General features: G+C 63.6%; 52 protein-coding genes and 1 pseudogene (1 of these 53 only partly in view). 28 read left to right on the top strand and 25 right to left on the bottom strand.

What is annotated here, in order from left to right; translation table 11 throughout:
* Both FJ978_RS18900 and FJ978_RS18905 read right to left on the bottom strand, forming a co-directional pair.
* A protein-coding gene (locus FJ978_RS18900) for a thiamine pyrophosphate-dependent dehydrogenase E1 component subunit alpha (protein WP_140573266.1) crosses the window boundary here: on the bottom strand, positions 1–548 show its 5' portion. The gene continues 481 nt to the left of window position 1, outside the view; only the first 548 of its 1,029 coding nucleotides appear in the window; the start codon lies at positions 546–548; its stop codon lies off the left edge, out of view.
* Positions 549–550: 2 nt separating this feature from the next.
* Positions 551–1,879: an NAD(P)H-dependent oxidoreductase gene (locus FJ978_RS18905; RefSeq protein ID WP_140573267.1), complete on the bottom strand. Its 1,329-nt coding sequence runs from the start codon at positions 1,877–1,879 to the stop codon at positions 551–553.
* A gap of 217 nt (positions 1,880–2,096) precedes the next feature.
* On the opposite strand from FJ978_RS18905, the gene FJ978_RS18910 reads away from it, so the two are divergent.
* Positions 2,097–3,140, top strand: a complete 1,044-nt coding sequence (locus tag FJ978_RS18910; RefSeq protein WP_246678165.1) for a hypothetical protein — start codon at positions 2,097–2,099, stop codon at positions 3,138–3,140.
* 20 nt (positions 3,141–3,160) lie between these two features.
* Here the strand turns inward: FJ978_RS18910 and FJ978_RS18915 are convergent, their stop codons facing one another.
* A complete protein-coding gene (locus tag FJ978_RS18915; RefSeq protein WP_140573268.1) occupies positions 3,161–3,949 on the bottom strand; it encodes a 3-hydroxybutyrate dehydrogenase in 789 nt (262 codons plus the stop codon).
* Between the two features lie 246 nt (positions 3,950–4,195).
* On the opposite strand from FJ978_RS18915, the gene FJ978_RS18920 reads away from it, so the two are divergent.
* Both FJ978_RS18920 and FJ978_RS18925 read left to right on the top strand, forming a co-directional pair.
* Positions 4,196–4,978: an acetoacetate decarboxylase gene (locus tag FJ978_RS18920; RefSeq protein WP_140573269.1), complete on the top strand. Its 783-nt coding sequence runs from the start codon at positions 4,196–4,198 to the stop codon at positions 4,976–4,978.
* Positions 4,971–6,131, top strand: a complete 1,161-nt coding sequence (locus tag FJ978_RS18925) for a patatin-like phospholipase family protein (protein WP_013892714.1) — start codon at positions 4,971–4,973, stop codon at positions 6,129–6,131. The genes FJ978_RS18920 and FJ978_RS18925 overlap by 8 nt, the downstream gene beginning before the upstream one ends.
* Positions 6,132–6,422: 291 nt before the next feature.
* Here the strand turns inward: FJ978_RS18925 and FJ978_RS18935 are convergent, their stop codons facing one another.
* A complete protein-coding gene (locus tag FJ978_RS18935; RefSeq protein WP_140573270.1) occupies positions 6,423–8,024 on the bottom strand; it encodes an inorganic phosphate transporter in 1,602 nt (533 codons plus the stop codon).
* Positions 8,025–8,117: 93 nt separating this feature from the next.
* Positions 8,118–9,332, bottom strand: coding sequence for an ROK family transcriptional regulator (locus tag FJ978_RS18940; RefSeq protein ID WP_140573271.1), 1,215 nt, complete (start codon positions 9,330–9,332; stop codon positions 8,118–8,120).
* A 219-nt stretch (positions 9,333–9,551) separates the two neighbouring features.
* Between FJ978_RS18940 and FJ978_RS18945 the strand changes: the two genes are divergently transcribed.
* The 6 genes from FJ978_RS18945 (at position 9,552) to FJ978_RS18970 (ending at position 15,632) form a co-directional block, all read left to right on the top strand.
* Positions 9,552–10,790: an extracellular solute-binding protein gene (locus tag FJ978_RS18945; RefSeq protein WP_140573272.1), complete on the top strand. Its 1,239-nt coding sequence runs from the start codon at positions 9,552–9,554 to the stop codon at positions 10,788–10,790.
* A gap of 83 nt (positions 10,791–10,873) precedes the next feature.
* Entirely contained in the window at positions 10,874–11,758 is an 885-nt protein-coding gene (locus FJ978_RS18950) for a sugar ABC transporter permease (RefSeq protein WP_140573273.1), read from the top strand.
* Positions 11,758–12,603 carry a carbohydrate ABC transporter permease gene (locus FJ978_RS18955; protein WP_140573274.1) on the top strand — a complete coding sequence of 282 codons (846 nt, stop codon included), beginning with the start codon at positions 11,758–11,760 and terminating at the stop codon, positions 12,601–12,603. The genes FJ978_RS18950 and FJ978_RS18955 overlap by 1 nt, the downstream gene beginning before the upstream one ends.
* Positions 12,600–13,622: an SIS domain-containing protein gene (locus FJ978_RS18960; RefSeq protein WP_140573275.1), complete on the top strand. Its 1,023-nt coding sequence runs from the start codon at positions 12,600–12,602 to the stop codon at positions 13,620–13,622. Before FJ978_RS18955 ends, FJ978_RS18960 begins: the two co-directional genes overlap by 4 nt.
* Complete coding sequence (locus tag FJ978_RS18965; RefSeq protein ID WP_140573349.1) at positions 13,622–14,560, top strand: PfkB family carbohydrate kinase; 939 nt, start codon at positions 13,622–13,624, stop codon at positions 14,558–14,560. Before FJ978_RS18960 ends, FJ978_RS18965 begins: the two co-directional genes overlap by 1 nt.
* The gene (locus FJ978_RS18970; RefSeq protein ID WP_140573276.1) at positions 14,547–15,632 is read left to right on the top strand and encodes an ABC transporter ATP-binding protein; all 1,086 of its coding nucleotides are present in this window, start codon (positions 14,547–14,549) and stop codon (positions 15,630–15,632) included. The genes FJ978_RS18965 and FJ978_RS18970 overlap by 14 nt, the downstream gene beginning before the upstream one ends.
* A gap of 45 nt (positions 15,633–15,677) precedes the next feature.
* Here FJ978_RS18970 and FJ978_RS18975 read toward each other — a convergent pair whose 3' ends face one another.
* The gene (locus FJ978_RS18975; RefSeq protein WP_140573277.1) at positions 15,678–16,211 is read right to left on the bottom strand and encodes a TetR/AcrR family transcriptional regulator; all 534 of its coding nucleotides are present in this window, start codon (positions 16,209–16,211) and stop codon (positions 15,678–15,680) included.
* Positions 16,212–16,356: 145 nt separating this feature from the next.
* Here FJ978_RS18975 and FJ978_RS18980 point away from each other — a divergent pair, with 145 nt between their 5' ends.
* Positions 16,357–17,721 carry an efflux RND transporter periplasmic adaptor subunit gene (locus FJ978_RS18980; RefSeq protein ID WP_140573278.1) on the top strand — a complete coding sequence of 455 codons (1,365 nt, stop codon included), beginning with the start codon at positions 16,357–16,359 and terminating at the stop codon, positions 17,719–17,721.
* A complete protein-coding gene (locus FJ978_RS18985) occupies positions 17,718–20,801 on the top strand; it encodes an efflux RND transporter permease subunit (RefSeq protein WP_140573279.1) in 3,084 nt (1,027 codons plus the stop codon). Before FJ978_RS18980 ends, FJ978_RS18985 begins: the two co-directional genes overlap by 4 nt.
* A 135-nt stretch (positions 20,802–20,936) precedes the next feature.
* On the opposite strand, the gene FJ978_RS18990 is transcribed toward FJ978_RS18985, so the two are convergent.
* A complete protein-coding gene (locus FJ978_RS18990) occupies positions 20,937–21,392 on the bottom strand; it encodes a L,D-transpeptidase (protein ID WP_013892701.1) in 456 nt (151 codons plus the stop codon).
* Positions 21,393–21,675: 283 nt separating this feature from the next.
* Between FJ978_RS18990 and FJ978_RS33250 the strand changes: the two genes are divergently transcribed.
* Positions 21,676–22,122, top strand: coding sequence for a hypothetical protein (locus tag FJ978_RS33250; RefSeq protein ID WP_246678166.1), 447 nt, complete (start codon positions 21,676–21,678; stop codon positions 22,120–22,122).
* Complete coding sequence (locus FJ978_RS19000) at positions 22,119–22,286, top strand: hypothetical protein (protein WP_140573280.1); 168 nt, start codon at positions 22,119–22,121, stop codon at positions 22,284–22,286. Before FJ978_RS33250 ends, FJ978_RS19000 begins: the two co-directional genes overlap by 4 nt.
* Positions 22,287–22,354: 68 nt before the next feature.
* Here the strand turns inward: FJ978_RS19000 and FJ978_RS19005 are convergent, their stop codons facing one another.
* Positions 22,355–23,056 (bottom strand): response regulator transcription factor, encoded by a 702-nt coding sequence (locus FJ978_RS19005; protein WP_140573281.1) that lies wholly within the window; start codon positions 23,054–23,056, stop codon positions 22,355–22,357.
* A gap of 45 nt (positions 23,057–23,101) precedes the next feature.
* On the opposite strand from FJ978_RS19005, the gene FJ978_RS19010 reads away from it, so the two are divergent.
* Both FJ978_RS19010 and FJ978_RS19015 read left to right on the top strand, forming a co-directional pair.
* Complete coding sequence (locus tag FJ978_RS19010; protein ID WP_181176751.1) at positions 23,102–23,875, top strand: response regulator transcription factor; 774 nt, start codon at positions 23,102–23,104, stop codon at positions 23,873–23,875.
* Between the two features lie 104 nt (positions 23,876–23,979).
* Positions 23,980–26,067, top strand: coding sequence for a PAS domain S-box protein (locus FJ978_RS19015; protein WP_181180420.1), 2,088 nt, complete (start codon positions 23,980–23,982; stop codon positions 26,065–26,067).
* A gap of 118 nt (positions 26,068–26,185) precedes the next feature.
* Here the strand turns inward: FJ978_RS19015 and FJ978_RS19020 are convergent, their stop codons facing one another.
* A complete protein-coding gene (locus tag FJ978_RS19020) occupies positions 26,186–26,596 on the bottom strand; it encodes a hypothetical protein (RefSeq protein WP_140573282.1) in 411 nt (136 codons plus the stop codon).
* Between the two features lie 498 nt (positions 26,597–27,094).
* Here FJ978_RS19020 and FJ978_RS19025 point away from each other — a divergent pair, with 498 nt between their 5' ends.
* A complete protein-coding gene (locus FJ978_RS19025) occupies positions 27,095–28,297 on the top strand; it encodes an aromatic ring-hydroxylating dioxygenase subunit alpha (RefSeq protein WP_140573283.1) in 1,203 nt (400 codons plus the stop codon).
* A gap of 195 nt (positions 28,298–28,492) precedes the next feature.
* On the opposite strand, the gene FJ978_RS19030 is transcribed toward FJ978_RS19025, so the two are convergent.
* The gene (locus tag FJ978_RS19030; RefSeq protein WP_140573284.1) at positions 28,493–29,911 is read right to left on the bottom strand and encodes an aminotransferase; all 1,419 of its coding nucleotides are present in this window, start codon (positions 29,909–29,911) and stop codon (positions 28,493–28,495) included.
* Between the two features lie 380 nt (positions 29,912–30,291).
* Here FJ978_RS19030 and FJ978_RS19035 point away from each other — a divergent pair, with 380 nt between their 5' ends.
* The 3 genes from FJ978_RS19035 to FJ978_RS19045 are packed head-to-tail and all read left to right on the top strand — an operon-like array spanning position 30,292 to position 33,120.
* Positions 30,292–31,209 (top strand): ABC transporter permease, encoded by a 918-nt coding sequence (locus FJ978_RS19035; RefSeq protein WP_031257404.1) that lies wholly within the window; start codon positions 30,292–30,294, stop codon positions 31,207–31,209.
* Positions 31,206–32,030: an ABC transporter permease gene (locus tag FJ978_RS19040; RefSeq protein WP_140573285.1), complete on the top strand. Its 825-nt coding sequence runs from the start codon at positions 31,206–31,208 to the stop codon at positions 32,028–32,030. The genes FJ978_RS19035 and FJ978_RS19040 overlap by 4 nt, the downstream gene beginning before the upstream one ends.
* Positions 32,031–32,046: 16 nt before the next feature.
* Entirely contained in the window at positions 32,047–33,120 is a 1,074-nt protein-coding gene (locus FJ978_RS19045; RefSeq protein WP_023776858.1) for an ABC transporter ATP-binding protein, read from the top strand.
* Here FJ978_RS19045 and FJ978_RS19050 read toward each other — a convergent pair.
* The 5 genes and pseudogenes from FJ978_RS19050 to FJ978_RS19070 all read right to left on the bottom strand — a co-directional run.
* A pseudogene (locus FJ978_RS19050) lies at positions 33,084–34,397 on the bottom strand (flavin monoamine oxidase family protein); the annotation flags it as partial. The gene FJ978_RS19045 and the pseudogene FJ978_RS19050 sit on opposite strands and share 37 nt — an antisense overlap.
* Positions 34,391–35,473 (bottom strand): extracellular solute-binding protein, encoded by a 1,083-nt coding sequence (locus FJ978_RS19055; RefSeq protein WP_140573286.1) that lies wholly within the window; start codon positions 35,471–35,473, stop codon positions 34,391–34,393. The gene FJ978_RS19055 and the pseudogene FJ978_RS19050, both read right to left, overlap by 7 nt.
* A gap of 110 nt (positions 35,474–35,583) precedes the next feature.
* Complete coding sequence (locus tag FJ978_RS19060; RefSeq protein WP_140573287.1) at positions 35,584–36,666, bottom strand: ABC transporter substrate-binding protein; 1,083 nt, start codon at positions 36,664–36,666, stop codon at positions 35,584–35,586.
* A gap of 25 nt (positions 36,667–36,691) precedes the next feature.
* Complete coding sequence (gene betI, locus FJ978_RS19065) at positions 36,692–37,399, bottom strand: transcriptional regulator BetI (RefSeq protein ID WP_140573288.1); 708 nt, start codon at positions 37,397–37,399, stop codon at positions 36,692–36,694.
* A gap of 6 nt (positions 37,400–37,405) precedes the next feature.
* Positions 37,406–38,200: a methyltransferase domain-containing protein gene (locus FJ978_RS19070; RefSeq protein WP_140573289.1), complete on the bottom strand. Its 795-nt coding sequence runs from the start codon at positions 38,198–38,200 to the stop codon at positions 37,406–37,408.
* A gap of 194 nt (positions 38,201–38,394) precedes the next feature.
* Between FJ978_RS19070 and FJ978_RS19075 the strand changes: the two genes are divergently transcribed.
* The 4 genes from FJ978_RS19075 (at position 38,395) to FJ978_RS19095 (ending at position 43,261) form a co-directional block, all read left to right on the top strand.
* On the top strand, positions 38,395–40,014 hold the full coding sequence (locus tag FJ978_RS19075) for an NAD(P)/FAD-dependent oxidoreductase (RefSeq protein ID WP_140573290.1): 1,620 nt from the start codon (positions 38,395–38,397) through the stop codon (positions 40,012–40,014).
* The gene (locus FJ978_RS19080) at positions 40,001–41,566 is read left to right on the top strand and encodes an NAD(P)/FAD-dependent oxidoreductase (RefSeq protein ID WP_140573291.1); all 1,566 of its coding nucleotides are present in this window, start codon (positions 40,001–40,003) and stop codon (positions 41,564–41,566) included. The genes FJ978_RS19075 and FJ978_RS19080 overlap by 14 nt, the downstream gene beginning before the upstream one ends.
* A gap of 211 nt (positions 41,567–41,777) precedes the next feature.
* Positions 41,778–43,007 carry an aminomethyltransferase family protein gene (locus FJ978_RS19090; RefSeq protein WP_140573292.1) on the top strand — a complete coding sequence of 410 codons (1,230 nt, stop codon included), beginning with the start codon at positions 41,778–41,780 and terminating at the stop codon, positions 43,005–43,007.
* Positions 43,008–43,009: 2 nt separating this feature from the next.
* Positions 43,010–43,261, top strand: a complete 252-nt coding sequence (locus FJ978_RS19095; RefSeq protein WP_140573293.1) for a hypothetical protein — start codon at positions 43,010–43,012, stop codon at positions 43,259–43,261.
* A gap of 5 nt (positions 43,262–43,266) precedes the next feature.
* Here FJ978_RS19095 and FJ978_RS19100 read toward each other — a convergent pair whose 3' ends face one another.
* The 4 genes from FJ978_RS19100 to FJ978_RS19115 all read right to left on the bottom strand — a co-directional run bounded on the left by FJ978_RS19100 (position 43,267) and on the right by FJ978_RS19115 (position 46,327).
* A complete protein-coding gene (locus tag FJ978_RS19100) occupies positions 43,267–44,325 on the bottom strand; it encodes a dipeptidase (RefSeq protein ID WP_140573294.1) in 1,059 nt (352 codons plus the stop codon).
* 142 nt (positions 44,326–44,467) lie between these two features.
* Positions 44,468–44,767, bottom strand: a complete 300-nt coding sequence (locus FJ978_RS19105; RefSeq protein ID WP_140573295.1) for a GNAT family N-acetyltransferase — start codon at positions 44,765–44,767, stop codon at positions 44,468–44,470.
* A 2-nt stretch (positions 44,768–44,769) separates the two neighbouring features.
* Entirely contained in the window at positions 44,770–45,390 is a 621-nt protein-coding gene (locus FJ978_RS19110; RefSeq protein WP_140573296.1) for an alpha/beta hydrolase, read from the bottom strand.
* A 4-nt stretch (positions 45,391–45,394) separates the two neighbouring features.
* Positions 45,395–46,327 carry a VOC family protein gene (locus FJ978_RS19115; RefSeq protein WP_140573297.1) on the bottom strand — a complete coding sequence of 311 codons (933 nt, stop codon included), beginning with the start codon at positions 46,325–46,327 and terminating at the stop codon, positions 45,395–45,397.
* Positions 46,328–46,554: 227 nt separating this feature from the next.
* Here FJ978_RS19115 and FJ978_RS19120 point away from each other — a divergent pair, with 227 nt between their 5' ends.
* On the top strand, positions 46,555–48,108 hold the full coding sequence (locus FJ978_RS19120; protein ID WP_140573298.1) for an alkaline phosphatase family protein: 1,554 nt from the start codon (positions 46,555–46,557) through the stop codon (positions 48,106–48,108).
* Between the two features lie 147 nt (positions 48,109–48,255).
* Here FJ978_RS19120 and FJ978_RS19125 read toward each other — a convergent pair whose 3' ends face one another.
* The gene (locus FJ978_RS19125) at positions 48,256–49,563 is read right to left on the bottom strand and encodes a PRC-barrel domain-containing protein (RefSeq protein ID WP_140573299.1); all 1,308 of its coding nucleotides are present in this window, start codon (positions 49,561–49,563) and stop codon (positions 48,256–48,258) included.
* A 289-nt stretch (positions 49,564–49,852) separates the two neighbouring features.
* Between FJ978_RS19125 and FJ978_RS19130 the strand changes: the two genes are divergently transcribed.
* Positions 49,853–50,773, top strand: coding sequence for a diacylglycerol kinase family protein (locus tag FJ978_RS19130; RefSeq protein ID WP_013892674.1), 921 nt, complete (start codon positions 49,853–49,855; stop codon positions 50,771–50,773).
* A 29-nt stretch (positions 50,774–50,802) separates the two neighbouring features.
* Here the strand turns inward: FJ978_RS19130 and FJ978_RS19135 are convergent, their stop codons facing one another.
* Positions 50,803–50,976, bottom strand: coding sequence for a hypothetical protein (locus FJ978_RS19135; protein ID WP_013892673.1), 174 nt, complete (start codon positions 50,974–50,976; stop codon positions 50,803–50,805).
* Positions 50,977–51,109: 133 nt separating this feature from the next.
* Between FJ978_RS19135 and FJ978_RS19140 the strand changes: the two genes are divergently transcribed.
* Positions 51,110–52,642, top strand: coding sequence for an HWE histidine kinase domain-containing protein (locus tag FJ978_RS19140; protein ID WP_140573300.1), 1,533 nt, complete (start codon positions 51,110–51,112; stop codon positions 52,640–52,642).
* A 28-nt stretch (positions 52,643–52,670) separates the two neighbouring features.
* Here FJ978_RS19140 and FJ978_RS19145 read toward each other — a convergent pair whose 3' ends face one another.
* The gene (locus FJ978_RS19145; protein ID WP_140573301.1) at positions 52,671–53,156 is read right to left on the bottom strand and encodes a hypothetical protein; all 486 of its coding nucleotides are present in this window, start codon (positions 53,154–53,156) and stop codon (positions 52,671–52,673) included.
* Between the two features lie 11 nt (positions 53,157–53,167).
* Entirely contained in the window at positions 53,168–53,494 is a 327-nt protein-coding gene (locus FJ978_RS19150) for a DUF883 family protein (RefSeq protein ID WP_140573302.1), read from the bottom strand.
* A gap of 337 nt (positions 53,495–53,831) precedes the next feature.
* Here FJ978_RS19150 and FJ978_RS19155 point away from each other — a divergent pair, with 337 nt between their 5' ends.
* Positions 53,832–54,281, top strand: a complete 450-nt coding sequence (locus tag FJ978_RS19155) for a response regulator (RefSeq protein WP_013892669.1) — start codon at positions 53,832–53,834, stop codon at positions 54,279–54,281.
* Between the two features lie 42 nt (positions 54,282–54,323).
* On the opposite strand, the gene FJ978_RS19160 is transcribed toward FJ978_RS19155, so the two are convergent.
* Entirely contained in the window at positions 54,324–54,875 is a 552-nt protein-coding gene (locus FJ978_RS19160) for a sigma-70 family RNA polymerase sigma factor (RefSeq protein ID WP_013892668.1), read from the bottom strand.
* A gap of 3 nt (positions 54,876–54,878) precedes the next feature.
* The gene (locus FJ978_RS19165) at positions 54,879–55,082 is read right to left on the bottom strand and encodes a NepR family anti-sigma factor (RefSeq protein ID WP_013892667.1); all 204 of its coding nucleotides are present in this window, start codon (positions 55,080–55,082) and stop codon (positions 54,879–54,881) included.
* A 213-nt stretch (positions 55,083–55,295) separates the two neighbouring features.
* Between FJ978_RS19165 and FJ978_RS19170 the strand changes: the two genes are divergently transcribed.
* A complete protein-coding gene (locus tag FJ978_RS19170; RefSeq protein WP_023763751.1) occupies positions 55,296–56,090 on the top strand; it encodes a response regulator in 795 nt (264 codons plus the stop codon).
* Positions 56,091–56,127: the final 37 nt, after the last annotated feature.

Consider the following 56,127-nt stretch of genomic DNA (forward strand, 5'->3'; position numbering starts at 1 on the left):
TTCCAGATCGCCGCCATGTTGAGCGCCTCGTGGAAGGCGCCTTCATTGTTGGCGCCGTCGCCGAAGAAGGACACGACAACCTTGCCGGTTTTCATCCTCTTGGAGGAGAGCGCTGCCCCCACCGCGATCGGAATGCCGCCGCCGACGATGCCGTTGGCGCCGAGATTGCCCTTGCCGACATCGGCGATGTGCATCGAGCCGCCGCGACCCTTGCAGTAGCCGGTGGTCTTGCCGAAGAACTCGGCGAACATACGCTTGACCTCGGCGCCCTTGGCGATGCAGTGGCCGTGGCCGCGATGGGTCGAGGTGATCTGGTCATCCTCGCCAAGCGGCATGCAGATGCCCATGGCACTGGCCTCCTGGCCGATCGACAAATGCATGGTGCCGTGGATGAGGCCGCGCGTGTAGCACTCCTCCGCGCCCTCTTCGAAGCGGCGGATGAGGTACATCTTGTAGAGCACCTGCTTGAGTTGCTCGGCGCTGTACTGGCGATAGACGAAGGGCAGGTTGGCGCGGCTGTCCGCCACGGCTTTGCTCAATCCAGCCATGGTCAGGCTCCAACGGTTCCATAGACGAGCTTGTCCTGGCGCGCGCGCAGTTCGGCGATCTTGGAGCCCGGAGCCGGGGCCGCATTGGCATAGGTGATGAGCTCGCCCTTCTTGATCGGCGCCGTCACCGAGCCGCCCTGCAGCAGGCCGCAGGGAATGGCCCGGGCGGCATGCGCGTCCGGCGCCGTCATGATCCAGGCGCGGTAGCAATATTCGCCGATCGCATCGAGCTTCTCGCCCGGCTTCATGTCCTTCTTGGCCACGGCGGCGACTTCGGCCACCGGCTTGGCCAGCGGCACCATGTCGGCCTTGCCGTAGAGCACGACGCGGGCGCAGGTCAGCGGCACTTCGAGCGAAGTCAGGTGATAGGGGCGGTGGAAGGTGAAGTACGGGCCCTTGCCCATCTTCAGATCTTCCATGCGCTCCGAAATGCGCGGGTGCGACATGTCGGCGACGACGAAGACGCCGGGTGCGACACCCTTGCCGATCGAGTAGTCGACGACGCCGACCCTGGACAGCACGCCGCCATCCTTCTGCGGCACCAGCACTTTCGAGAGTTCGCCGAGCGTCGCGGCCGGGCCATGCATGCCGGCCTTGTCGGGTACCAGTCCGGTGGCGTTGGCGATCGCCGCCATCTCGACCATGGTCTTGGAGCCGTCTACGAATTCGACCAGCATGCGCACATTCATGTGGCGGCGCCTGGCCTCTTCCTCATAGGCGGGCGGCGTGGCGTCGACGTTGAGCGGGTTGTTCTTGCCCTTGCCGGCGGCGACGATCGGATGGCCCATGGCCGAGACGAACTCGATCAGTTCCATGCAGGAGGACGGCTCGTCGCCGGCGCCAAGCGAATAGGTGACGCCAAGCCGGTCGGCCTCGCTCTTCAGATAGGCGCCGATGGTGACGTCGGCCTCGACATTCATCATCACCAGGTGCTTGCCGTGTTCCATGGCGCGCAGCCCAATCTCGGCGCCGACGGCGGGAACGCCGGTGGCGTCGATGACGACATCGATGAGGTCATTGTTGATGACCAGGCTGGCGTCATTGGTGACCGCCACCTTGCCGGCCTCCATGGCGGCCGTCATCGCCGAAGCGTTCGACACCTCGCGCGCGTGGCCGGTTTCCTGGAAGGCGATGTCCACCGCCTTGCTGGCGGCGGGCAGGTTCAGTTCGGAAATCGCGCCGATCTCGATGCCGGACATATGCGCGACACGGGTAACGATATCGGTTCCCATCTCGCCGGAGCCGATCAGGCCGATACGAATGGGCTTGCCCGACTTGCCGCGTTCCTCGAGATCGCGGGCAAGGCCCGTCAATGAAACATTGGAAGCCATACCGCTCATTCCTCCCGTAGTGCAGGCCATGTTCAAGTGCTTGACGGGTATTGAACATCTGTATTCCTGTCAAGACTAATGTCCAAATTCGGTGCTTTTTGACGCGCCTTCGCGGAGGCTGCGGCGCCCTAGGCAACGGCAGCCGCACGGCGGGTGCATATCGACAGGCAGGCGCGGCGGCGGGGCTTCCCGACGCCGGGAACAAGCAGGCCGGTCCATGGCCGACCAGCGCTATCCAGACACAGACGGGCGCGGTGGCGTTGACGCTGACGCCGTCAAGCACTGCCTCCACGGCTTGACTTGTGAGAAAGCAGGCTTCGGCCTAATAAAGCCACAGCTCATTCAGGGCCGGGGAATTTGTATGCGCTGGAACCCGAGAAGGGTCCTGATCGATCTGCTGAACCAGAACCGGCCTGTCAGAGCAGCCAAGGCATTGCGAAATGCCTTGATTGAACGCAACTTCCGTGGACGCGGCGTTGCGGAAGGTTTGAAATTCGCCGACGAAGTGCGGCGAACCGGTGATCGGCGATTTTGTTTTGTCATTGCCTTCAACACCCCTTGGGTCATCGACGCGATGGCCCGCTCCTGGGAGCTGTATTCGTCCGGAATGACGCTGGTCGTTGTCGACAACTCTCCAAAGCAATCGGCTCGCACCCGTATCGAGGAAATCTGTCGAGCGCGGGGCGTCCCCTATTTCGGCTTGCCCCGAAACTGGGAGCGTCATCCCAACCGGTCGCATGGAACGTCCATGAACTGGATCTTTCACAATATCATCCGGCCGATGCAGCCCGAGCTGTTCGGTTTTCTGGATCACGACTGCTTTCCGATCATCCCCGTGGACATTCCCGCGACCATGGAAGGAAAAGTCGTCTATGGCACAAAGCGCCGGTCAACATCGGATCGCCAAGCGTGGTTCTTGTGGGCAGGATTCTGCTTCTTCCGCTTTAGCGCCATGGAGAATGTGGACATGGATTTTAACCCCCGCTTCATCCACGGAATGGACACTGGCGGAGGCAACTGGGCTGGACTCTATCGCCTGCTCGGCGAAAACGATGTCTTGGATGCGCCAGCCACTACGGCTCATCTGAACCTCGGCGAGGCCGACTCCGGTCATCAGATGTTGGGCAGCGCCTTTCTGCATATCGGCGGCGCTGGCTACCGGAAGTTGATCAACACCCAGCGATACCGGCGGCTGGTCTCCAACTATTTGTGGGAGACCTATCTGCATGGCGATGAGAACCGCCTCGTTAAGGAACTTTGACCAAACTCAGGCCATAGCCTCTACTGTGCCGTCCAGCCGCCGTCCATTGGCAAGGTCGTCCCGGTGATCTGCCTGGCTGAATCCGAGCACAGGAACAGCGTCAGCGCCGCAAGCTCCTCGACGGTGACGAATTCCTTCGTCGGCTGTGCGGCGAGCAGCACGTCGTGCTTGACCTGCTCCTCGGTCATGCCGCGCGCCTTCATCGTGTCGGGTATCTGCTTTTCGACCAGCGGCGTCCAGACGTAGCCCGGCGCGATCGCGTTGACGGTGATGCCGTCCTGCGCAACTTCCAGCGCCACCGTCTTGGTCAGGCCTGCAATGCCGTGCTTGGCCGAGACATAGGCCGACTTGAACGGCGAGGCGACCAGCGCATGCGCCGACGCCGTGTTGATGATGCGGCCCCATTTGCGCGCCTTCATGCCGGGCACCACCGCCTTGATGGCGTAGAAGGCTGCCAAAAGATTGATGCGGATGATGGCTTCCCACTTGTCGTCGGGAAAGTCCTCGATCGGTGCGACGTGCTGGATGCCGGCATTGTTGACCAGGATATCGAGACTGCCGAACGCGGCCTCGGCGTCATGCACCATGGCGCTCACCGCAGCCCCATCCATCATGTTGGCATCGGAATAGCGGCACTTGACGCCGAAATCCTTCTCGATGCCGGCGCGTTCCTGCTCGATCGCGGCGGCATCGCCAAGGCCATTGATGGTGACGTTGGCGCCTTCGGCGGCAAAGGCGCGGGCGATGGCCAGGCCGATACCGCTGGTCGAGCCGGTGACGAGGGCATTCTTCGAAGACAGGGAACCCATGGTGATCTCGCGCGAAGTGGGAGGGAACATGACGATATAATTGTGCGTCGCAACATGACAATGGCAGAGCCATGTGTCGATGCGATTACAGCCAGACGACACCGCTGGCACGGCCCCTCGCCCCCTTCGAAACCATGGTCGTGAGCCTGACACGGCCCTGTCATGGTGCCGTGCAACATAATCGCTTGCGCATTCGCGCGGTCATTCCTGACGAAAATATTGCCCGAAGAACCTTGGGGGTGCAGCTTGGAAATCGCCGATGTCGTGAAGCGCGCCTATGCGATGCCGCTGACCAACCCGTCCTTCCCGCCAGGGCCCTATCGTTTCTTCGACCGTGAATACATCATCATCACCTATCGCACGACGCGTGAGGCGCTCGAGGCGGTCGTGCCGGCGCCGCTGGAGATCGACGAGCCGCTGGTCAAGTACGAGTTCATCCGCATGCCGGACTCGACCGGCTTCGGCGACTACACCGAGACCGGTCAGGTCATCCCCGTGCGCTACAAGGGCCAGCATGGCGGCTACGTCCATTCGATGTATCTCGACGACGACGCGCCGATCGCCGGCGGCCGCGAGTTGTGGGGTTTCCCGAAGAAGCTGGCCAACCCCAAGATCATCCATGAGGGCGAGGTGATCGTCGGCACGCTGCACTATGGCAGCGTTCTGTGCGCTACCGGCACCATGGGCTACAAGCACCGCGAGGCCGACCACGATTCCGTGCTCGCAGCGCTCGCCGCGCCCAATTTCCTGATCAAGATCATCCCGCATGTCGACGGAAGCCCGCGCATCTGCGAGCTGGTGCGCTACTACCTCACCGATATCACGCTGAAGGAGGCCTGGACGGCGCCGGCAGCGCTCGATCTCAGACCACACGTCATGGCCGACGTGGCGAAGCTGCCGGTGCTCGACATCGTATCCGCCGTTCATTTCAAAGCCGACCTGACGCTGGGACTGGGCGAGGTGGTCCACGACTATCTCGGCGATCACCGCCTGTCCGCCGCCAACCAGCTGGAGAAAGCCCGTGCTTGAACGCAACCGCAAGAAGGAGGCCACCGCCACCATCGAGGAAATCTCGGCGCAATACGACCGTATCGCGCTGGTGTTTCAGGGTGGCGGCGCGCTCGGCGCCTACCAGGCCGGGGTCTACCAGGCGCTGGCCGACGCCGGCTGCGAGCCGACATGGCTGTCCGGCGTGTCGATCGGCGCCATCAATGCGGCGATCATCGCCGGCAATGAGTCAAGCCGTCGTCTCCAGCGTCTTGAGCAGTTCTGGCAAACGATCTCGGGCCGCAAGATCTGGTCCTATACGCCCGAAGGCGATATCTATCGCGATATCCGCAACCGCACCTCCTCGTGGATGACGATGACCATGGGCCAGCCCGGCTTCTTCAAGCCGCGCAGCCCCAATCCCTGGTTCGAGCAGCAGGGCGCCGAGGGCGCCACCAGCTTCTACGACACCGCCGAGTTGAAGGACACGCTGGAAAGCCTGATCGACTTCGACGTGCTGAACGACGGCAAGAAGCGGCTGAGCGTCGGCGCGGTCAATGTCCGCACCGGCAACTTCGTCTATTTCGACACTGACAAGGTCCGCATCGGACCGGAGCACATCATGGCCAGCGGCGCGCTGCCGCCTGCTTTCCCAGCGATCCGCATCGAGGGCGAGTATTACTGGGATGGCGGCATCGTCTCCAACACGCCGCTGCAATATCTGCTCGACCAGGAAGAGGACCGTTCTTCCCTCGTCTTCCAGGTCGACCTGTTCAGCGCCCGCGGTGTCCTGCCGCGCAGCATGCCCGACGTGCTGTCGCGTCACAAGGACATCATGTATTCCAGCCGCACGCGCCAGAACACCGACAACTTCAAGCGCATCCATGGCCTGAAGATGCGCCTGCTCGACGCGCTGAAGCGGGTGCCCAAGGAGCAGCTGACGCCGGATGAGGAAGTGCTGATCGCGGACTATTCCGACGCCGGCATCGTCAACATCGTGCACCTGATCTACCAGCACAAGGGCTATGAAGGTCACGCCAAGGACTATGAGTTCTCCGGCACCTCGATGCGCGAGCATTGGGAGACAGGCCTTGAGGACACCCAGCGCACCTTGCGCCATCGCAAATGGCTGACCCTGCCGACCAATGTCGATGGCGTTGCCATCCACGATCTGCATCGCGAGGATCCGACCTAGAGTCGGGCAAGGGCGGTACCCGCAACAATCCCGCCGTCGAGTTCCTTCACACCCCCCTCTGTCCTGCCGGACATCTCCCCCGCAAGGGGGGAGATCAATGAGGGCTGCGCCTTCGCCAATCTCCAATAGCTCTCAAGACTGGCGGGGCGCATGAACTGCTAATCTCCCTCCTTGCGGGGGAGATGGCCGGCAGGCCAGAGGGGGGTGCTGTCCCGCGACGCTTCGGGATGAACAAGAAAAAGGCAGCGCCGGCGACCGGCGCTGCCTTTTTTCTGAAAGTACATGCTCCGCTCAGAACACCTGGCGGAAGACGATGAACAGCACGAAGGCGAGCGCGATCGAGCACGGCAGGGTCAGCACCCAGGCCAGCAGCAGGTTGCGCACCGTCGACCACTGCAGGCCCGAACCGTTGGCGGCCATCGTTCCGGCGACGCCCGACGACAGCACATGGGTTGTCGACACCGGGAGGCCGAGCCTGTCGGCCATGCCGATGGTCACCATCGCCACCAGTTCGGCGGCCGCACCCTGGCCGTAGGTCAGGTGGCTCTTGCCGATCTTCTCGCCGACGGTGACCACGATGCGCTTCCAGCCAACCATCGTGCCAAGGCCAAGCGCCAGGGCGACGGCGATCTTCACCCACAACGGGATGAACTTCGTCGCGTTGTCGACCGCCTTGTGGTAGTCGGTGACCGCCTTGAGATCGGCCGCTTCCATCGGCAACAGCTTTTTCTTGTCGATCAGCTTGAGCGCCTCGCCGATCAGATAGATGTCGTTACGGGCGTTGCTGACGAGATCGGTCGGCACGTTGTCGACCGAGGCATAGGGCTGCAGCCCGGCGGTCGTGTTGTGGATATAGGTCTGCAGCGCCACGGTGGTCTGGTCGCTCCAGGTCCGGGTGCGCACTGCATCCTGGACAGCGGCCTTGGCGTCGGCGACGGTGATGCCGGGCTTTGCATATTTGCCGAGCGCCGTCTCGACATTGACGGAGGCCGACTTGTAGGCTTCGAGGTAGTTGATGTCGGGCGTCCTGTTCAGCGCATAGGCCGTCGGCACCACGCCGATCAGGATCAGCATGATCAGGCCCATGCCCTTCTGGCCGTCATTGGAGCCGTGCGCGAAGCTGACGCCGGTGCAGGTGAAGATCAGCAGAGCGCGGATCCACCAGGGCGGCGGGGCATTGCCCTTCGGCGCCTCGTAGAGCGCCGGATTGCGCACCAGAAGCTTCATCACATAGAGCAGGATGGCGGCGGCGAAGAAGCCGACGATCGGCGATACCAGCAAGGTGGTGCCGACATTGGTCGCCTGCGACCAGTCGACGCCGCTGGTGGCGCTGCCGGCCGGCGCCATGAACTGATTGGCGAGGCCGACGCCAATGATCGAGCCTACCATGGTGTGCGAGCTCGAGGCAGGCAGGCCGAGGAACCAGGTGCCGAGGTTCCACAGGATGGCGGCAACCAGCAGCGCGAACACCATGGCAAAGCCCGAGGAGGAACCGACCTGCAGGATCAGCTCGACCGGCAGCAGCGACAGGATGCCGAAGGCGACCGCGCCGCTGGAGGTGAGGACCCCGAGGAAATTGAAGACGCCCGACCACATGACGGCGAATTCGGCCGGCAGGGAGCGCGTGTAGATGACGGTCGCCACCGCATTGGCGGTGTCGTGGAAGCCGTTGACGAATTCGAAGCCGAGCGCGATCAGCAAGGCAATGCCGAGCAGGATCCATGGCACGGTCTTGGCCACCGCCAGATCCTGGCTGAGCGCGTAGGCGACATAGACGATGCCAACCAGCACCAGCACACCGAAGGCCGGCAGGAACCACTTCGCGCCACCTGAATGATCCAGCGGATGCTCCGGTCTCGGAATGCCCGCCTCGCTAGAAACTATGTCCACCATGTCCCACTCCTATTGCATTGCAGCAAAGAACTGGGAAAGACGCTATGTCCGGACGATGAACCCTGTGTGACGCCGGGTAGACCCCTGAAGCTCCTAGGCCGGACCGGAGCTTGTCTTCAGGATTGCCGAGAACAGCGGATCGAAGGCGCGGCTGATCGGCGCCGCCGCGGCACCGAGCGCGATCGACCAAGGGTCCGTTGTGCCGAGCTGCAGGCGTGGCAAGGTCCGGCCTGGCCGGTCGGCGATCGACGGCAGCAGCGGATGCATCGCTTCGACCAGCCGGCGGGCCAGCGCTTCCGGTGCGCCGCTGGTCAGGATGACGGTCTGTGGATCGAAGATCGTCTCGATCAGATGCACGCTCCAGCGCAAATCATGCGCCGCGCCGTCGATCCAGGCCATCATCCCAGGATTCCCGCCCAGGACCAGGGCATTCATCTGCTCGTAGATATCGCTGTCCGCCGGGTTGAGGCCGAGATGCTGGTAGAGCGAGGCCAGCGATGCGCGATGTTCGAGCGGTGTCGAGCCGGGACCGGCCGGCGACAGCAAGGCCATGCCGATTTCGCCGGCATTGCCGTGGCCGCCGCTGTAGAGTTCGCCATTGAGGATCAGTCCGGTGCCGATGCCGTAGCCGACATAGAGGCAGACCGCGTGATCGACGCCATGCGCCGCGCCCACGATGCGTTCCGCCGTCGCACAAGCGGCGGCGTCGTTCTGCAGGCCGACATTCAGCCCCGTGCCTTTGGCCAGCGTCTCCAGCAGCGGAAACTTCTGCCAGGCCGGCATCATCCATTTGTCGTCCGAATCCTTCAGCCCGAAAGGGCCGGGCATGGCCACGCCGAGACCGACCAGCCGTTTCTCCGACTGCGAGGAAATCCCGGCCAGGTCGCGCCGGACGCCGTCGATCAGGCCGAGGATCACCTCGACGCCCTTCGAAGGCTCATCGAACGGCAGGTTTGCCTCGGCGCGCGCCAGCACACTGCCCATCAGATCGACCGCGACCGCCCGCGTCAGGTAGCGGTCGATCTGCAGGCCGATGGCGAAGGCGCCTTCGGGAACCAGCCTGTAGGGTGTCGAGGGCTGCCCCCTGCCCTTGCGCACCGCATCGAGCGCCACGACAAGGCCGTCGCTTTCGAGATCCTCGATGATGTTGGAAACCGCCTGCTTGGTTAGCTGCGTCGCCCGCGCCAGGTCGGCGCGCGACAGGGCACCATTGAGGCGCAATGCCTCGATCATCACACGGCGGTTGTGCGCGCTGGTGCCTTCCTGATTGGTGCCGCTTTTGGCGCGGATCGGGCTGATGTCATCCATCGGCGTTTCCCCTCTTGACTCCATTAGAATATTGATCGACTAATTAAGTCAAGCGAGTTGACTTAATGCGAACCGAATGCCGCAAAACAAGATGGCCAGGGCCTCGGCCCGTCGCCACCGGGCAGCCGGGTGATCATCAGGTCACGCGACATGGATCCGGGAAGACGGTGCGAAATATCGGCACCGCCGGCCCATCAACGCCGGAAATGGGAGAAGAAGATGCTTAAGACAATCACCAAAACACTGGTCGGCGCGGTCTTCGCTGGCGGACTGTTCGTTCCGCACGCTTTCGCCGAAACCACGCTCAACGCGCTTTTCATGGCGCAGGCCGCCTACAGCGAGGCCGATGTGCGCGCCATGACGGATGCCTTCACCAAGGCCAATCCGGACCTCAAGGTCAATCTCGAATTCGTCCCCTATGAAGGCCTGCACGACAAGACCGTGCTCGCCCAGGGCTCGGGCGGCGGCTACGACGTCGTGCTGTTCGACGTCATCTGGCCAGCCGAATACGCCACCAACAAGGTGCTGGTCGACGTGTCGTCCAAGATCACCGACGACATGAAGAAGGGTGTGCTGCCCGGCGCCTGGACCACGGTCCGCTACGACGGCAAATATTACGGCATGCCCTGGATCCTCGACACCAAATACCTGTTCTACAACAAGGAAATCCTGGAAAAGGCCGGCATCAAGGCACCGCCGAAGACCTGGGAAGAGCTCGGCGCTCAGGCCAAGATCATCAAGGACAAAGGCCTGCTGAAAACGCCGATCGCCTGGAGCTGGTCGCAGGCCGAGGCCGCGATCTGCGACTACACCACGCTGGTCAGCGCCTATGGCGGCGACTTCCTCAAGGACGGCAAGCCGGACTTCCAGAACGGCGGCGGCCTCGAGGCGCTGAGATACATGGTCGACAGCTACAAGTCCGGCCTCACCAACCCGAACTCCAAGGAGTTCCTGGAGGAGGACGTGCGCAAGGTTTTCGAAAACGGCGACGCCGCTTTCGCCTTGAACTGGACCTACATGTACAACATGGCCAACGATCCGAAGGACTCGAAGGTCGTCGGCAAGGTCGGCGTTGTGCCGGCGCCGGGCGTTGCCGGCACCAGTGAGGTTTCGGCCGTCAACGGCTCGATGGGCCTCGGCGTCACGGCTGTCTCGAAGCATCCCGACGAAGCCTGGAAGTACATCGAGTTCATGACCTCGCAGGCGACGCAGAACCAGTATGCCAAGCTCTCGCTGCCAATCTGGGCCTCATCCTATGACGACCCGGCCGTCACCAAGGGCCAGGAAGAGCTGATCGCCGCCGCCAAGCTCGGCCTGGCCGCCATGTATCCGCGTCCGACCACGCCGAAATACCAGGAGCTGTCGACCGCGCTGCAGCAGGCGATCCAGGAATCGCTGCTCGGCCAGTCCTCGCCGGAAGACGCCCTGAAGACCGCCGCCCAGAACAGCGGCCTCTGAACTCGTCTTGTTCTCAGCACGGGCGGCCTAAGTGCCGCCCGTGCTATGTCTGAAATCACCATGAATGAAGAGAGGCTGCTCTGATGTCGGGCACCTGGATGACGACCCGTGCTTGGTTGCTGATGCTGCCGCTGCTCGTGGTCATGATCGCCGTCATCGGCTGGCCGCTGGTCGATACGGTCAGCCTTTCCTTCACCGATGCCAAGCTGGTCGGCACGGGTGGCGATTTCGTCGGCTTCGACAATTACACGAAGATGCTGTCGAGCGCGAATTTCTCGCGCACGCTGGTCACCACGGCGCTGTTCGCGGTCATCTCGGTTGCCGCCGAGATGGTGATCGGCGTTCTCGCGGCTCTTTTGCTCAATCAGGAATTCCGCGGCCGTGCCATCCTGCGTGCCCTGATGATTCTGCCCTGGGCGTTGCCGACGGTGGTCAACGCCACCCTGTGGCGGCTGATCTACAATCCTGAATATGGCGCGCTGAACGCGGCTCTCACGCAACTCCATCTGATCGACGCCTATCGCTCCTGGCTTGGTGAACCCGGCACGGCGCTGGCGGCCCTGATCGTCGCCGACTGCTGGAAGAACTTTCCGCTGGTGGCGCTGATTGCGCTCGCCGCCCTGCAGGCGGTGCCGCGCGACATCACCGCCGCCTCGCTGGTCGACGGCGCCGGGCCCTTCAACCGCTTCCGCTTCGTCATCCTGCCCTACCTCGCCGGCCCGCTGATGGTGGCGCTGGTGCTGCGCACCATCGAGGCGTTCAAGGTCTTCGACATTATCTGGGTGATGACCCGCGGCGGCCCGGCCAACAGCACGCGCACGCTGTCGATCCTCGTCTACCAGGAGGCCTTCTCCTTCCAGCGCGCCGGCTCCGGCGCGTCGCTGGCGCTGATCGTCACGCTGCTCGTGACGGTGCTCGCCGTCGCCTATGCGACGCTGGTCAGGAAGACCGCCGGGAGTGCCGCCTGATGGAACGCAAGAGCCTCGGCTTCACCATCTTCATCCACGCCTGCGCATTGCTGCTCGCCGCGATCATCCTGGCGCCTATCGCCTGGCTGTTCATCATGAGCATATCGCCGGCCGCCGACCTTGCCGCCAAGCCGCTGCGCTGGTGGCCGCAGGCCGCCGACTTCTCGCGCTACCGGCAATTGCTGTCGACCGCTGAAAACAGCGCCGGCGCCGCCTTCACCTCGTCGCTGCGCAACAGCCTGGAGATCGCCGGCATGGCGACGCTGGCGGCATTGGCCCTCGCCATCCCCGCCGGCTGGGCGGTGTCCCGCACGCCGGCGATCGGCTGGTCGCTGTCGATGGTCATCGCCACCTACATGCTGCCGCCGGTGGCGTTGGCCGTGCCGCTCTATATGGGCCTGTCGCATCTCGGCCTGCTCAACAATGTCTTCGGCCTGGCGTTGGTCTACCTGACCATCCTGGCGCCCTTCACCACCTGGCTGATGAAATCGGGCTTCGACTCCATCCCGCGCGAAATCGAGGCGGCGGCGATGATCGACGGCGCCGGCCTGTTCCAGACCCTGCGCATCATCACTCTGCCGCTCGCCGCACCGGCAATGGCGACCTCGGCGCTGTTTGCCGTGCTGCTCGCCTGGGATGAATTCTTCTATGCGCTGCTGTTCACCTCCGACCAGCGCGCCAAGACCCTGACCGTCGCCATCGCCGATTTGGCCGGCGGCCGTGTTTCCGATTATGGGCTGATCGCCACCGCCGGCGTACTCGCCGCTCTGCCGCCGGTGCTGATCGGCCTGGTCATGCAGCGGGCGCTGATTTCGGGCCTGACCAGCGGCGGTGTGAAAGGATGATGATGACTGCGACAAAAACCCGGCCGGCCGGACTGGCCGCGATCGACCGCGAAATGGCGCGGCAGCATGCCGACGCGCGCACTTCGTTCGAACAGAACGCCGCCGTGGCGCAACAGGTCGCCGCCGCGATCGGGAAGACCGGACGCCTGCTTCTGCTCGGCATGGGTGGTTCGCATGCGGTTGGGCGCGCCGTCGAGCCGCTCTATCGCGCGCGCGGCATCGATGCCCTGGCGCTGCCGCTTTCCGAACAGCTCGGCCAGCCCCTGCCGCTGGCGGGACGGACGGTGCTTGTCACCTCGCAATCGGGCGAGAGCGCTGAGGTCGTCAGGTGGTTTGCAGAGGCCGGCGGTACCGTCGATGTTTTCGGCCTGACCCTGGAAAGCACCTCCTTCCTGGCGCGCACGGTGCCTTGCCTCGTCGGCGCCGGCGGCACCGAACTGGCCTTTGCCGCGACCCGCAGCCTGACCGTGAGCTTCGCCTTGCACCTGGCCATCCTTGCAGCCCTCGGCGACGACCCGGATGCCGCGCTCGGCGCGCTGGACCAGCCGCACGATACGGACATCAAACAGGCACTTGTGGCACTGGAAAAAGTGACCGCCATCGTCGCCTCGGGTCGCCGGCTGCAGGGCGTCGCCGAGGCTCTGGCGCTCGGCCTCACCGAACTGTCGCGGTTGCCGTGCTTTTCACTCGAAGGCGGCCAGTTGCGGCATGGGCCGATGGAGATGCTCGGCCCGCGGATCGGCGTCATCCTGTTTCGCGGCAACGATCCGACGGCGGACCTGGTGACCGCCATGGCCACCTCCGTGGTCGAGGCCGGCGCGCCGCTCGTCATCTTCGATTCGTCTGAGCTCGCGCCGGTCGTGGGTGCGGCCACCCTATCTTTCAAACCGGCTTCCGGTATGGCCGCCATCTTTGCCATGCTGCCGGTCGCCCAGCGCCTGATGATCGCTTTCGCCGATGCCCGTGTCGACAATGCCGGCACGCCTGTTCGCACCACCAAGATCACCAGGAGCGAATGATGCGTCCACTTGCGGTGATCGGCAACGTCAATGTCGATTTGATCGTCGGCCCGGTCGCGCCATGGCCGAAGGCGGGAACCGAAACCGTCGTCGATCATGACGAATTGCGCGTTGGCGGCCAGGCCGGCAACAGCGGACTGGCCTGGCAGGCGCTGGGCGTCGACTTCGCTATTGCCGCCAATGTCGGCGACGACCAGTTCGGCCGCTGGCTTCGCGAGGCTTTCGCAAGCCGCGCCGAAAAATGGCCGGTGCGTCCCGAAGGCACGACGCTGTCGGTCGGCATGACCCATCCGGATGGCGAGCGGACCTTCTTCACCACGCGCGGCCACCTGCCGCGCTTCAGCCTTGCCGACGTCCTGTCCGTTCTGGACGGCAACGCGCTTTCTGGCGGCTACGCGCTGCTCTGCGGCTCTTTCCTGACCGAAGACCTCACGCGCGACTACGAGGCGTTTTTCGACTGGGCGGACGGCCACGGCATTGCCGTCGCGCTCGACACCGGCTGGCCGATCGACGGCTGGACCGAAGCCAACTGCGCCGCGGCAAGGGCATGGCTCTCGCGCTGCCACCTAGCCCTTTTCAACGAGGTCGAGACGGTGACGCTGGCGGCAACACCAAGCCCGGTGGAAGCCGCGCGCGAAATCCGCTCCAGCATGCGGCAGGGTGCGACCTTCGTCGTCAAGCGCGGGCCGCAAGGCGCCATCGTCATCGATCCGGACGGGAACCTCGTCGAAGCCACGGCGCCTGATGTCCGCGTCGTCGACACGATCGGTGCCGGCGATGTCTTCAACGCCGCCTTCCTGGCGGCCCTCGCCCAGGAACGGCCGCTGTCCGCCTGCCTTCGCGCCGCGACGCATGTCGCTTCGCGCGCCATTTCCACTCTGCCCCGCAACTATGGCGGGCCGATGCATCTCGAGGAGCCCATGCATGAGCGCGCTTGAAATCCGCGGCATCCGCAAGAGCTATGGCAGCGTCGAGACGCTGAAGGGCATCGACATCGCGCTGCAGAGCGGCGAATTCCTGGTGCTGCTGGGCTCGTCCGGCTGCGGAAAGTCGACGCTGCTCAACATCATCGCCGGGCTCGCCGAAGCGACAAGCGGCGATGTGCTGATCGGCGGACACTCGATCCTCGGCGTTCACCCCAAGAACCGCGACATCGCCATGGTCTTCCAGTCCTATGCGCTCTATCCGAACCTGACCGTGCGCCGCAACATCGGCTTCGGGCTCGAGATGCGCGGGGTTGCGGCCGATGAGCGCGAGACGGCCGTGAACGAGGCGGCGAAACTGCTGCAGATCGAGACCTTGCTCGACCGCAAGCCGAGCCAGCTTTCCGGCGGCCAGCGCCAGCGCGTCGCCATCGGCAGGGCGCTGGTGCGCAAGCCGCAGGTCTTCCTGTTCGACGAGCCGCTGTCCAACCTCGACGCCAAGCTGCGCCTGGAAATGCGCACCGAGCTGAAGCGGTTGCACCAGATGTTGCAGACCACCGTCGTCTACGTCACCCATGACCAGATCGAGGCGATGACGCTGGCGACGCGCATCGCGGTGATGCGCGACGGCAGGATCGAACAGCTCGGCACACCGGAAGAGATCTACAACGAGCCGGCAACGCTCTACGTCGCGGGCTTTGTCGGCGCACCGTCGATGAACATGCTTCAGGCCATCGTCACCGGCGGCAAACTGGCCGTTGCCGAGTCCGATGTGCTGATGCCTCTGCCCGCGCGCTATGCGAACGCGGCTCGCGAAGGCGCTCCCGTTATCGTCGGCATCAGACCCGAAGCGCTTCGCGTGGCGAGCGACACCGCGACGGAACTGTCATTGCCCGTGGAGATCGAGGTTGTCGAATTGACTGGCCCCGAACTGGTCACGACGGCACGGATCGGCACGCAAAGGCTAACCGCTTGCCTGCCGCCGCGAGCCCGGGTCGCCAAGGGCGAAAAGCACAATCTCACCTTCGATGAAACTGCGCTTCGCCTATTCGACCCTTCGACAGGCAAGGCCCTGCCAACGGCCTGAGACAAGCCGCGCACGGGGCAGCGCTGTCGGCTCGCACCGCCCCGACTATTTGGCGATCTCCAGCAGGGTGGAGACCAGCAGTTCCCGCTCGTCTTTCGACAGCACATCGGAATCGAAGAGGTTCATGCTGCGCAGCCCCTCGATGGCGAGATAGCAGACCAGCAGCGATTTGAGGTCTGATGTTTCGCCCTTCAGCCGTTCGAAAAGCTGGCGCTTGAAAGTCTTGATCGGCGTCATGAAATCGGGATCCTCGGCGATCGCCGAAAAGATCCAGGACGCCGAGGGCTGCTTTTCCTCGCAGTCATTGGCCGACAGCCTGATGTAGACGGCGAGCGGGTTTTTACCCCCGCCATTGCTGTTGGCGGCTTCCAACGCGCGCTCGAATTCGCGCAGATAGTCCTCGACCAGCCCCTGCATCAATTTGGCCTTGGTCGGAAAATTGTAGAGCAGCCCGCCTTTCGACACGCCGGCGCGGCTGGCGACGGCCTCCAGCGAGAGGCTGCCGGGTCCGGTTTCCCGGGCAACATCTGCCGCCGCGGCGAGAATCTTCTCGCGCGAATTCGGTCGTTGGGCTCTCATGGCGCCTCCCTTGGCGAGCTTAGGCCCAATTGACAAGACCGTCCAGACGGTACAGTAAGACCGCCGCTATTTGAAATCGGGGCCTGCAGTCGATATGTGTCCCGATGTCCGCGCTTTGCGCCGGATTTCGACTGAGGGGACTTCCTTGTTCAAGCGCATACTCCGTATCATTATCATCATTGCGGTCCTGGCCGTGCTCGTCATCGTGGTCGGCGGCATCGTCGGCTTCAACTTCCTGCGCGACAACGGCATCAAGCAGTATTTCGCCACCATGAAGCCGCCCGCGGCGACCGTGTCGACGACCATCGTCAAGCCGTCGAGTTGGACGCCCGGCGTCGAGGCGATCGGCACCGTGCGGGCGGTGCGTGGTGTCGACCTGACGGTCGAGACTGCCGGCATCGTCAAGGAAATCCCCTTCCATGCCAACGAGAAAGTCGCGGCCAACGCGGTGCTGCTGCAACTTGACGACGCCGTCGAGCGCGCCGATCTCGACGCCCAGAAAGCGCAGGCCGCGCTCGATCAGGTGTCGCTGAACCGCGCCCTCGAACTGACAAAACGCGGCGTCGGCTCGGACTCGACACTGGACAGCGCGCGGGCGGCGGCGTCCGCTTCGGCGTCCCAGGTCACCAGGCTCCAGGCCGTGCTCGAGCAGAAGCAGCTGACGGCTCCCTTCGCCGGTACGGTCGGCATCCCGAAGATCGACCTCGGCCAGTATCTGTCGCCCGGCACTTCCGTTGTGACACTGCAGGATCTCGACACGATGCGGGCCGACTTCACGGTTCCCGAACAGGAGCTCCCGCTGCTCAAGATCGGCCAGACGGTTCGCTTGGGACTTGGTGGCGACGACAAGCCGTTTGCCGGCGCCATTCGCGGCATCGACCCCAAGATCGACCCGTCCAGCCGGCTGGTGAACATCCGGGCGGAGGTCGCCAACCCCGACGGCAAGCTGACCCCCGGCCAGTTCGTGCAGGTGCGTGTCGAACTGCCCGAGGAGCAGAACGTGCTGATACTGCCACAGACGGCGCTGACCACCAGCCTCTACGGCGACTACGTCTTCGTCGTGCAACCGGCCAAACCGGCTGCGGCGGCGCCGGCCAAGCCGGAAGAAAAACCCGCCGCGGCTACCGACAAGGCGGCGGATGCCAAGCCAGCGGATGCCAAGCCTGCGGATGCCAAGCCGGCGGACGCGATGAAGCCGGCAACCGATGACATGAAGCCGGCCGCTGATGCGGGCAAGCCCGCGGCCGATGCGGCTAAACCTGCCGACAAGCCCGCTACCGATGCGGCCAAGCCGGCGGCGGAAGGCGACAAGCCAGCGCTGGTGTTGTCCCAGGTCTTCGTCAAGCCCGGCCGCCGCAACCAGGGCATGGTCGAGATCGTCGAAGGGCTGAAGGCTGGCGACGAGGTCGTCACCGCGGGCCAGAACCGCCTCTTCAACGGCATGTCCGTCAACGTCGACAACACCATCGACCCGACCAAATCGGCGAACAAGCAGGCCGACCAGCAATGAGCTTTTCCGATCTCTTTATTCGCCGGCCCGTCCTTTCGACGGTCCTTGCCTGCATGATCCTGCTGCTCGGGTTCCAGGGCATCTTCAACCTGTCGATCCGGCAGTATCCGAAGGTTGATGAAACGGCGATCACCATCACGACCGCCTATCCGGGTGCCAGCGCCGACCTGATCCAGGGCTTCATTTCCGCCCCGATCGCGCGCGCCGTCGCCTCGACCGAAAACATCGACTACGTCACCTCGTCCAGCCGTCCGTCCTCCAGCACCGTGACGGTGCAGATGAAGCTCGGCTCCAACCCCGACGTGGCGCTGACCGAAGTGCTGTCCAAGGTCCAGGGCGTGCGCGGCACCTTGCCGGACGCGTCCAAGGACCCGGTCATCGTCAAGGGCACCGGCCAGCAGTTCGCGATGATGTACATCTCGATGCAGAATCCGAACATGACGAAGGAGCAGCTGACCGAATATATCGAGCGCGTCATCAGGCCCCGCATGTCGACGGTCGAAGGTGTCGCCGACGTGCAGATCTTCGGCGCCCAGGAATATTCGATGCGCGTTTGGATCGACCCGGTCCGGCTTGCCGCGCGCGGGGTGACGGCAGCGGAAGTGCTGGCAGCGATCAACAACTCCAACTTCCTGTCTGCGCCCGGAAACACCCAGAACGAATATGTCGTTTCCTCCATTACGGTGCGTTCGACGCTGCAGACGCCGGAAGCCTTCGCCGAACTACCGCTGCGCTCGACCGACGGCAATGTGGTGCGGCTGCGTGACGTGGCCCGCGTCGAACTCGGCGCCGAGAACACCGACACCAGGGTCTCCTTCAACGGCAAGCCCGGCACCTTCCTCGCCATCTTCCCGACCCCGGCGGCCAACCCGCTGACCACAGCGGCCGCGCTCACCAAGCTTGTGCCGCAGATCCAGGAAACGCTGCCGAAAGGCATGACGATCGAGGTCGTCTACGACGCCACCGGGCAGATCAGCGCCTCGATCGACGAGGTGTTCAAGACCATCGCCGAGGCGGTCGCCATCGTGGTCGTCGTCATCCTTCTGTTCCTTGGCTCTTTCCGTTCGGTGATGATGCCGATCATCACCATCCCGCTGTCGCTGGTCGGCGTCTGTTTCCTTCTGTTCGCGGTCGGCTATTCGATCAATCTTCTGTCGCTGCTGGCCATGGTGCTGGCAATCGGCCTTGTCGTGGACGACGCCATCGTGGTGGTGGAAAACATCCACCGCCACATGGAAGAAGACCACATGACGCCCATGCAAGCGGCGTTCAGCGGCATGCGCGAAATCGCCTCCGCAATCGTCGCCATGACCATGACGCTGGCCGCCGTGTTCGCGCCGCTGGCCTTCACCGGTGGCCTGACCGGTGCGCTGTTCCGCGAATTCGCGGTGACGCTCGCCGGCTCGGTGGTGCTGTCGGGCGTCATCGCCATCACCATTACCCCGATGATGTCGGCGCGCCTCTTGAAGCCGGGCAACGCCGGCCGTTTCCAGCGCATCGTCGACGGCGTTTTCTCGCGGGTCGAGCATGTCTACGAGCGCGCCGTCACCGGCTCGCTGAACTATCGCCCGCTGACGCTGCTCATCGTGCTGGCGCTTGTCGGCGTGACCGGCTTCATGTTCACCAAGACCTCGACCGAACTGGCGCCGGAAGAAGACCAGGGCTTCCTGCTCTCGCTCGTGACCGCGCCGACCTATGCGACATCCGATTACACCGAGACCTACGTCAACCAGATTCTCGGCCTGGTGAGGGACATTCCCGAAACACGGGCACAGTTCTCCGCCGTGGCCTTCGGTGGCACGACAAACAGCGCTTTCGTCGGCTTTGCCTTCAAGGATTGGGCTGACCGCAAGCGCAATTCCAAGGAGCTGCAGGCCGACATCACGGCCCGTATCAACAAGGTCGCGGGCGTCCAGGCCTTCGTCTTCGCCCCGCCGACGCTGCCGGGCTCCGGCGGCGGCCTGCCGATTGCCATGGTGGTGCGCTCGACCGGCGATTCCTCGGAAGTGTACCAGCAAGCCGAGCAGATCAAGAACAAGGCACAGGCCTCGGGCCGCTTCATCGTCGTGCAGAACTCGATGTCTTATGATTCGCCGCAGGTGACCGTCACCATCGACCGCGATCGCGCCGCCGCCCTCAACCTGCCTATCGCCGATATCGGCCGGACGCTGACGCTGCTGGTCGGCGGCGCCGAAGTGGCGCAATTCGACCGCGACTCCAACAGCTACGACATCATTCCGCAGGTGCCGCAGGAGTTCCGCGACAACCCCGAAAAACTCGGCCAATACTTCGTGCGCAGCGTGACGGGCGAGATGGTGCCGCTGTCGGCCGTCGTGAAGATTTCGAACAATGCCTCGCCGGCCGCGATCGAGCAGTTCAACCAGCTGAATTCATCGACGATTTCCGCGCTGCCATTGCCCGGCGTCACCACCGGCGATGGTTTGAAAGTGCTCGAGGACATCGCCAGGGAGAGCCTGCCCGACACCTTCTTCATCGACTACTCCGGCCAATCCCGGCAGGAGAAGGAGCAGGGCAACACGATCCTGATCGCCTTCGGGGCCGCCGTCATCGTCATCTATCTGGTGCTGGCGGCGCAGTTTGAAAGCTTCCGCGACCCGTTGATCATCATGATGGCGGTGCCGCTGTCGATCTTCGGCGCCATAGTGCCGCTCAATCTGGGCCTCGGCACGCTGAACATCTACACCCAGGTCGGCCTGATCACGCTGATCGGCCTGATCACCAAGCACGGCATCCTGCTGGTTGAGTTCGCCAACCAGCAGCGCGAAATCCACGGCATGCGACGGCGTGATGCCATCATCGCCTCGGCCAAGGTGCGCCTGCGGCCGATCCTGATGACGACGGCGGCGATGGCGCTCGGCGTGGTGCCGCTGATCACGTCCAGCGGTGCCGGTGCCGCGGCCCGCTATTCGATGGGCCTCGTCATCTTCACCGGCATCCTCGTCGGCACCATGTTCACGCTCTTCGTCGTGCCCATGTTCTACACCTTCATCGCCAGCAAGGACCTGCCGCATCTGGCGGAAAAGCCGGATCCGAAGCTGATGCCGGCCCTGCCGGACTGATAAAAAAGCCGAAGAACGAAAAGAGGCCGGGATTTTTCCGGCCTCTTTTTTTGGCTGTGCTCAAAACCGCGGACAATTTCCAGCGGGAGCCTTGAACACGGGCAGGGTGGTAAACCGGCCCGCTTCTTCAGCCTGCTACTTGACGATGACGATGCTGGTATTGGCGGCCCCGAAGGTCTCCACCAGCTGGTAGAAGTCGGCGGCATTGTCCGGGTGCAGCCGCACGCAGCCATGCGAGGCCGGTTGGCCGAGACGCTTGATGGCATAGGTGGCGTGGACCGCATAGCCGCCGCTGAAGAAGACCGAATGCGGCATCGGCGCGTTGTCGTATTTCTTCGAATACCACATCTCATGCATGCGGGTCGGCTTGAACGAGCCGGTCGGGGTCACATGCGCCCTGTCGCCGGTGGAGACCTTCCAGGCGAAGGTCGGCCGGCCATCGACTGATATCTCCATGACCTGCTGCGAAAGCGAGACCCGCGCCACGATCTTGTTGGCGGCGTGAGCGGCGTTGGCGCCGAACAGAAGCGCGGCACCGGTGAGCGTGGCGGCGGTGATGTTGATGAGCTTGGCGGTGATGGTGCTGTGCATGATGTCCCTCTCTCTGCCGGTCCGGCCGGCTCCAATTCGATGGGCGGCTTATCGGCGCGGCATGTTTCGGTGAGATTTCGCGAAATGCTCGTTTGTGTTTCGAATCTGTTTCCTCTGGTTAACAAACCAAGACGTCGGGCGGAGACATCGCCGCTGCCGACTGGCACTCAAATAATACAGCACATAGGTATTCAGTCCGAAACGAAAGTTCGAAGTCACCTTATATGAAAAGACTGAGCCTGTTTTCGAAACCAATCTGCAACAAAGCGCGGCTTCAAGCGGCATGAAGCCGATACAGCTGGCCGGCAAGGTTGACGTAACGAAAGCAGACGGCAACGGCCACGGGAACGAAAGCGAACACGCGGTCCTGGTCTTCAGGATCAGCATCACGGCAGCGGCCATAGGTGGTGTCGGCATTCTTGCCGGCGCCCCCGTAACAAGGCTGGCGATGAGTTCGAGCGAGATCTCTACCTTGCACGTCGCTCTGTTTTCCGCCTCGGTCTGGATTACCACCAGCCTGCGCATCGCCCGATTGAAGGCCCTCTGGCGGGTTGGCCTTCGGCTGCTGGCATTGCGCGGCCCCTCCGGCAACTTGCTGCCGAGAGGACCGAAGGCCCGCGCCGCTGCGGGGGGCTCCGTGGGCGGCGCGGGCACTTCGGGAGTTTCCCGAGGCGACCGCGACACATTCATTTTTTTAGAGAATTGGCATTTCTGGGGAGTTGGACGATGAAAACGAAATTCGCGGCCTCGGTGCTTTCCGCACTGCTTTATGCGCAGGGCCTGCTTGGCTTTGCCGCCCTTGCCACCGTGCTCCTCAAGGAGCGCGCCCAGGCAAACGAACTCGTCATGAGCAGCGGCATGCCATCGGGTCCGTCGCTGCTGGTGGTACGCTGAACTCCGGGAGCATCGGCGAACAGGAAAATCCGATGCCCAGCCGAACCGCCAGCGTGAGTGCCCAATCGTCAGTCGGCGAATTGCCGCGGCGGATCGAACCGGTAGCCGGCGCCACGTATGGTGGTGATGGTTTCGGTGTCGAGCTTGCGGCGCAGCCGCACGATGCGCGAATCGATCGAACGGTCGAAGGCGTCGGCGTTTTCGGCCGGCGCGGCCGCGATGATGTCGTCGCGCGTCAGCACCTTGCGCGGACTGGCCAGAAACAGCCTGAGCAGCGCCACCTGGCCGGGCGACAGCTGCTCTTCGGTGCCGGAGCGATGCATGACCATCGCCGATCTCAAGTCGACGGTCGCGTTCTCCAGCACGATCAGTTCCTGGTTGCCCCGGCCGCGCCGCGAAAGCAGGCCGCCGACACGGGCGGCGAGTTCCCTCACATTGAGCGGGCTCTCGACGACGTCGGCAGCGCCAAGCTCGAGCGCCAGCACCTTGTCGACGAGGTCGGCCGGCCGGCAGATCAGGATGAAATCCGGCCCATCCTCGCCGCCGTCCCCTTGGCCGCCGTAACGCCGCAGCAGATCCCGGCCATCCGCCTGGCTGAGGCTGTCGCCGACAACGACGACATCGACGCCCTTCCCCGACAGCAACGATTCGGCTTCCCAGGGCTGCCGCGCTTGACGCACGTCATGGCCACGCCGCTCGAGATGATCGGCAAGTTCGGTCGCAATCACGTCGGCGACGGAAACAAGCGCAATGACGGCTCGTGGGGCCATATTCTCCAACCGTTCCCTGGCAACCGGATATGAGTGCTGGACATCATGTTTATACCCAATCTACTTTCCACTGAAAGTGGGAGCGAGAGCATCGTGCGGGCAAGAATTGTCATCGTCGAGGACGAGCCCGACCTGAGGGACGCGGTCGCCGAGTATCTCGGCGCCGCCGGCTATGACGTTGCGACCGCGGAAACCGCGGCCGCGGCCCGCATCCTGATCGAGACGCAGCCCTTCCATCTAGCCATCCTCGACATCGCCATGCCGGGCGAGGACGGACTGTCGCTCGGCCGCTGGCTGCGCTCGAGAATGCCGATCGGCATCATCTACGCGACCGCCGCAGGCACCGCGCTCGACCGCATCGTCGGGCTGGAGCTCGGCGCCGACGACTATATCGTCAAGCCATACGAGCTGCGCGAAGTGCTGGCGCGGGTGCGCAGCGTGCTGCGCCGTGTTCCGCAGCCGTCGGAACTGCTGGACAGGAAAGCCAGGACGGATCGCCGCTCCGTTGCCTTCGGCCCCTTTCAGGCCGATCTCGACGGCAGGCTGGTGACCGGCGCCAACGGCGCGGTGATCGACATGGCAAAGAGCGAATTCGACGTGCTTGAGGTTTTCCTGACGCGCGCCAACCGGCTGCTGACCCGCGCCGCGATTTCCGAGGCGATCGGCTTCACCGAGGATCCAGAATCATCGCGCGCGGTCGACATTCGCATCATGCGCCTGCGCAAGAAGATCGAGATCGACCCTGCCAACCCGAAATTCCTGCGGACGGTGCGCGGCGAAGGCTATATCTTCTCGCTGCCGACCGGCGACGGCAACTGAAAGCCAGGCCTACAGGTTTCAGGTTCGTAGCCGTGGCTCGCCGATCGATTGGGCCGATCGATTGGGCCGATCGAATTGGCAGGACCCTGGAATAACGGCTGACGATGACCGCTGAAACAGCAAGCACGGATATGCAAGGGCTCAGGCAGGGCGCGGCGATGGCGGCCGTGCGCGTGGTTCGCCGGCTGCGCGAGGCAGGTGACTGGCAGCGCGAAATGGACGGCATACTGGAGACGCTGTGCCGCGCCATCGAGTGCCAGCGCGGTATCCTGTTCCGCTTGCGCGAACTGCCCGGCCAAGGCTTTGCCCAGTCGGTCGCCGCCTACTGGATCGATCCCGACTTCGGCGGAGAGCTGGCGTCGCCGACCGTCATCATGCAGTCGATCGTCAATTCGGATCCGCTGCTGGAGCGGGTGGCCGAGGACGAACGCCAGGGCAAGATCTTCGCCGGACACACGCGCGATCTCGAGGGTTTCCTGAGGACCGACTTCGAAAAGCAGAACATCAAGTCGTTCCTGTCCGTGTCCGTCTTCGCGCATGGCCATCTGTGGGGCACGCTGGCCGTCAATGACTGCGCCGACGAGCGCGAATGGACCGACGAGGAGGAGGCGACGCTGCATATCATCGCGCTCGCCATCGGCGACGCCATCGAACACTCGCTCTCCGACGCCCATGCCAGCGAAGTGATCCGCCGCACGATGCTGCAGGCCTCGCTGGACGCCATCATCGTCATCGACGAAGCCGGATCGATCATCGAATTCAATCCGGCCGCCGAAAAGATGTTCGGTTTCCAGCGCAGCGACATCCTCGGCAAGGACCTGCTCGACACCGTCGTGCCGGAATACTACCGCAAGGGCTATACTTCGGGCGCCGACTATATGTCGGGGCGCGGCGCGCCGATGGTCGGCCAGCGGCTGGAGACGGTGACGCAGAATGCCGCCGGCGAGGTGTTTCCGATCGAGTTGACGGCGACCGAGATGCGCGTCGGCGACCGTCGCCTGATCTTCGGCTCGATCCGCGACCTGCGCGACAGGCTGCGCGCCGAGGAGGAAATCAACCGGCAGCGCGAGAAGCTGCACCAGAACGAAAAGATGGCGGCGATGGGCTCGCTGCTGGCCGGCGTCTCGCACGAGCTCAACAACCCGCTGGCGGTGGTGGTCGCGCAGTCGACGCTGCTGCACGAATTCGCTTCCGACCCCCAGACCAAGGTTCGTGCCGAGAAAGTCCGCGCCGCCGCCGAGCGCTGCGGGCGCATCGTCAAGAGCTTCCTGTCGATGGTCCGCCTTCATCCGGCGGCACAGGCCGAGACCGACCTCAACCAGGTGATCCGCGCCGCTCTCGAGGTCACCGCCTATGGCGCACGATCGAGCGGCATCATCATCGACACGGATTTCGCCGCCGGCCCGCTGCTGGCCATGGCCGATGCCGACCACGTGACGCAGGTGGCGGCGAATTTCCTCATCAACAGCCAACATGCGCTGGCTGGCGTCGCCGGCGATCGGCTGATCAAGGTGCGGACGTTCCGCGGCGACCTGGGCAAACCCGGCTTTTCGGTCGAGGACAACGGGCCCGGTGTACCCGAAGCGATCCGCTCCCGCATCTTCGAATCCTATTTCACCACCAAGCCGGTTGGCGTCGGCACCGGCATCGGCCTGTCGATCTCGAAGTCGATCATCGAGCGGCACAATGGCAGTGTCTGGTTCGAGGAAGTGTTGCCGAGAGGCGCGCGTTTCGTCGTCCAACTGCCGGCCATTGAAGCCGGCATCGCTGCCGCCGGCGAGAACCAGCCGCGCTCGAGTGGCCTGCGCCATGCCCTGATCATCGACGACGAGCCCGACGTCGCCGGATCGCTGTCCGACATTCTCGAATTGATGGGCATCAAGTCGCGGGTCGCGCTCGTCTGGGAATCGGGCGCCGCCACCTTGAGCGGCTACATGCCGCCGGACATCGTGTTTTCGGACCTGCGCATGCCTGGCATCAGCGGCATCGCCATCTATCGCGAACTGCTGGCCGAAAGGCCTGATCTGGCGCGGCGTTTCGTGCTGGTCACCGGCGACCTGATCGGTGCGAAAGCGGAGATCGAAGCCTTGCCGGCGCAGCAGCGGCCGCAGATCCTCGAAAAGCCGTTCAGCACGCTCGATGTGCGCAGCGTGCTGTCCGCCATTGCCGAACAGGCGACGGTCAAAGGATAAAAAAGTGGCCCCCGGCGGATTGCGCCGCGGGAGCCGAATGGAGCGCTGGAGGAGCGCTCGGGGAGGTCAGGACACGATCCCGAGAGGGAACCGGTTCGGGATCATGCCTCGACGGAAATCAGAAAACGTTCGGCGTGTCGGTCAACGGTGCGGCGTTGGCGATCATGCGGATGGCGCGGTTCTTGTGCGTACCGGACTGCTGGGCAATGGCGCGCAGGCAATCCACGCTCTCGGCGCCCCAGGACTGGCCCTTGCAGGCGAAGTCGATTGCGCGCATCGGCAGGCGCGCGGTCTTGATGGTTGTCGGCGCGCCATCGATGGCGTTGGCCGGCGGGTTCAGCGAAGCGAAAGCCGGCCCGACCGTCGGCGTAAGCGCCATGCCGAGGAAGGCGCAAGCAGCCAGCCCCATGAACATGGCCATCGGGTGGTCGCTGGCGCGTTGGCGTAACGCCAGTTTCGGGCGGCGGTCAGCGCGCTGTGGAGCCTCAAGGCGGTGCTCGCTGCTGATGGTCTCGACTTTCGCATACATTGCCTTCCCCTTCGTTGAGTTTCTTTTTGGTGATGAAACGAACCTAGCCGCACTTTGTAACGGCGCAAAGGTGACGCGAGCCTGGCAATGTAACCGAAACGAAACATGGTTCCGGGCAAAATCGGGCAAAAACGGTCACGACGCAGCCCGCACGCTCGCCGGACAAAGGTTCGCGCCGCCGGTTTCGGGCCCGATCCGTTCCAGAGCGCCGCTGCAGCGCGGACAGAGCCGGCGAGCGCCGAGGCCATTTTGATCCCTCGCAACAAGCCTTGTCCGTCTGTCGGTACGCCATGCGGAATCGAGCAGGGACGGCACCTTGGAAACCGTGACTAACGCCCGGATTCTCCGGGATTTTCCCGGCCAACAGCCCGATCGGATTCAACCGGAAACGGCGCTCGAATTTCAGTGAAAAATCAGGACGATTTTCGCAAGCCATTGCATTTCAATGAAAAATATGCTTTTATTGAATGATTATTCAACAAAAAGAAGAGACTTTTTATGAACCCGCACCTCCGTGACGTGGCGATCCCCAACGATTGGGACCGGCGGGGACTACCGGGCTGGAGTTACCATTCCGATGCCCTTCTCGAGCTTGAGAAGGAGCATGTCTTTCGCAACCACTGGCAGATCGTCGGACATGTCTCCGACGTACCCAACGCCGGCGACTATCTGACCATGGACGTGGTCGGCGAGCGTGCCTTGATCGTGCGCGGCAAGGATGGCGTGGTGCGCGGCTTCAACAACATGTGCCGCCATCGCGGCAGCCGCGTCGTCGCCGACAGCCAGGGCAATTGCAAGAACGCGCTGGTGTGCCCGTTCCATGGCTGGGTCTACAATCTCGACGGCACGCTGCGCGGCGCCGCGCGCCCGCGCTCTTTCCCCGATCTCGACAAGACCGAGTTCGGACTGATGCAGCTCGATCTCGAAATCTGGATGGGTTTCATCTTCATCCGTTTCCGCAATGGCGGGCCGCAGCCTTCGGTCGCCGAACTGATGAAGCCGATCGAGCCCGAATTCGCGCACTACAAGGCCGCCGACATGGTGCCCTCCTGGGGCATCTGGACCCAGAAGACGCCGGTCAACTGGAAGTCGGTGCGCGATGTCGACAATGAAGGCTATCATGTCGCCATGGCCCATCCTGCTTTGCAGGATCTATATGGCGCGACCTATTTCGACGAGCCGTTCATCAACGGCGTGTCGCGCTCCTTCGCCACCTATAACCCGCATGCCGGCCGCCGCTGGAGCGTCAGGAACTACGTCAAGATCGCGCCCGAGCCCACGCATCTGCCGGACCATCTGAAGAAGGCCTGGGTCTATTACGGCATCTTCCCCAATGCGGTCATTTCGGTGATGCCGGAATCGGTGCAGTTCTATCAGGAGTTTCCGCTGTCGACCGGGCAGACGCTGCTGCGCGGCGCCATCTACCGCTACCGCGACGAGAGCCGCGAGCAGGCCGCCGCCCGCTACCTCTCCTTCCGCATCGACCGCGACACGATGTCGGAAGACGTGCAGCTCTCGGTGTGGTCGAACGAATCCATGCTGTCCGAAGCCTTCGAGGGGTTTTACCTCTCCGACCTCGAATATGGCGTGCGCACCCACCACGACCACCTGCGCAAGATGCTGCCGGTGCTGGGCCTGGAGACCGCGCCGGAGGAGAAGGACATGTGGAACTTGAACGACGCGCTCAGGTCGCGGTCGTAAGATGCCGACCGCGAAGAGAGCGTCCCTCTCGCCCGGTCTACGGGAAGGGATGCCGGCAGGCCGGTGAAGGGCAGGCTTGCGGAATTGCATCGGGCAGGCAACGAGATGCGAATGCGAACAATCGCCAACGCTGGCGCCGCCTCTCATCCGCCTGCCGGCACCCTCGTCCCGTGAAACGGGGAGAAGGGAGAAGCCTCACCCCCGCCACACGCCCTCTTTCCTAAGATCATCCATGGTGCGCGAAATTCCTTCGCGCAGGATGCCGACCATGTCGTCGATCTGCTCTCGCGAAATGATCAGCGGCGGCGACATCACGCACATATTGATCAGCGGCCGCACCAGCAGGCCGAGCTCGTGGCAGTGCGCGTCGATGCGTTTGCCGACATCCTTGTCGAGCTGCAGCGGATCCTTGCTTTCGCGGTCGGCGACGCATTCGACACAGCCCATCAGCCCGACGCCTCTCACCTCGCCGACCAGCGGCAGCTCTTCCAGCGTCTTCAGCTGCGCCTGGAAATAGGGCGCGACCGCCTGCGTGTGCGCAAGCACGCCCTGTTCCAGCAGGTCGAGGTTTTTCAGCGCCACGGCGCACCCGACGGGATGGCTGGTGTAGGTCAGGCCATGGCCGAACAAGGCGTCGGGATGGTTCGAGCGGCGCAGTTCCTCCAGCAGCCGCTCCGAAATGATGACGCCGCCGAGCGGGAAATATCCCGAGGTGACGCCCTTGGCGAAGGTGATCATGTCGGGATCGATGCCGAACACGTCGCCCGAGGCAAAGACATGGCCGAGCCGGCCGAAGCCCGTCACCACCTCGTCGGAGACATAGAGGATGTCGTTGTCGCGGCAGATCTCGCGGATGCGCTTGAGATAGCCGTCGGGCGGCACGACGACGCCGCCGGAGGCCTGCACCGGCTCGCCGACGAAAGCGCCGATCTTGTCGGCGCCGACGCGGGCGATGGTGTCGCGGAACTGGTCGACCAGGAAATCGGTGAAGGCGGCAAGGCTCATGCCGTGCGGGCGACGGAACGGATCTGGCGACGACAGCTTGATCACCAGTTCGTCGGCGCCATCCATCCAGTCGCGGTCGCGCGGGCGGCCGTTGAGCGAGGCCGACAGATAGGTCGAGCCGTGATAGGCGCCGCCTCGGCTCAGGATCAGCTTCTTTTCCGGCCGGCCGCGCACATTGTTGTAGAACTGCATGAAGCGCAGCGCAGTCTCGACGGCCGAAGAGCCGCCGGTGGTGTAGAAGACATGGCTGAGATCGCCGGGTGCATGGCCGGCAATGCGCATGGCAAGCTCCGCCGACGGCGCGTTCATCGTGTACCACGGCGTGTTGTAGGACAGCGCCATCGCCTGGTCGTACATCACTCTGGCCAGCTCCTCGCGGCGGTGGCCCACATTGACGCACCACATGCCGGCAGGCCCATCGATCAGCCGCTTGCCGGTGCTGTCGGTAATGTAGATCCCGTCACCCTCGCCGATCAGCGCGCGCGCTTCGGCACCGACGGACCCGGCATACGGCCAGGGCTGGATGAGGTGGCGCTTGCCCAGTTCGATCGCATCATCGCCGCCATGCGCTGCCATTTCAGTCGCCTTCAGGTCTCTCACTGCCGCCATTGTCGCCTCCATACCGCCTGTCAATCTTTTCTCGGACTTAAAATTCGGCGGCAAATGCCGGAAATGGCGGCTTTCTTCACCTTATTTTGAATGTCCATTCAATCAATATCTCAGAAATAGCGCTTGATTTCAATCGGCGGATGCGCGCATGATGAAAGAAAGCCGGCAAGCTAGGAACGCGATCAGCAAAAGTGGTCACCGGTTTTTTGTCCGATCGCGCTCCAAAACCAAAATGGGAACACAGCCGGCGCCAGCACAATGGGATGCCGCATGGCGGGACAGTCCAGGCCAGCAACCGAGATCACACCCGGAGCCCTGCCCTCCGGAGTCTTGTTCCCCGGAGTCTGGGCCCGCGGAGTCTGGCCCCGCGGAGTTTGGCAATGACGGCGGCCGCGGAAGGGTCGCCCCCGTTGCGCATGACGCGGGCCAGACGAAATGCCCTTCTGCAATCCGAACCCGTACAGGGCTTTGCGCTGATCAGCCCGACCTTTCTCTACGCGCTCATCCTGCTGGTCCTGCCGATCCTGGTGGTCATCGCCCACTCCTTCTGGACGCAGCACTATCTGACCATCGACCGCACCTTCACGCTGGAGAACTACCGCGTCGCGCTGACCGAGCCGATCTACCGCGATCTGTTGTGGCGCTCGCTCTACATCTCGCTGACGGTCAGCCTGTTCACCGTCGTCCTGGCCTACCCGATCGCCTATTTCATTTCCTTCCATGGCGGCCGTCACAAGAGCCTCTGGCTGTTCCTGATCACCATCCCGTTCTGGACCAGCTATCTCCTGCGCGTGATGTCGTGGAAGGTCATTCTCGGCTACAACGGCGTCCTGAATTCCGGCCTGATGGGCCTCGGCATCATCGACGAGCCGTCGACCGCGCTGCTCTACAATTCGAGCGCCGTCATCATCACGCTGACCCATGCCTGGGCGGCCTTCGCCATCCTGCCGATCTTCGTCTCGCTGGAAAAGGTCGACCGCACGCTGGTCGAGGCTGCAACCGATCTTGGTGACGGTCCGCTGCGTTCGTTCCTGCGCGTGACCTTGCCGCTGTCGGCGCCGGGCGTCATCTCGGCCGCGCTGATCGTCATGATCCCGACCGTCGGCGACTATGTCACGCCCAAGCTCGTCGGCGGCAAGGACGGCGTCATGATCGCCAACGCCATCCAGGCGCAGTTCGGCAAGGCTTCCAACTGGCCGCTGGGCGCCGCTCTTTCCGTCACCACCATGGTGATCGTGACGCTAATGGCCGGCGCCACCGTGCTGGTCATTCGCGCGCTGCAGAGGCTGGCACGATGACGGCGGTACGGCGCTTCCTGTCCAGCGGCTGGCTGTCCGCCTATGCCTTCCTCTATGTCGCCTTCCTCTATCTGCCCGTGATCTTCCTGCCGATCTTCTCGATCAACACGGCCGCGACGCCGAAGTTTCCGCTCTCCGGCTTTACGCTCAAATGGTATGAGGACCTGCCCAACACCCCGGCCCTGCTCGACGCCGCCTGGAACAGCCTGAAGGTCGGCGTCTGCGCCTCGGTTCTCGCCACGGTGCTCGGCATTCTCGCCGCCCGCTCGATCACCCGCTACCGCTATCCCGGCCGCCGCACCATCAACGGCCTGATCATGGCGCCGCTGGTGCTGCCCGAAGTGATCGTCGCCATCTCAATGCTGCTGGTGATGCTGCAGCTGGGTTTGAGCCTCTCGCTGTTCACCGTCGTGCTCGGCCACGTGCTGATCTGCATTCCCTATTCGATGACGGTGCTGACCTCCGGCTTCGAAGGTTTCGACCGCAGCCTGGAGGAAGCCTCCGCCGATCTCGGCGAAAGCGCCTTCGGCACCTTCCGTCGGGTGACGCTGCCGATGGTGGCGCCGGCCATCATCTCCAGCCTGCTGGTCTGCTTCACCATCTCGCTCGACGAGTTCATCATCGCCTTCTTCCTGACCGGCACCGAGGCGACGCTGCCGATCTACATCTGGGGTCAGTTGCGCTTCGCGGCGAAGCTGCCGGGCGTGCTGGCACTTGGGACGCTGCTACTGGTTGCCTCCTTCCTGCTGATGACAATCGCCGAAATCCTGCGTCGCCGAGCGGCCAGACGCACCCAGAACGAGGGAGGCCTCTATGCCTGAGCAGGCGCAGCGATCCATGATCGAGATCCGCAACGTCACCCGCAGCTACGGAGCGTTCAAGGCGCTGGACGATGCTTCGCTGACCATCAGGGAAGGCGAGTTCTTCTCGCTGCTCGGCCCTTCCGGCTGCGGCAAGACCACGCTGCTGCGCATGATCGCCGGCTTCGACAATCCGACCAGCGGTTCGATCGCGGTCGGCGGCCAGCCGATGGAAGGCATCCCGGCCAACCGCCGGCCGACCAACATGGTGTTCCAGAGCTACGCGATCTTCCCGCATCTCAATGTCGAGCAGAACGTCGCCTACGGGCTGAAGCGGCTGAGGCTGCAAGGCGGCGAGGAGAAGCGCCGCGTCGAGGAAGCACTGGCGCAGGTGTCGCTGACCGGGCTCGGCAAGCGGCTTGCGACCGAACTCTCCGGCGGCCAGCGGCAGCGCGTGGCGCTCGCCCGCGCGCTGGTGATGCGACCCAAGGTGCTCTTGCTCGACGAGCCGCTGTCGGCGCTCGACAAGAAACTGCGCGAGCAGATGCAGGTCGAACTGCGGCGCCTGCAGCAGGCGGTCGGCATCACCTTCGTGCTGGTCACCCACGACCAGTATGAGGCGCTCGCCATGTCCGACCGCATTGCCGTGATGTTCGGCGGCAGGATCGCGCAGGTCGCTTCGCCGAAGGAAATCTACCAGCGCCCGGTCAACCGCCAGGTCGCCGACTTCCTCGGCGGCATGAACTTCGTCAAGGCCGAGATCGTCGAGGAGAACGGCGCCTCGCTGGTCGTCGACACGCTGGGCTTCGGCCGCGTCAAGACCGACAAGCCGAAGGCTTTCGTGCGCAATGGCGGTGGCGCCACGCTGGGGATCCGGCCGGAGCGCCTGCGCGTGCTGTGGGACAATGCAACCGCGAAGTTCGAGGTCGCCGGCAAGGTGGTCGAGCGCCACTATTTCGGCGAGATCACCCATCTGATCGTCGAGATACCGGGCCTGGAAAAGCCGCTGTCGGTGACCGAGACCAACGATTTCGGTGCCGACGACATTCCGGTCGGCACCCCGATCCGCCTCGCCTACGACCCCGAGGCCCTGGTGGCGATGTCGGACTGAAGCGCGGCCGCGATCTTCCTGGCAGCGATGCGCCCCGCCACGATCGCGCCCTCGACATAGCCCGGAAATGACGGCGACAGTTCCGACGCGGCGAAATGCACCGGCGGCGCACCGGCAAGCATCGTTCGCTCGGCGTGCCTCGCCGTCACGTCGACGACGAGATCGCTGTAGGCGCCGCCGCTCCAGCGGTCATGTGTCCAGTCTCGCCAACTGAAATCGATGACGGCGCCGGCTTCCGGGCCGAGGGCTGCCTCCAGGCGGGCGGTGACTTCCGCGCGCAGCCTAGCCTCGCCAAGATCACGCCAGCGCAGCGCCAGCGGGCCGCCGATGAACACGACGAGCGCGGCGTGGTCGACATCCTTGCTGGCGTCGCAGGCAAACAGTCCCGGCAGGTCGCGCCACATCACCATGCCGCACAAGTCGCGATCGCGCCAGAACGGCCTGGCATAGCGCACGAGCAGTTTGATCACCGCACCGCTTTCCCACACGCCAAGCGCCTTGTTGAGGGCCACCGGCAAGGCAGGCTCAAAATCGAGCTTCGCGGCCGTCGCCGGCGGCAGCGCGACCAGCACTTCGCGCGCCTCTATGGCGCCGCTGGCCGAGACGACACGAACCCCTTGCGGACCGTGCTCTACGCGCGTGACCGCGTCGCCGAGCCGCACCCGGCCGCCCAGATCGCCCGCCAGATCGTCGGCCAGCGATTGCATGGTGTCGCGCAGGAAATACTGCAGCTCCGGCACCTCGTTGGTGATGCGCCGGTCATTGTCGATCAGATGCCAGAGCGGCACATGGTCCAGCGCCAGGCACCACAGGCCTTCGATCATCGAACGGAAGGCCGCCCTGGCATCGGCCGGATCGTGCTGGCGGGCAAGCCAGTCGGCGACCGTCAGTCCGGCAATCGAGGCATCGTCCGGATCGATCCTGTTCATCCGCTCGCGGATCGCCATGGCGCCATGATAAGTTCGCTCGGCCTCTTCGATCGACATCGACGGATGGGTAATGAAATCGCCATTCACATAGGTTTCGACGAAGGCCTTGCCGCGCGCCGCGGCCAGCGACGTCACTTCCGGCATATCTTCGCAGAAAAACTGTCCGCCACTATCGATCCGTTCGCCAAGCCCGTTGCCGACAGCTTCGACCCTGCCGCCGACGCGGTCGCGTGCTTCCAGCAGCAGGAAATCGATGCCGGCCTTCTTCAGCTCGAGCGCTGCCGAAAGGCCGGTGAAACCGGCGCCGACGATGACGACATCGGTGCTTTCCAAATCGTTCGTCAATAGCCGGCCTTGATCTTCTCGAACTCGGCGACCATGCGTTGCTTCAGTTCTGGCGCCACCGGCTGCTGGAACAGCGTCTTGTCGAGAAACTTGTCGAGATTGTCGAAGCCGCGGTCGGCCAGCACCTTGTGGTCGATCGCGGCCATGCCGGCGCCGTTGCCGTGGCCATAGCCGAAGGTCTTGACCAGATAGTCCGAAACAGCGGGAGCGTTGACCGCGTTCAGGAAATCATAGGCTTCATCGAGCTTTCCCGGCGCATCCTTCATCACCACATAGCCGCACACCCAAGTCGAAATGCCTTCCTTGCTGTCGCGGTTCATGGCGATCGGCAGGCCCTGCCCCTTCAGCGTCACATAGGTCTCGTTCCAGCCCCAGACGAGATCGACCTCATTGCCGATGAAGGCCTGGTTGAGATCGGTGTCGTCGGTCCAGTAGAAGCGGATGTTCTTGTGCACATCGCGCAGGAAGGCGGACGCCCCCTGGAACTGGGCATCGGTCATCTTGGTCCAGTCCTTCAGCCCAATGACCAGGCTTGCCAGCGCATAGGCGTCGTCGACATTGTCGCCGATGGTGACGCGGCCTCTATACTTCGGGTCGGCGAAGATCCTGAGCGACTGCGCCTCGTCGGCCGTTACCTTGTCGGTGCGGTAGAGCAACGACGTGTTGCCCCAGTCGAAGGGCATGAACCAGGCCTTGCCATCGGCGGTGACGGCTAGATCCTTCATCGCCATGATGCCGGGATTGAGATCCTTCCAGCCCGCGATCCGGGAGGTGTCGAGCGGCTGCAGCATGCCGGCCTCGCGCCACTTGACCACGCTTTGCGAGCAGGGATGGGCGATGTCAGCCTTGAAGCCCGCCCGCATCTTCTCGAAGGCTTCGTCCTCGTCGCCGAAGAAGGCGAAGGTCGGCTCGGCGCCATATTTGGTCGTGTAGGCCGGGTGCAGCAGCGGGTCCTCATAGCCCGACCAGTCGAACACCACGAGATCGCCACCGCCTTCGCCGAAGGCATGGAGCGGACCGGCACCGATCATGCAGACAGTGGCAAGGGCAAGGGCAAGGCGGCGTAGCACTGACTTCATGGCAAACTCCCCCATCGCGAAAAAGCTACGGCGAGGTTAGGAGAATTCGGCTCTCTTGGCGAGCCCGTCCACCCGCCATCCCGGCGCGTGGACGGAGAGGCGAAACCGGCTCAGTAACCGGCTTTGATCTTCTCGAACTCAGCGATCATCTTGAGCTTGAGATCCGAGGGAACAGGCGACTGGAACAGGGTCTTGTCGATGAATTTCTGCACGTCGTCATAGCCCTTTTCCTTCAGGATCGCCTGATCGACGCCGGCCATGCCCTTGGCGTTGGCCTGGCCGTAACCCCAGTCCTTGACCAGCACCTTGGCTGTCTCAGGATCGTTGACGGCGTTCAGATAGTCATAGGCCTTGTCGATATTGCCGGGCGCATCCTTGAACAGCACATAGCCGCAGACCCAGGTCGAGATACCCTCATTGGTGTCCTTCTTCGACTTGATCGGCACGCCGGCCGCGACCGACTGCACCGTCGCATCGTTCCAGGCCCAGGCGAGGTCGACCTCGCCGCCGCTCAGCAGTTGAACGACGTCGGTGGTGTCGGTCCAGTAGGAGCGCACGTTCTTGTGCACCTGGCGCAGGAAGTCGGACGCCTGCTTGAACTGGTCGTCCGTCATCTTGGTCCAGTCCTTGACACCGATGGCGAGGCTCGCCAGCGCATAGGCGTCATCGACATTGTCGCCGATCGACACCCGGCCCTTGAACTTCGGATCGGCAAACGCCTTCAGCGACTGGACGTCCTTCTCGTCGATCTTGGAGGAGTTGTAGGTCAGCTGCGTGTTGCCCCAGTCCCAGGGCATGAACCAAGCCTTGCCGTCATCGGTCGTGGCAAGGTTCTTCATCCCCATGATGCCGGGATTGAGGTCCTTCCAGCCGGTGATCTTCGACGTGTCGAGCGGCTGCAGCAGGCCGGCCTCGCGCCATTTCGTCACGCTTTGCGAACAGGGATGGCCGAGATCGGCCTTGAAGCCGGAGCGCACCTTCTCGAAGGCTTCGTCTTCGTCGCCGAAGAAGGCGAAGGTCGGCGAATCGCCGTTTTTCTCGACATATTTCGGGTGGAAGCTGGGGTCTTCATAGCCGGACCAGTCGAATACGACCAGGTCCTTGTCGGCGGCGATCGCCAATGCGGCGGCCGAAGCCGCCAGCGTCCCCGCCAGCGCGAGCGTCAGTGTCAGGCGTCTCGTCAGTGTCTTCATTGCCGTTCCATCCTCTGTGGTTTTCTTATGGTTTCGTCGCGCCTTTCAGCGGGTAGTGTTTCGGGAAAGCCGCCGACAGGAATTCATTGGCCGCCAGCAAGGCGGTTTCGCGGGTGGTGTCCTCGGTGCCCATCATCAGCCGCAGCCACAGCCCCTCCAGCATGGCGCTGAGCGCCAGCGCCATCACCTGCGGCTCATAGCCATACGAGCCGCTCTGCTTGAGCGTCGTGCAGAGATCGATGAAGACCTGCTGGTAATAAGCATCGCGCGAACTGCTCAGCGCCTGATAGGTCGGCCGCGACTTGGCCTCGCCCCAAAAGGCCAGCCAGGCGGCGAGCTTGCGCTTGTTGCAGATCGAGCGGTCGAAGTCGGCCCACACCAGTTGCTGCAGCTGCCGCGCCGGATCGTCGCCTGCCTTCTGCAGGGAGGCGCGCCAATGCACCGAATACTCGTCATACATATGCTGCAACGTCGCGATCAGCAGCTTTTCCTTGCTCTCGAAATGGAAGTTGACGATGCCGCGCGAGAGACCCGCGCCATCGGCGACATCGGCCATCGTCGTCTCGGCATAGCCACGCTTGGCCAGCGAATCGATCGTCGCCTCGATCAGCTGCAGCCGACGGACCTCCTTCGAGGCCTTGCGGCCGCGCTTTTCGGCATCGCCCTTTGGCGCCGTTTCAGCGAGAATGTCCCTGGCTTCGGAAGTCTTCATGGATGTGACGGTCTCCAGCATTGCCGGCTATCCAACCGGCTTCCAACCGCGCAGATGAGTGGGACGGTGCTCGCCACTGTCAAGCACCTTCTGCATGGCTTCCCAGGTCCTGATGTTCTTGTCGACATAGGCCGCGCCGACCGCGGCTGCGACCGGCGCATAGAGTGGTCCTTTCAGCCTTTCCAGCTCGCCGCGCGCCACCTCGCGATACCAGGGATTGCGGTCCGTGACGGTGACATCGGCAAAGCCCGCACCGCGCATCGCCTGTGCATAGCGCGCCGGCGATGCCATGGCGAAGGACAGGCCCTCGGCGGCGACATACGCCTTCATCTCGGGTGACGGTTCGCCGTCATGCCCAATCATCCAGTTGGAGGCCGCGAAGACACCGCCGGGCTTCAGCACGCGGAATATCTCGGCGAACAAGGCGTCCTTGTCGGCCACATGCAGCAGCGCGTCCTTGGAAAAGACGACATCGAAGGAGCGATCGGCGAAAGGCAGCGGTCCAGGTGGCGCCTGGAGAAAGCTGACGCGATCCGTGAGCCCGCGCGCGGCAGCTCGCCGTCGGGCCGCCTCGATCACCGGCTGTTCGACATCGAAACCGGTGGAGTGCGCGGCGCCGTGGCGCTCGACCAGATGCAGCGTGATGCCGCCCGAGCCGCAGCCGATATCGAGGATCGTCCTGCCCTCAAGCGAAAGGCCCTCGACCACCCGGTCGACCTCCTCGGGTCCACCCGGCGACAGGTAACCATCGCCCCACAGCGCTTCGAGGAAGCGGATGGCGGTGTCGTCATACTCCGGCTCGGCATCTGCCGTTTCGATCATTCGATCCCCAATCGATGAATGCCCGTTTCGAACGTCGGCAAAGCGTAGCGCATGACGAGGAAAACGCAACATCATTTGTTGAACATTCATTCAGTATGACTGGACAGAATGGCCGATGCCGTGCCAAATTCCGCGCAATCGGGAACAGATCACACAAAAATGAACAGCGGGTCGCACGTGGGAATTGAGCCAAAATGAAAGCTTGGGATGCGATCATCATCGGCGGCGGACACAATGGACTGGTCAACGCCTGCTATCTGCAGCGCGCCGGCCTCGACGTGCTGGTGGTCGAGAAGAACGACTGGGTCGGCGGCGCCGCCACCAGCCGCGAATTGACCCCAGGCTTCCTCTATTCCAATTGCTCCTATGTCTGCTCGCTGTTCCGTCCCGAGATCATGCGCGACCTGGAACTGCCGCGCTTCGGCCTGCAGGTCATCTCCTACGAAGGCGGCGCGGTGTTCACCCGCGACGGCGACTATCTCGCCAATTACCGCGACCACGATGCCCATCGGCGCGAATTCGCCCGCTTCTCCAGGCGCGACGCCGAAGCCTATGACCGCTACGCCCGCGATGTGACGCGGCAGTGCCGCTTCATCCAGCCGCTGTTGATGCGCACCGCGCCCGACCCGACCAGCCTCAAGCCACGCGACCTCGGCGAGCTGCTCTATCTCGGCAAGAAATTCGCCGGCCTCTCCGCCGAGGAGATGGCGCTGACGCTGCGGTTCTGGACCATGTCGATCTCGGAATTCCTCGACGAATATTTCGAGACCGATGTCATCAAGGCGAACTTCGCTTTGTCCGGTATCATCGGCACCGCGCTCGGGCCGATGTCGCCGGGCACGGCTTACGTGTTGCTGCACCACTATATGGGCGAGGTCGACGGCTCGGTCGGCGCCTGGGGCTATGCGCGCGGCGGCATGGGCGCGGTGACCAAAGCGCTGGCCGCTTCGTTCAAGGCCTCTGGCGGCACCATCCGCACCGGCGCCGAGGTCGACCATGTGCTGGTGAACCGAGGCAAGGCCAAGGGCGTGGTGCTGGCCGGCGGCGAGGAGATTTACGGCAAGCTCGTCGTCTCCAACGCCGATGTGAAGCGCACTTTCCTCAAGCTGGTCGAGGAAAAGGAGCTGCCCGACATTTTCCTGCGCCGGGTCAGGAACTTCAAGATCCGCGGCTCCTCCGGCAAGGTCAACATCGCGCTCGATTCGCTGCCGGAATTTCCGGCGCTGCCGAAGGATTCACCAGTCTATCGCGGCGACATGCATTTCACCGATTCGATGGAGCGCATGGAGCGCGCCTACGACGACTGGAAGGCCGGTCGCTGGTCGGCCGACCCGTTCCTCGACATGGTGATCCCGACAACGCTCGACCCGACGATGGCGCCGCCGGGCAAGCACTTCATGAGCTGCTTCGTGCAGTATGCGCCGCCCAAGGTGAACGGCCGCGACTGGACCGACGCCGATCGCGACGGCTTCGCCGAAAGCGTGATCGCGCAGATCGCCGAGTACTCGCCGGGTTTCCGCGACCGCATCATCCATATGGAGGTGCGCACGCCGCGCGAGATCGAGGCCGAGGTCGGCCTCACCGAAGGCAACATTTTCCAGGGCGAACTGACCTTCGACCAGCTTCTGTTCAACCGCCCGGTGCCCGGCTACGCGCAATACCGTTCGCCGCTCGGTGGCCTCTATATGTGCGGCTCCTCGACCCATCCAGGCGGCGGCGTCATGGGTGCGCCCGGCCGCAACGCGGCGGCGGAAATCCTGCGCGATCTCGCCAAATCCACCTCGCATATGAGCCCGGCCCATGACGTCATTTGATGCAATCGTCATCGGCGGCGGCCACAACGGCCTCGTCGCCGCCGCCACGCTGGCCAAAGCCGGCCGCAAGGCGCTGGTTCTGGAAGCCGGAACCGAAATCGGCGGCGCCGCGCGCACCGAGGAATTCGCGCCCGGCTTTCGCGTCTCGTCCGTCGCTCATCTGCTGAACCGGCTGCATCCCGATGTGATAAAAACGCTGGAACTGGAGAAGCACGGGCTAAAGATCGCGCGTGCCGACTTCATGCCGTCGGTTGCTCTGTCCACGGATGGTCCGCCGCTTGTCCTGCATGGCGCCTATGGCGAGGTGCTGACCGGCGCCAGTTCCTCCGAACAATCGACCTGGAAGGAATTGCGCGCGCAGCTGCTGCGCTACGCCGGCATATTGAAACCGTTCCTCTCCCGCCGGCCGCCCGATCTTGCCGGTATGTCGCTGCTTGAGACGGCTGCCCTCGGCCAGACCGCGCTGGCGCTGAAGAAGCTCGGCAAGGAAGACATGCGCGATTTCCTGCGCGTGCTGTTGATGAACGTCGCCGACCTGCTCGACGAACAGCTTACCGATATCAGGCTGAAAGGCCTGCTCGCCTTCGACGCTACGCTCGGCAGCCATCTCGGTCCACGCTCGCCGACTTCGCTGCTTGGCCTCTACTATCGCTTGGCCGGCGAGACCGGCGGGGCGGCCGGTGCGCAGATGCTGCCGCAAGGCGGCATGGGTGCGGTCGTCACCGCCATTCGCGCTTCGGCGGAGAAGTCCGGCGTGACAATCCGCACATCGGTTCCGGTCGCAAAAATCATTGTCGAGAACGGCCGCGCCGTCGGTGTCGCGCTCGACAATGGCGAGGAGCTGCGCGCCAGAACAATCGTCTCCGCCATCAACCCGGCAACCACCTTCCTCGATCTTGTCGGCCCGCGCCAGCTCGACACCGGCTTGGTGCGCAAGGTGAAGAACATCCGCATGAAGGGCGATGCCGCAAAGCTCAATCTGGCGCTCGACCGGCCGCCGCAATTCGCCGGCGTCGATGCCGCCGGTCACAAGGGCCGCCTCGTCATCGCGCCCTCGCCCGACCATGTCGAGCGCGCCTTCAACCCGTCCAAATATGGCGAATTCTCGCCCGAGCCAGTGATGGAGATCACACTGCCCAGCCTTGCCGATCCGTCGCTTGCGCCTGATGGCGCCTGTGTGCTGTCGGCGGTGGTGCAATATGCCCCCTACGCGTTGAAAGAAGGCTGGGCTGCCGGCAAGCCGAACTTCCTCAAGGCTATCATGATGCAGCTCGAGGCTCACGCACCCGGCATCGGCAAGAGCGTCGTCCATGCCGGGCTCCTGACACCGGCCGACATCGAGGCGCGCTACCGCATGCCCGGCGGCCATTGGCACCACGGCGAATTGCAGGCCGACCAGATGCTGATCTCGCGTCCCGTCTCCGGCTGGTCGGGCTACGACACGCCGCTCGACGGACTGTTCCTGGCCGGCGCCGGCTCGCATCCAGGTGGCGGTGTTTCGGGTGCGCCGGGCCTGAACGCTGCGCGGCGCATCATCGCGATGAAGGGGTAAGCATGATTTTTCTATTCACGGAAGTCCAGCCCCACGGCGCCCCCCTCTGTCCTGCCGGACATCTCCCCCTCTTGGGGGGAGATTGGCAGTTCGCTCGGTCGGCGCTTTCCTTGCAACGTCGAGAATTGGCGAAATCGCCGACGACGTCCAATCTCCCCCCAAGAGGGGGAGATGTCCGGCAGGACAGAGGGGGGCGCAAAGGAACGCCGTCATGAATCATCATGTGGAAATCAACTCTGCCCGCATTGCCGCGCAATCGCATTTCCGCATGCTGCGCCTCGGCACGCCGTTCCAGCCGCGCCTCGACGCGCTGGCCAGGACCCAGGACTGGTACAATTGGGCAGGCTACCGCGCGCCGCATTCACTGTGGGACGAGGAGCTTGAATATTTTGCCATCCGCAGCCAGGCGGCGCTGTTCGACATTTCGCCGATGACCAAATACCGGATCGAAGGGCCGGACGCCGAAGCCTTCCTCGACCGCGTCACCTTGCGCGACGTGACGAAGCTCAAGCCCGGCCGCGTCCACTATACGGCGTGGTGCGACGACGCGGGTTTCGTCCTCGATGACGGTACGCTGTTCCGGCTGTCGCCGACACGCTTCCGGCTCTGTTCGCAGGAGCGGCATCTGCCCTGGCTTCTCGACAGCGCCATTGGCTTCAGCGTCACGGTCGAGGAAGAAACCGAGGCCGTCGCCGGCCTTGCGTTGCAAGGGCCGACCTCCTTCGCCGTGCTGCGCGATGCCGGCTTCGTCGGCGTCGAGAAACTCAAGGTCTTTGACCTCGCCGATTTTCCCCATGACGGCGGTGCCGTCAACATTTCGCGCACCGGCTTCACCGGTGATCTCGGCTACGAACTGTTCGTGCCGGCCGACAAGGCGCTGAGCCTCTGGGACCGGCTGATGGCGGCGGGCGAGCTGCGCGGCATCCGCGCCATCGGCTACACCGCACTCAATCGCGCGCGGCTCGAGGCCGGGCTGATCGTCGCCAATGCGGACTTCACCACAGCCGAGCACGCCATTCGCGCCGACCGCTTGCGCATGCCGGACGAGATCGGGCTCGGCTTCATGATCGATCCCGAAAAAGGCTATTTCAACGGCCGCCGCGCCATTCTCGGGGCCCGCGCGAAACGCAAGCTCCGCCATGTGCTGGTCGGGCTGGAGATCGAAGGCAACATCCCGGCCGAACACGCCATCGTCTACCACAAGAAAAGCCAGGAAGTCGGTCTGGTCAGCGCCGCCATGTGGTCGCCGATGGCCAAGCGCAACATCGCCATCGCCTCGCTGGCGCGGCCCTACGGTGATACTGTGGTGGAGGACCTCTGGGTCGAGATCTACGCCATGCGCGAGCTGCAATACCAGAAGCTGATGAAGCGGGCCAAGGTAGTGGCGCGACCCTTCATAAAACTCGATCGCCGCACCGCCAATCCGCCGGCGGATTTCTGACCATGGCCGGCGAGACAGATGAAGATGGGGAAGCCACCGAGCAGTGGGAGCTGGTCAACACGCCGCTCGGCGAGAAATGGTCGGGACGCACGCGCTATGCCGCCGCCATGTACTTCTACAAACGCGGCGAGATGAGCGCCGAGACGCTCGAAGTCTATCGCATCTGCGCAAGGCTCGATTCGGAAAACCCGCTGCCGATCATCAGGGATCGTGGCGTCGGCAAGGACTGGCTGAAGCGCATCGGCTTCGAATAGGTGGTTCAGCCTATCGTTCTTTCCAGCATGCTTAGCCAGTTGCGGTAAGCGATCTTCTCGATCAGCGCTCGTCCGAAGCCGCGCGCGGCCAGCGCATCGATCAGCTTCGGCAGGCCGGCCACATCTCCGATGACTGCCGGGATCATGGCGCCGTCGAAATCCGAGCCGAGACCGACGCCATCCTCGCCCAAGGCCTGCAGCAGGGAATCGACATGGCGCACCATGATATCGAGGCTGGTGTCGGCATTCATGCGGCCGTCCTCGCGCAGGAACCCGGTGGCAAAGTTCAGCCCGACCATGCCGCCGGACTCGCGGATCGCGCCGAGTTGCCAGTCGGTGAGGTTGCGCGAATGACCGCAGATCGCATGCACGTTGGAGTGCGTGGCAACCAGCGGTGCATCACTAAGCGCAACCACGTCGCGAAAGCCTTTCTCGTTGAGATGCGAGAGGTCGATCATGATCTTCAGCTCGTTGCAGGCCTTGACCAGCGCCTTGCCGGCATCGGTCAGCCCAGGCCCGGTGTCGGGCGAAGAGGGAAAGCGGAACGGCACGCCATGGCCAAAGGCATTCGGCCGGCTCCAGACGATGCCGAGCGAACGCAGGCCCGCGGCATGCAGCACGTCGAGCATGGTGAGTTCGGGATCGATGGCTTCGACGCCCTCGATGTGGAAAACCGCCGCGATCGTCTCGCGCGCCATGGCGTTGCGCACATCGGCGACGCTGCGGCAGACGGCCAGCGCCCCCGCCCGTTCCAGCCGAAACAGGATCGAGGCCATAGCGATCGTCGAGTTGAGCGCATCGGTGCGCGGGACTTCGGGAGGCAAAGGCTCGCTGTCGCTCGGTGCCGAGGGTACGGCGCTGCGCCTGGCTTTCTCGACCGGCGGCGGAAAGATGGCGAACATGCCGCCGGCAAAGCCGCCGGCCTTGGCGCGCGGCAGATCGATGTGGCCGCCCGATTTCCCCTCGCTAAACAGCTTTTCGACGTCCGTGTCCTTGGACTGATACAGCCTGAGCAGCGTGTCGTTATGGCCGTCGAAGACGGGGACGAGATCGGATGCGGTCATTGGGGGATCATTCGGTTCGTTTGTCGGCGCGGGAGCGATTATCATACCCACTTAGGCACGATGTGCTACCCGCGCAAATTACAAAGCCGTGCCAGTGGCTGCGCTTTTGTCCCCGCGCAGCTGATCACCCGCCTGTACGATCCTATTGCTTCAGCACGTCGACCCATTCCTTATGCCGGCGGAACTGGGCGTTGGCGAACGGACAAAGCGGGATGATCTTCTTGCCCGCCGCACGCGCATCCTCGACGGCGCGGGTCACGAGCCGAAGCCCGGCACCCTGGCCGCGAAAGACGTCCGGCACTTCTGTGTGATCGATGATGATCTGGTGCTCGCCGATCTTGGTGAAGGTCATCTCGGCCTCGGCGCCACCGGGGCCGCGCAAGACATAGCGGCCCTTGGAGCCGCGATCCTCCAGTTCGATTTCAGGCAGTTGGTCGGGCATCTCTAGACTCCTTGCGCGGCACCGGCAAAAAAAAGCCGGGCCGCCTCGATCTCATTCGGCCGCACCTCGTGCCCGCCATCGTGCCACTCCACTGTGACATCGGCGCCGTCGGCACGCAAATAGGCTTCGAGCCGTGTCGTCAGGTTCGGCGGGCAGATCGGATCGCGCTTGCCGGCGGTCACCAAGATGTGACGGCCGGCGAGGCTGCCGTTGACCTGTGGTTCGAACGGGATCAGCGGATGCATCAGCACCGAAGCGTCGAACAGTGCCGGTGCCCCGAACACCACCGAGGCCAGGATGTTGGCGCCGTTGGAATAGCCGAGGCCAAGCACCGCCGATGGCTTCGCAGCCTCGACATGCGCCTTGACGAACCCTGCCATCTTGCCCGTCGCCCGCGCCAAATCGTCCATGTCATAGACGCCCTCACCGGTACGGCGGAAGAAGCGCGCCGCGCCTTGTTCGGACACATCGCCACGCGGCGAGATGATGGTGGCCTGAGGCGCGAGATCGCGCCCCAGTGAGACAAGCTGGCTCTCGTCGCCTCCCGTGCCATGGAAGACGAAGAGCAACGGACCGCCGGGCGAACCGGGCAGCACCTTGTGGATGTAGGCGTCCTTGCTCATGGCTTCAGCCTTCCAGTTTCTGCAGATGCTGTTCGAGATAGGGTCTGAGGTGCTGGTGCTGCGTCGGCAGCTTCAGCGCCTCACCGAGATGAGCGGTATCTTCATCCCTGTCGAAACCCGGTTCGTTGGTGGCGACTTCGAACAGCACACCGCCCGGTGTGCGGAAATAGATCGCCCAGAAATAGTCACGGTCGATCACCGGCGTCACCGCATAGCCGGTGTCGATCAGAGCCTTGCGCACTTCGAGCTGCTTGGCGCGGTTCTCGACGGCAAAGGCGACATGGTGGACGGAGCCGGCGCCGAGATCGGCGAAGGCCGCCGTCGGCAGCGATTCGATGTCGACGACATCAGCGCCGTTGCCGTTCTTCAGCGCCAGCCGCCTGATCGTGCCCGATTTCTCGACTTCCTCATAGCCCATGAACTTCAAGAGCTCCTCGGTGGCGCCGCCATCCTTCAGCCTGAGCGCAACCGAGTGAAAGCCACGGATCGCCTCGTCGACGGGAATGCCGCCCTTGGCCCAGGGCGCACGGCTGTCGGCCTTGTCCTCGACCAGCGCGAAACCGTCGCCCTCGGGGCCATCAAACCTGATCCGCTTCTCACCGAAGCTCTCCTCGTGCGAGACGCCGGTCACGCCTTCATCGGCAAAGCGCTTCTCCCAATAGGCGAGCGTGCCCTGCGGCACGGAATAAACCGTAGTGCCGACTTCGCCGACGCCGCGACGGCCCTTGCCGATATTGGGAAACGGGAAATAAGTCATCACCGAACCGGGCGTGCCGACCTCGTCGCCATAATAGAGATGGTAGACGTCGGGCGCGTCGAAATTGACGGTTTTCTTGACCCGGCGCAGGCCGAGCTTGTGGGTGAAGAAATCATTGTTCTGCCTTGCATCCTTGGCCATCGAGGTGACGTGATGCAGCCCCTTGATCTGGTCGAGCATTGTCTTGCTCCTTCCCTTGGTGTCTGTGCGGCCCTCGCCGCTGTCCACCCCAATATGAGGACACCACCGTTTGCGGCAAAGGCGGCAAACACAGAATGGACTGTGCTGCAAAAGTGAACAATCGAAAGCTATTTGTTCACCAATCGACTCACAGAAGCGGTCTTGCGCCATTGCCGGAAATCGGTTCCATGAGCGGCGTTCGAACAATGCAGCGAAAGGTATAACACGTGGCTGGAACAGGCAGGCGCCCCAACGTTCTCCTGATTACCTGCGACCAGTGGCGCGGCGATAGCCTCTCGGCCGCCGGCCATCCCGTGGTGAGGACACCGAATGCCGATGCGCTGGCCGCCGAAGGCGTGCTGTTCAAGCGCCACTATGGCGGCGCCGCACCTTGCTCGCCGGCTCGCGCCTGCCTCTACACCGGCCTCTACCAGATGAACAATCGCGTCTGCCGCAACGGCACGCCACTCGACGCTCGCCACGGCAACATTGCGCTGCATGCGCGCAGCCTGGGCTACGACCCGACGCTGTTCGGCTACACCGATGTGTCGCTCGATCCGCGCTTGCTGGCGCCGGGTGATCCAAGGCTGCAAAGCTACGAAGGCGTGCTGCCGGGTTTCACGGTGCGCCAGCTGCTGCCCGAGCATCAGAAGCAATGGCTTTCCTGGCTGAAGCAGCAAGGCATCGATGTCAGCGCCGGATCGCCCGGCATCCATCGTCCCCTGGAAGATCATGCCGACGCAGTGACAGAGGCGCCGCCAGCCTATTCGAAAGACCATACGCCGACCGCTTTCCTTGCCGGTGAGTTCATCCGCTGGCTGGGCGAGCAGGAGCAGGCCACGCCCTGGTTCGCGCATCTCTCCTTCATCAGCCCGCACCCACCCTTCATCGTGCCGGAGCCCTACAACACGCTGTACGATCCGGCCGACGGCCCGGTCTTTCACCGCGCGGAAAGCTGGCGGGCCGAAGCGCAGAGCCATCCCTATCTCGCCTATGACCTTGGCCGGCAGAAGCGCGCGAAGTTCCGACCCGGCGCTGCGGGCAAAGTGCACGACTGGAGCGAGGATGATTTCCGCCAGATCCGCGCGATCTATTACGGCATGATCGCGGAGATGGACGCGCAGCTCGGCCGCATCTGGCAAGCAGTCAAGGCCGCGGGTGCGTGGAACGACACCATCATCGTGCTGACGTCGGACCACGCCGAGATGATGGGCGACCATTTCATGCTGGGCAAGGGCGGCTACTTCGACGGCAGCTACCACATCCCGCTGGTCATTCGCGATCCGCGACATCGCAAAGCCGCCGGCAGCACGGTCGATCGCTTCACCGAAGCGGTCGACATCTTACCCACGCTCATGGATCTGCTTGGAGGAGCCCCCGAGCCGCATCTCGACGGATGCTCGCTGAAACCGTTCCTGAGCGGCGGAACGCCCGCTGTCTGGCGCGACGCCGCTCATTGGGAGTTCGATTTCCGCTCGATCGCGGACGGCGAGGCCGAGCGGCATTTCGGCATTGCCTCGCGCCAGTGCAATTTGGCCGTCATCCGCACCAAAAAATTCAAATACGTACATTTTGGCGGCGGCTTGCCACCCTTGCTTTTCGACGTCGAGGCAGACCCTGGCGAACTGACCAACCTCGCCACCAGCCCTGCGCATCTGTCCACCCGTCTGGAATTCGCCGAGCGGCTTCTCGCCTGGCGTGCCGAACATCTCGACCAGTCACTGGCGCTGGCGGAACTGACGGACAATGGTGTGGCTGGGTATGTAGGCAGTAGGCAGTAGGCAGTAGGCAGTAGGCAGTAGGCAGTAGGCAGTAGGCAGTAGGCAGTAGGCAGTAGGCAGTAGAGCATCCGCGGCGGCCTGATGTTGGCCAGCTCTATTCTTCCCTATTCCCTACTGCCTACTGCCTATTCCCTATTCCCTATTCCCTTACCTCACAATCATCCGCTGCTGGTCCCGCTTCTCGGCATAGCTGCCCTTGTCATAGGCGGTCTGGGCCTGGAGCTGTTCCTTGGTGAAGGTCGTGTACAGGTACTTCTTGCCGTTCTTGTCGGTCATGAACTTCAAATTATCCATGCCGACAGCCACTTCCTTCGAGCCTATGCCGAGGAAGCCGCCGACGTCGACGATCACGGCGTCGGGCTTGTTGTCGGGCGTCAGCACGACATCGCCGATCTCGCCGACCTTGGCATCATTGGCGCCATAGACGGTCGTGCCTTTCAGGTCCTCGCCACGGAGTTCGCCAATCGGCATTTCCGTCAGCGCCGACTTGTCGATGGCCGCGGTCTGCGTCTGGTCGGGAGCCGAGGCATCTGGGGATGCCGGCGCCTGCGCCGTCTTGTTTGCCGGAGCGGCGGGGGCCGTCGTGCCGGAGGGCGCGGCGGCCGGAGTGGTTGCCGCCGGTGCATTGGACGCCGTCGTTGCCGGCACCGGATCATAGGCCTTGCGGTTGAAATCCGGTTGCGCCTGCAGCTCTTCCTTGGTGGTCTGCGCGACCAGCCAGCGGTCACCGTTCTTCTCGGCCCACTTTGCCTTGCTGAAGTCGTAGGTCACGTTCTTGGCCCCGAGGCCCAGGAACCCGCCTACCCCGATGACCAGGGACTCGGCCTTGCCTTCCTTGGACAGCACGATGTCATTGACCTCGCCGATGTTCTGCGCGTCGTCGCCGGTGCCGTTGTAGACGGTCTCACCGATTATGTTGGTGGCAAGATTGCCATCGGCACGCTTTACCGGCTCGGCCGGTGCGGCGGCAGGTGCCTGTGCCGTATCCGTTGCCGCGGGTGCTGCCGCGTTGGAAGCCGCAGGCGCTGGCGCGGGTTCATAAGGCTTGCTGTCGAATTCAGGTTGGGCCTTCAACTCGTCCTTCGTTGTCTTGGCAATCAGCCACCGGTCGCCATTCTTCTCGGCCCATTGCAGCTTGTCGTAGTCGAAGGCGACATCCTTCGTTCCGACACCGAGAAAGCCGCCGACGCCGATGACGACGGATTTCGTCATGCCATCCTTGTCGAAGACGACATCGGTGACCTTGCCGATATTTTCGGCGTCGTCACCGGGGCCGTTATAGACGGATTCGCCGATGATGTTGGTGACGATGCTACCTTCGGCGTGTATCGCCGAACCAGCGGCGGGCTGCTGGACGGAAGGTGTGGCCGGTCCCGGGCTTGCCTCGGTCTGCGCAAAGGCGCCGGTCGCGACCAGGGCTGCGAGTGCGGTCGAAGCTAAAAGGGTGCGGATCATGATCATCTCTCCTGCGTGCCTGAGTTGCGTGCACGCCGCGCCCGGTTTTGACCGTCGCCGGGGAGATCGAGCGCGGCATTTCTACAAGTTCACAACGTCGTGACCATGCTGTTGTTCCGACAAAAAGCCGCGTGGCATTGGTGATGAAAACCTGAAGCGAAATGCGGGGCAGGCCCACTGGATGCAACCGCGGATCCCGGTGCCGCCGGAACCTTTTCCGCTTCGCTGCGTTTCAGCCTTCGGCTGGGCGCATGCCGGCCGGACTGTGTCTTAGGCAGCGGAGCGGGGCATGAAATTTGCGGCGGTGCTGAACCGGGACGGTGGCACCATGCGCACCACCGACCTCGCGGCTTTTTCCGACAGGATGCGTCGGACCCTGGAAAGTGCTGGCCATTCTCTCAGCATCGATGTCGTTGCCGGCAAGGACGTGGTCGAAACCCTCGACAGCGTCGCTTCGCGCCGTGCCGTCGATGTCGTGCTGGCCGGTGGCGGCGACGGAACCATTTCCGCCGCGGCCGCCAGGCTGATGGGCAAGAACAAAGCGCTTGCCATATTGCCGGCTGGCACCATGAACCTGTTCGCACGCGGCCTGGGCATTCCACAGTCGCTCGATGCCGCGCTGAAATCCTTCGCTGACGGCGAAATCATCGCCGTCGACATGGCCACGGCCAACGGCCAGCCCTTCATCCATCAGTTCTCCATCGGCATGCATGCGAGGATGGTTCAGTTGCGCCAAAGGATGGAATTCGGTTCGCGCCTGGGAAAGATCGGGGCTTCGGCGAAGGCGGCGTGGGCGACGATCAAGAATCCGCCGGCGATGAACGTCACGTTAAATATCGGCGAAACCGAGATCGCGGCGCGCATCACCGGCATCGGTATTACCAACAATTTGTTTGGCGAAGGCCACCTGCCCTATGCCGACAACCCTGCTGGCGGCGTGCTCGGTATCTACGTCACGGTGGCGCAGCAGCGTGCAGAACTGGTCAAATTCTTCTTCGACGTGGCGCGTGGCAAATGGCGCGACAACGAGCATGTCGAAATCCACCAAGCCGACCGGGCGGTTCTGAAAATCCACTCGGGCAGTAAGAAGTTCCACGCTGTGATGGATGGCGAACTGGTCAGGCTCGACCGCGACACGACGCTCGAAATCCGGCCTGGCGCGCTCAATGTCCTGGTGCCGGCCAGCATTGCCGAGGCAAAGGCCGCCTGATGCGATCTCGGACGATGACGGTCAAGGCTCTAGTTGCTCGGCGCGCTTCCTTGCTCTGTCGCCGGCGTCTTGGCGACCTCGCCATAGATTTCGGCGATGCCCCAGGCCGCGAAGGCGAGAAGCAGCGCGGCGATCAGGATACGCAAGCCATGCCTGCCCCATCGCCCCTGACGCGCTTTGTTTTCGGGAATGATCTTGATCATGGCCGGTCCTTGTTTCGTTCCGCGCCTGTTGACGTTCTCGGTAACGGTTCCTTGCTAGGATGGTTCCGAGACGAGCCGATCGGCCGCAGGCCGGCGAAGCGGCAAAGACCGGGGCTGGGCTTTGGGGACTTGGGTGGATAGCAAGGTGGAAACAGTGCCGGTTCTGCCGGCCGCGGTTGCGCGCGCGGTGAGGGAGGAAAGCCGTCTGGCCGTGCTGCACGGGCTGGAGATGCTGGATACGGCCGCGGACCTGGACTTCGACCGCATCAGCAGCCTTGCTGCGACCGTCATGCGAGCGCCGATCGCCCTGGTCACACTCGTCGATATCGAGCGGCAATGGTTCAAGTCCTGCTTTGGCCTGGACGAGACCGAAACGACGACCGACATCTCCTTCTGCGCCCACGCCATCGCCGCCGGCGACGAACCCATGGTGGTGACGGACGCAACGACGGATCCACGCTTCAAAACCAACCCGCTGGTCACGGGCAAGCACCATGTGCGCTTCTATGCCGGCGCGCCGATGCTGGTGGCCGGCGCAAGGATCGGCACGCTATGCGTCCTCGACCGCAAGCCGCACGCCTATCCGTCCCCTGCCACGCTCGACCAGTTGAAGACGCTCGCCGGCCTCGCCGCCAGCCTGTTCACCCTGAAGGACGCAACCCGCAGCGGCGCTATCGCCGAGGCCGCACTGGCGCGCGAGGAAAAACGCCGCGCCATCGCGCTCGATGCCGCCTCGCTTGCCAGTTGGGCATGGGACATCCGCACCGATATCATCGAATGCGATGTCCGGCTGTCGGAACTTTTCAACCTGCCGCGCTCGACCCGGCTGCGGGCCCGCGATATCCTCACCGCCATCGATCCCCGCGACGTCTACCAGACCGAGACCCGCTTTCGCGACGCCTTGACCGGCAGTGACGACTACTTCGGCGAATATCGCGTGAAGGGCTTCCATCCGCCGCGTTGGGTCGCGACGCGTGGCCGTGTCATCGAACGCGACGGCGAGGGCAAGCCGACGCTGATCTTCGGCGTCAACTACGACATCTCCGAACGCAAGCTCGGCGACGAACGGCAGCGGCTGTTGCTGCGCGAGCTTAACCATCGCGTCAAGAACACGCTGGCGACCGTCCAGGCGCTGGCGACGCAGACCGTGCGTCATGCCCGCCAGCCGAGCGAATTCCTGGAGGCCTTCGGTGCCCGGCTTCAGGCCCTGGGCATCGCGCACAATCTCTTGTCCGACCGAGAGTGGCGCGGCATCGGCATCCGCGAACTCGTCCAGATCGAGACCGGACCCTTTGACACAGCCGGCCAGGCGCGCATGACGATTTCCGGCGCCGACCTGCTGCTGTCGCCCGATCAGGCCGTCGGTCTCGGCCTTATCCTGCACGAATTGGCCAGCAACGCATTGCAATATGGATCGCTGTCGGTTGCGTCGGGCAAGGTCGATCTCGGTTGGAAGGCGCAAGGCAGGAAGAGCGACCGTCGCCTGGTACTGACCTGGCGCGAAACCGGCGGCCCGCAGGTTGCTCCGCCCCAGCGCCATGGATTTGGCTCGATCCTCATCCGGCGCAGCCTGGCCAAGGTCCTTTCAAGCGAAGTGACCCATGAATTCCGTCAGGAGGGCGTATTCGCCGAAATATCGATGCCCCTGGAAGACCTGTCGAAATGACGGACCCATCCGGGCCGAAGCGGCGACGTTATTTCCCCTCGCCGGCATCATCCGGATGGTCAGCGCCGGGTTTGGAGTTCTCGCGGTAAATGGCATAGGCCGCGAGCGCCACGGCCGGGCCCAGAATGATCCCGAGGCCGCCTTTCCCCTTGAGTCCCCCTGTCCCCTTGAGCAACGTCGGCAGCAGGGCCAGTGCGGCCGTGACGCCGATCGCCTTCATGTCGGTTTTGCGCCGCTTTGCCTCGCGGCGGGCGCGAGCGCCGGACATCAACCGATGGATCAGGAGAACGAGGCCCGCGACCACCAGAAAGCCGACACCGAAACTGAGCGCCGCCGCCAGCGATCCATAGCGGGCGGCCGCCCAGATATAGGCGGCCCCCACCAGAAAGCCGAGACCGCACAATGCCGCCAAAGCGGCGAGCGCATAGACGATGGCCGCCGTGCGCGCGCGGCGCACGGCGGCCAAAGTTTCACCCGAGGCGAAACCCGAAAGCAGCGATGCCAGCAGTCCCATCTGCGGCGTGACTAGCGACGCGCGAGCAGCGCGAAGAGGAAGCCGACACCGGCGGCGATTGCCAGTGACGTCACAGGCTTTTCGCGTACGCTCGCCACCATCTGCGCCTCGATATCCCTGGCGTTGCCGCGCAGGCTATCGAAAGCCGCTTCACCCTGGGCCCGCAACTGCTCGACACCTTCGGCCGCCGCACGACGCGCGGTGCCGTAGCCGTGTTCACCGGTCTTGGCCAACTGTTTGGTAAGCTTGTCGATATCGGCCTTCAACTGCCTGATATCGGCCTCGAGGTCCGAATTCGCCCGCGCCTCGTTGGCGGTCTTTCCTGCGGCAGCTGCCATTGCTTAACTCCTTGTGATTGCTCGATTTCAAACGCGCCGTGCGGCTTAACGTTCCGGCATCGGTCCAAACTACCTGGAAAGCTGCCCGCGCGCACCCGATCTGGCAAGATGCATTGCGTCAGAACTCGGCGGCCCTCCCGAGCTGCTTTAGCGCCTCGCAACCGCCATCGCGCCAGACGACCACCTTGCGATCCATCAGCTGAAAAGCGCCCATTCTGGCTTGGCATTTCGACCCCCCTCCTCGAGCGCCCGCCGGGCGGCAGGCAAGATTTGAAACGCTTTGCCAGGATCGAAGTTCCGACGAGCGGCGGGATGTCTCTGTTAGACGAGCGGCGGCATGTCTTTTTTAAATGACAACGGCCCAAATAACCATCATGACTCCCACCGTTTCAAGGAGCCATTGCCCGTGCCCCCGTTACTTGATGGATTGCGCATTCTTGTCTTGGAGGACGAGTTCCTCATAGCCATGGATGTCGAGCAGCTTTGCCGTGACCACGGTGCAGGCGAGGTGGTGATTGCCCGGGACCTGACCGAGGTCGATGGCCGAAAGGTCGCAACGCAATTCGACGCGGCCATCGTCGATCTGATGCTGGGCGGCACTTCGACGCTCGAATTCGCCGCGGGCCTGCGTGAAACAGGCGTCCCCTTCGTGTTTGCCTCCGGCTATTCGGATGCGGACGAGATCAAGGCAACGTTTCCAGGGGTGAGGCTGGTCACCAAACCCTATTCAGGCGAAGATCTGGTCGAAGCGGTGGCGCTGGCCTACGGACGTGCCTCGCCTGATTGAGACCGACGCGGCAGCATCCGGGTTCCTGCTACTAGGCATGCTTCAATGTGCTGCCGTCCCTGTGACCTGGGTCGAGATCGCATCGGGACCATATTCGTCTTCACCGGAGATCTTCAAGATTTCCTGCAGGCGCGTGCGGGCCCTGCTGACCCGGCTCTTGATCGTTCCGACCGCGCAACCGCAGATTTCGGCGGCCTCCTCGTAGGAGAAGCCCGAAGCACCGATGAGGATGATGGCCTCACGCTGGTCTTCCGGCAATTGCTCGAGAGCGCCACGAAAATCCTTGAGGTCGAGTTGGCCGTGCTGGGCCGGATGCACCGCAAGCCTGGCCGTCATGATGCCGTCGCTGTCCTGCACCTCGCGGCCCCGCTTGCGCATTTGCGAATAGAACTCATTGCGCAGGATAGTGAAAAGCCATGCCTTGAGATTGGTGCCGGGCTGGAAGCTCTCATGCTTGTCCCAGGCCTTGACCAGCGTCTCCTGAACGAGGTCGTCGGCCTTGTCGGCATTCTGCGTCAACGACACGGCAAAGGCCCGCAAGCTTGGGATCGCCCCAAGCAGATCGGTCTTGAAGCCTTGGGAGACCGCTGCCATGCCTCAGTCCTTCTTCTGCGCGGGTTCGGTCCGTTCCAGTTGCCTGAGCAACTGGGCAAAGCGATCCGGCACATCGTCGGAGACCAGCTCGTCGTAATACTGCTTGAGTTTGCGTCCGATTTCGGAGTTAGGCCCGAGCGGGTCGCCCGAACCGTTCCGGCGCCTGCCCGCGGCGCCAGTCAAAATTTCTTTGGTCATATCCTTCATTTCGCCCTTATATTCCCAGCACGAAAGCCGCTTGAATTCAACTCGACACAAGGCAAGCGGCATCCTCGTCTGGTCGCCCATCCCAACCCCAAACGCCGTTCGCGCCCATTCGTTCCATTTGCGCCGGAACTTTTTCGGAGAGCCCGCGTTATGTTAGCTGGGCCTGCAATCAGCTCGACCTGCATCGCGTCATTCTGAGGGAGACGTCCTACCATGAGTTTATCCGCCACCATCGCCCCGCACCTGCCGTTCCTGCGCCGCTTCTCGCGCGCCGTTTCCGGATCCCAGGAGAGCGGAGATGCGCTGGTCGCCGCGATGCTCGAGGCCATCATTGCCGATGTCGATATTTTTCCCGAAGCATCGAGCGACCGTATCGCCCTCTACAAGGTGTTCGCCAAACTGTTCACGTCGGTCGCCATCCGTGTTCCGCAGGAGCAGGCACAATCGGCATGGGAGCAGCGCGCAGCCGCCAATCTCAATGCGATCGCGCCGCTTCCCCGGCAGGCCTTCCTGCTGGTCGCCGTCGAAGGCTTCAGCGAGGACGAGGCGGCCGAGATCCTCGACGTCGGCGACCAGGAATTCTCCGAGCTGCTTGCCCAGGCGAGCAATGAAATCTCTCGCCAGGTGGCAACCGACGTGCTGATCATCGAGGACGAACCGTTGATCGCCATGGACATAGAGGAGATGGTCGAGAGCCTCGGCCACCGCGTCGTGGGAACGGCGCGCACCCATGCCGAAGCGGTGACGCTGTTCGGCAAGACGCGGCCGAAGATGGTGCTGGCCGACATTCAGCTCGCCGACGGCAGTTCGGGTATCGAAGCGGTCAACGAGATCCTGTCATCAACGTCGGTGCCGGTCATCTTCATCACCGCCTTTCCCGAGCGCCTCCTGACCGGCGAGCGCCCAGAGCCGGCTTTCCTGGTGACGAAGCCATTCAACCCCGACATGGTCAAGGCGCTGATCAGCCAGGCGCTGTTCTTCGACCGTCAGGCCAAGGCCGCCGCATAGGCTCGGCCGTCTGGCCGAAAGTTCCGACCGATAGCAG

This window comes from Mesorhizobium sp. B1-1-7 (assembly GCF_006442705.1).
Lineage (GTDB): Bacteria > Pseudomonadota > Alphaproteobacteria > Rhizobiales > Rhizobiaceae > Mesorhizobium > Mesorhizobium opportunistum.

Excerpts from the sequence above, each read along its gene's own strand:
- FJ978_RS19110 (WP_140573296.1), bottom strand. The coding sequence starts at position 45,390 with ATGAGCAAGGACGCCTACATCCACAAGGTGCTGCCCGGTTCGCCCGGC.
- FJ978_RS19150 (WP_140573302.1), bottom strand. The coding sequence starts at position 53,494 with ATGGCAGCTGCCGCAGGAAAGACCGCCAACGAGGCGCGGGCGAATTCG.
- FJ978_RS19135 (WP_013892673.1), bottom strand. The coding sequence starts at position 50,976 with ATGATCAAGATCATTCCCGAAAACAAAGCGCGTCAGGGGCGATGGGGC.
- FJ978_RS19100 (WP_140573294.1), bottom strand. The coding sequence starts at position 44,325 with ATGACCGCATCCGATCTCGTCCCCGTCTTCGACGGCCATAACGACACG.
- FJ978_RS19045 (WP_023776858.1), top strand. The coding sequence starts at position 32,047 with ATGATCGAGATCCGCAACGTCACCCGCAGCTACGGAGCGTTCAAGGCG.
- FJ978_RS19005 (WP_140573281.1), bottom strand. The coding sequence starts at position 23,056 with ATGGCCCCACGAGCCGTCATTGCGCTTGTTTCCGTCGCCGACGTGATT.
- FJ978_RS18965 (WP_140573349.1), top strand. The coding sequence starts at position 13,622 with ATGCGTCCACTTGCGGTGATCGGCAACGTCAATGTCGATTTGATCGTC.
- FJ978_RS19115 (WP_140573297.1), bottom strand. The coding sequence starts at position 46,327 with ATGCTCGACCAGATCAAGGGGCTGCATCACGTCACCTCGATGGCCAAG.
- FJ978_RS19105 (WP_140573295.1), bottom strand. The coding sequence starts at position 44,767 with ATGCCCGACCAACTGCCTGAAATCGAACTGGAGGATCGCGGCTCCAAG.
- FJ978_RS19030 (WP_140573284.1), bottom strand. The coding sequence starts at position 29,911 with ATGGCGGCAGTGAGAGACCTGAAGGCGACTGAAATGGCAGCGCATGGC.
- FJ978_RS18935 (WP_140573270.1), bottom strand. The coding sequence starts at position 8,024 with ATGGTGGACATAGTTTCTAGCGAGGCGGGCATTCCGAGACCGGAGCAT.
- FJ978_RS19130 (WP_013892674.1), top strand. The coding sequence starts at position 49,853 with ATGAAATTTGCGGCGGTGCTGAACCGGGACGGTGGCACCATGCGCACC.
- FJ978_RS19170 (WP_023763751.1), top strand. The coding sequence starts at position 55,296 with ATGAGTTTATCCGCCACCATCGCCCCGCACCTGCCGTTCCTGCGCCGC.
- FJ978_RS19010 (WP_181176751.1), top strand. The coding sequence starts at position 23,102 with ATGTTTATACCCAATCTACTTTCCACTGAAAGTGGGAGCGAGAGCATC.
- FJ978_RS19055 (WP_140573286.1), bottom strand. The coding sequence starts at position 35,473 with ATGAAGTCAGTGCTACGCCGCCTTGCCCTTGCCCTTGCCACTGTCTGC.
- FJ978_RS18970 (WP_140573276.1), top strand. The coding sequence starts at position 14,547 with ATGAGCGCGCTTGAAATCCGCGGCATCCGCAAGAGCTATGGCAGCGTC.
- FJ978_RS18940 (WP_140573271.1), bottom strand. The coding sequence starts at position 9,332 with ATGGATGACATCAGCCCGATCCGCGCCAAAAGCGGCACCAATCAGGAA.
- FJ978_RS19160 (WP_013892668.1), bottom strand. The coding sequence starts at position 54,875 with ATGGCAGCGGTCTCCCAAGGCTTCAAGACCGATCTGCTTGGGGCGATC.
- FJ978_RS18915 (WP_140573268.1), bottom strand. The coding sequence starts at position 3,949 with ATGGGTTCCCTGTCTTCGAAGAATGCCCTCGTCACCGGCTCGACCAGC.
- FJ978_RS19155 (WP_013892669.1), top strand. The coding sequence starts at position 53,832 with ATGTCTTTTTTAAATGACAACGGCCCAAATAACCATCATGACTCCCAC.
- FJ978_RS18950 (WP_140573273.1), top strand. The coding sequence starts at position 10,874 with ATGTCGGGCACCTGGATGACGACCCGTGCTTGGTTGCTGATGCTGCCG.
- FJ978_RS18905 (WP_140573267.1), bottom strand. The coding sequence starts at position 1,879 with ATGGCTTCCAATGTTTCATTGACGGGCCTTGCCCGCGATCTCGAGGAA.
- FJ978_RS19000 (WP_140573280.1), top strand. The coding sequence starts at position 22,119 with ATGAAAACGAAATTCGCGGCCTCGGTGCTTTCCGCACTGCTTTATGCG.
- FJ978_RS19060 (WP_140573287.1), bottom strand. The coding sequence starts at position 36,666 with ATGAAGACACTGACGAGACGCCTGACACTGACGCTCGCGCTGGCGGGG.
- FJ978_RS19035 (WP_031257404.1), top strand. The coding sequence starts at position 30,292 with ATGACGGCGGCCGCGGAAGGGTCGCCCCCGTTGCGCATGACGCGGGCC.
- FJ978_RS19075 (WP_140573290.1), top strand. The coding sequence starts at position 38,395 with ATGAAAGCTTGGGATGCGATCATCATCGGCGGCGGACACAATGGACTG.
- FJ978_RS18985 (WP_140573279.1), top strand. The coding sequence starts at position 17,718 with ATGAGCTTTTCCGATCTCTTTATTCGCCGGCCCGTCCTTTCGACGGTC.
- FJ978_RS19015 (WP_181180420.1), top strand. The coding sequence starts at position 23,980 with ATGACCGCTGAAACAGCAAGCACGGATATGCAAGGGCTCAGGCAGGGC.
- FJ978_RS19080 (WP_140573291.1), top strand. The coding sequence starts at position 40,001 with ATGACGTCATTTGATGCAATCGTCATCGGCGGCGGCCACAACGGCCTC.
- FJ978_RS18960 (WP_140573275.1), top strand. The coding sequence starts at position 12,600 with ATGATGATGACTGCGACAAAAACCCGGCCGGCCGGACTGGCCGCGATC.
- FJ978_RS19145 (WP_140573301.1), bottom strand. The coding sequence starts at position 53,156 with ATGGGACTGCTGGCATCGCTGCTTTCGGGTTTCGCCTCGGGTGAAACT.
- FJ978_RS33250 (WP_246678166.1), top strand. The coding sequence starts at position 21,676 with ATGAAGCCGATACAGCTGGCCGGCAAGGTTGACGTAACGAAAGCAGAC.
- FJ978_RS18945 (WP_140573272.1), top strand. The coding sequence starts at position 9,552 with ATGCTTAAGACAATCACCAAAACACTGGTCGGCGCGGTCTTCGCTGGC.
- FJ978_RS19165 (WP_013892667.1), bottom strand. The coding sequence starts at position 55,082 with ATGAAGGATATGACCAAAGAAATTTTGACTGGCGCCGCGGGCAGGCGC.
- FJ978_RS18975 (WP_140573277.1), bottom strand. The coding sequence starts at position 16,211 with ATGAGAGCCCAACGACCGAATTCGCGCGAGAAGATTCTCGCCGCGGCG.
- FJ978_RS19125 (WP_140573299.1), bottom strand. The coding sequence starts at position 49,563 with ATGATCCGCACCCTTTTAGCTTCGACCGCACTCGCAGCCCTGGTCGCG.
- betI (WP_140573288.1), bottom strand. The coding sequence starts at position 37,399 with ATGCTGGAGACCGTCACATCCATGAAGACTTCCGAAGCCAGGGACATT.
- FJ978_RS18910 (WP_246678165.1), top strand. The coding sequence starts at position 2,097 with ATGGCCGACCAGCGCTATCCAGACACAGACGGGCGCGGTGGCGTTGAC.
- FJ978_RS19090 (WP_140573292.1), top strand. The coding sequence starts at position 41,778 with ATGAATCATCATGTGGAAATCAACTCTGCCCGCATTGCCGCGCAATCG.
- FJ978_RS18990 (WP_013892701.1), bottom strand. The coding sequence starts at position 21,392 with ATGCACAGCACCATCACCGCCAAGCTCATCAACATCACCGCCGCCACG.
- FJ978_RS19070 (WP_140573289.1), bottom strand. The coding sequence starts at position 38,200 with ATGATCGAAACGGCAGATGCCGAGCCGGAGTATGACGACACCGCCATC.
- FJ978_RS19020 (WP_140573282.1), bottom strand. The coding sequence starts at position 26,596 with ATGTATGCGAAAGTCGAGACCATCAGCAGCGAGCACCGCCTTGAGGCT.
- FJ978_RS18955 (WP_140573274.1), top strand. The coding sequence starts at position 11,758 with ATGGAACGCAAGAGCCTCGGCTTCACCATCTTCATCCACGCCTGCGCA.
- FJ978_RS19025 (WP_140573283.1), top strand. The coding sequence starts at position 27,095 with ATGAACCCGCACCTCCGTGACGTGGCGATCCCCAACGATTGGGACCGG.
- FJ978_RS19095 (WP_140573293.1), top strand. The coding sequence starts at position 43,010 with ATGGCCGGCGAGACAGATGAAGATGGGGAAGCCACCGAGCAGTGGGAG.
- FJ978_RS19040 (WP_140573285.1), top strand. The coding sequence starts at position 31,206 with ATGACGGCGGTACGGCGCTTCCTGTCCAGCGGCTGGCTGTCCGCCTAT.